Annotated in this window: 52 protein-coding genes (2 of these 52 running past the window's edge); 15 read left to right on the top strand and 37 right to left on the bottom strand. The window is 62.8% G+C overall.

Annotation, left to right across the window (positions count from 1 at the left end):
• From gltB to F8N82_RS23405, 4 genes are all read left to right on the top strand, one after another.
• Window positions 1-1404 carry the 3' portion of a glutamate synthase large subunit gene (gltB, locus tag F8N82_RS23420; RefSeq protein ID WP_038997635.1) on the top strand. Its footprint begins 3042 nt before the window's first position, so only the last 1404 of its 4446 coding nucleotides appear in the window; the start codon falls outside the window, past its left edge; its stop codon occupies window positions 1402-1404.
• 33 nt (window positions 1405-1437) lie between these two features.
• Window positions 1438-2856, top strand: coding sequence for an FAD-dependent oxidoreductase (locus F8N82_RS23415; protein ID WP_038997634.1), 1419 nt, complete (start codon window positions 1438-1440; stop codon window positions 2854-2856).
• Between the two features lie 179 nt (window positions 2857-3035).
• On the top strand, window positions 3036-4097 hold the full coding sequence (gene hemE, locus F8N82_RS23410; protein ID WP_038997633.1) for a uroporphyrinogen decarboxylase: 1062 nt from the start codon (window positions 3036-3038) through the stop codon (window positions 4095-4097).
• A gap of 139 nt (window positions 4098-4236) precedes the next feature.
• Window positions 4237-4584: a YgiW/YdeI family stress tolerance OB fold protein gene (locus F8N82_RS23405; protein WP_038997632.1), complete on the top strand. Its 348-nt coding sequence runs from the start codon at window positions 4237-4239 to the stop codon at window positions 4582-4584.
• 75 nt (window positions 4585-4659) lie between these two features.
• Here F8N82_RS23405 and F8N82_RS23400 read toward each other — a convergent pair whose 3' ends face one another.
• A complete protein-coding gene (locus tag F8N82_RS23400; protein ID WP_224793687.1) occupies window positions 4660-5883 on the bottom strand; it encodes an MFS transporter in 1224 nt (407 codons plus the stop codon).
• Window positions 5884-6043: 160 nt separating this feature from the next.
• Here F8N82_RS23400 and F8N82_RS23395 point away from each other — a divergent pair, with 160 nt between their 5' ends.
• Complete coding sequence (locus F8N82_RS23395) at window positions 6044-6943, top strand: LysR family transcriptional regulator (RefSeq protein ID WP_038997630.1); 900 nt, start codon at window positions 6044-6046, stop codon at window positions 6941-6943.
• 1 nt (window position 6944) lies between these two features.
• Here F8N82_RS23395 and F8N82_RS23390 read toward each other — a convergent pair whose 3' ends face one another.
• Genes F8N82_RS23390 through F8N82_RS23285 form a run of 22 tightly spaced genes read right to left on the bottom strand, consistent with a single transcriptional unit; the run spans window position 6945 to window position 25814 of the window.
• Window positions 6945-7391: a hypothetical protein gene (locus tag F8N82_RS23390; protein ID WP_038997629.1), complete on the bottom strand. Its 447-nt coding sequence runs from the start codon at window positions 7389-7391 to the stop codon at window positions 6945-6947.
• A gap of 15 nt (window positions 7392-7406) precedes the next feature.
• A complete protein-coding gene (locus F8N82_RS23385) occupies window positions 7407-7850 on the bottom strand; it encodes a hypothetical protein (protein WP_052251596.1) in 444 nt (147 codons plus the stop codon).
• 25 nt (window positions 7851-7875) lie between these two features.
• Window positions 7876-9102 carry a beta-ketoacyl-ACP synthase gene (locus tag F8N82_RS23380; protein ID WP_038997628.1) on the bottom strand — a complete coding sequence of 409 codons (1227 nt, stop codon included), beginning with the start codon at window positions 9100-9102 and terminating at the stop codon, window positions 7876-7878.
• The gene (fabG, locus tag F8N82_RS23375) at window positions 9102-9830 is read right to left on the bottom strand and encodes a 3-oxoacyl-ACP reductase FabG (protein WP_038997627.1); all 729 of its coding nucleotides are present in this window, start codon (window positions 9828-9830) and stop codon (window positions 9102-9104) included. The genes F8N82_RS23380 and fabG overlap by 1 nt, the downstream gene beginning before the upstream one ends.
• The gene (locus tag F8N82_RS23370) at window positions 9823-10293 is read right to left on the bottom strand and encodes a hotdog family protein (protein ID WP_038997626.1); all 471 of its coding nucleotides are present in this window, start codon (window positions 10291-10293) and stop codon (window positions 9823-9825) included. Before F8N82_RS23370 ends, fabG begins: the two co-directional genes overlap by 8 nt.
• Complete coding sequence (locus tag F8N82_RS23365) at window positions 10290-11477, bottom strand: beta-ketoacyl-[acyl-carrier-protein] synthase family protein (protein ID WP_038997625.1); 1188 nt, start codon at window positions 11475-11477, stop codon at window positions 10290-10292. The genes F8N82_RS23370 and F8N82_RS23365 overlap by 4 nt, the downstream gene beginning before the upstream one ends.
• Window positions 11474-11959, bottom strand: coding sequence for a hypothetical protein (locus tag F8N82_RS23360; protein ID WP_038997624.1), 486 nt, complete (start codon window positions 11957-11959; stop codon window positions 11474-11476). The genes F8N82_RS23365 and F8N82_RS23360 overlap by 4 nt, the downstream gene beginning before the upstream one ends.
• Window positions 11956-12690 carry a class I SAM-dependent methyltransferase gene (locus tag F8N82_RS23355; protein ID WP_038997623.1) on the bottom strand — a complete coding sequence of 245 codons (735 nt, stop codon included), beginning with the start codon at window positions 12688-12690 and terminating at the stop codon, window positions 11956-11958. Before F8N82_RS23355 ends, F8N82_RS23360 begins: the two co-directional genes overlap by 4 nt.
• Complete coding sequence (locus tag F8N82_RS23350) at window positions 12687-13934, bottom strand: NAD(P)/FAD-dependent oxidoreductase (protein WP_038997622.1); 1248 nt, start codon at window positions 13932-13934, stop codon at window positions 12687-12689. Before F8N82_RS23350 ends, F8N82_RS23355 begins: the two co-directional genes overlap by 4 nt.
• Entirely contained in the window at window positions 13921-15081 is a 1161-nt protein-coding gene (locus tag F8N82_RS23345; protein WP_038997621.1) for a hypothetical protein, read from the bottom strand. The genes F8N82_RS23350 and F8N82_RS23345 overlap by 14 nt, the downstream gene beginning before the upstream one ends.
• Window positions 15078-17390, bottom strand: a complete 2313-nt coding sequence (locus F8N82_RS23340) for an MMPL family transporter (protein WP_038997620.1) — start codon at window positions 17388-17390, stop codon at window positions 15078-15080. The genes F8N82_RS23345 and F8N82_RS23340 overlap by 4 nt, the downstream gene beginning before the upstream one ends.
• On the bottom strand, window positions 17380-17979 hold the full coding sequence (locus tag F8N82_RS23335) for an outer membrane lipoprotein carrier protein LolA (RefSeq protein WP_038997619.1): 600 nt from the start codon (window positions 17977-17979) through the stop codon (window positions 17380-17382). Before F8N82_RS23335 ends, F8N82_RS23340 begins: the two co-directional genes overlap by 11 nt.
• Window positions 17976-18401: an acyl-CoA thioesterase gene (locus F8N82_RS23330; RefSeq protein ID WP_038997618.1), complete on the bottom strand. Its 426-nt coding sequence runs from the start codon at window positions 18399-18401 to the stop codon at window positions 17976-17978. The genes F8N82_RS23335 and F8N82_RS23330 overlap by 4 nt, the downstream gene beginning before the upstream one ends.
• Window positions 18394-19938: an HAL/PAL/TAL family ammonia-lyase gene (locus F8N82_RS23325; RefSeq protein WP_038997617.1), complete on the bottom strand. Its 1545-nt coding sequence runs from the start codon at window positions 19936-19938 to the stop codon at window positions 18394-18396. The genes F8N82_RS23330 and F8N82_RS23325 overlap by 8 nt, the downstream gene beginning before the upstream one ends.
• On the bottom strand, window positions 19919-20857 hold the full coding sequence (locus F8N82_RS23320) for a glycosyl transferase (protein ID WP_038997616.1): 939 nt from the start codon (window positions 20855-20857) through the stop codon (window positions 19919-19921). Before F8N82_RS23320 ends, F8N82_RS23325 begins: the two co-directional genes overlap by 20 nt.
• On the bottom strand, window positions 20854-21588 hold the full coding sequence (locus F8N82_RS23315; protein WP_038997615.1) for a glycosyltransferase family 2 protein: 735 nt from the start codon (window positions 21586-21588) through the stop codon (window positions 20854-20856). The genes F8N82_RS23320 and F8N82_RS23315 overlap by 4 nt, the downstream gene beginning before the upstream one ends.
• Complete coding sequence (locus F8N82_RS23310) at window positions 21581-23260, bottom strand: acyl-CoA synthetase family protein (protein WP_038997614.1); 1680 nt, start codon at window positions 23258-23260, stop codon at window positions 21581-21583. Before F8N82_RS23310 ends, F8N82_RS23315 begins: the two co-directional genes overlap by 8 nt.
• Window positions 23257-23802, bottom strand: coding sequence for a membrane protein (locus tag F8N82_RS23305; protein ID WP_038997613.1), 546 nt, complete (start codon window positions 23800-23802; stop codon window positions 23257-23259). Before F8N82_RS23305 ends, F8N82_RS23310 begins: the two co-directional genes overlap by 4 nt.
• Entirely contained in the window at window positions 23799-24053 is a 255-nt protein-coding gene (locus F8N82_RS23300) for an acyl carrier protein (protein ID WP_038997612.1), read from the bottom strand. Before F8N82_RS23300 ends, F8N82_RS23305 begins: the two co-directional genes overlap by 4 nt.
• Window positions 24054-24062: 9 nt before the next feature.
• Window positions 24063-24335: a phosphopantetheine-binding protein gene (locus tag F8N82_RS23295; protein ID WP_010222262.1), complete on the bottom strand. Its 273-nt coding sequence runs from the start codon at window positions 24333-24335 to the stop codon at window positions 24063-24065.
• Window positions 24310-25122: a lysophospholipid acyltransferase family protein gene (locus F8N82_RS23290; RefSeq protein ID WP_038997611.1), complete on the bottom strand. Its 813-nt coding sequence runs from the start codon at window positions 25120-25122 to the stop codon at window positions 24310-24312. The genes F8N82_RS23295 and F8N82_RS23290 overlap by 26 nt, the downstream gene beginning before the upstream one ends.
• Window positions 25098-25814 (bottom strand): beta-ketoacyl synthase chain length factor, encoded by a 717-nt coding sequence (locus F8N82_RS23285; protein ID WP_038997610.1) that lies wholly within the window; start codon window positions 25812-25814, stop codon window positions 25098-25100. The genes F8N82_RS23290 and F8N82_RS23285 overlap by 25 nt, the downstream gene beginning before the upstream one ends.
• 317 nt (window positions 25815-26131) lie before the next feature.
• Between F8N82_RS23285 and F8N82_RS23280 the strand changes: the two genes are divergently transcribed.
• Entirely contained in the window at window positions 26132-26905 is a 774-nt protein-coding gene (locus tag F8N82_RS23280; protein WP_038997609.1) for a ParA family protein, read from the top strand.
• On the opposite strand, the gene trxC is transcribed toward F8N82_RS23280, so the two are convergent.
• A complete protein-coding gene (trxC, locus tag F8N82_RS23275) occupies window positions 26902-27336 on the bottom strand; it encodes a thioredoxin TrxC (RefSeq protein ID WP_038997608.1) in 435 nt (144 codons plus the stop codon). The genes F8N82_RS23280 and trxC overlap by 4 nt on opposite strands.
• A gap of 178 nt (window positions 27337-27514) precedes the next feature.
• On the opposite strand from trxC, the gene F8N82_RS23270 reads away from it, so the two are divergent.
• Together F8N82_RS23270 and F8N82_RS23265 are read left to right on the top strand one after the other, a co-directional pair.
• On the top strand, window positions 27515-27802 hold the full coding sequence (locus F8N82_RS23270) for a type II toxin-antitoxin system HigB family toxin (RefSeq protein ID WP_038997607.1): 288 nt from the start codon (window positions 27515-27517) through the stop codon (window positions 27800-27802).
• A 5-nt stretch (window positions 27803-27807) separates the two neighbouring features.
• Window positions 27808-28209, top strand: a complete 402-nt coding sequence (locus F8N82_RS23265) for a helix-turn-helix domain-containing protein (RefSeq protein ID WP_038997606.1) — start codon at window positions 27808-27810, stop codon at window positions 28207-28209.
• Window positions 28210-28229: 20 nt separating this feature from the next.
• Here the strand turns inward: F8N82_RS23265 and selO are convergent, their stop codons facing one another.
• The 6 genes from selO to betI form a co-directional block, all read right to left on the bottom strand.
• Complete coding sequence (selO, locus tag F8N82_RS23260; RefSeq protein WP_038997605.1) at window positions 28230-29690, bottom strand: protein adenylyltransferase SelO; 1461 nt, start codon at window positions 29688-29690, stop codon at window positions 28230-28232.
• Between the two features lie 58 nt (window positions 29691-29748).
• On the bottom strand, window positions 29749-33099 hold the full coding sequence (gene mscK, locus F8N82_RS23255; RefSeq protein WP_038997604.1) for a mechanosensitive channel MscK: 3351 nt from the start codon (window positions 33097-33099) through the stop codon (window positions 29749-29751).
• Between the two features lie 39 nt (window positions 33100-33138).
• Window positions 33139-34881 (bottom strand): potassium/proton antiporter, encoded by a 1743-nt coding sequence (locus F8N82_RS23250; protein WP_038997603.1) that lies wholly within the window; start codon window positions 34879-34881, stop codon window positions 33139-33141.
• A gap of 226 nt (window positions 34882-35107) precedes the next feature.
• Window positions 35108-36805, bottom strand: coding sequence for a choline dehydrogenase (betA, locus tag F8N82_RS23245; protein ID WP_038997602.1), 1698 nt, complete (start codon window positions 36803-36805; stop codon window positions 35108-35110).
• Window positions 36806-36886: 81 nt separating this feature from the next.
• A complete protein-coding gene (gene betB / locus F8N82_RS23240; RefSeq protein WP_038997601.1) occupies window positions 36887-38359 on the bottom strand; it encodes a betaine-aldehyde dehydrogenase in 1473 nt (490 codons plus the stop codon).
• Window positions 38360-38390: 31 nt separating this feature from the next.
• Entirely contained in the window at window positions 38391-39056 is a 666-nt protein-coding gene (gene betI, locus F8N82_RS23235) for a transcriptional regulator BetI (protein ID WP_038997600.1), read from the bottom strand.
• A 422-nt stretch (window positions 39057-39478) separates the two neighbouring features.
• Between betI and betT the strand changes: the two genes are divergently transcribed.
• Window positions 39479-41482, top strand: coding sequence for a choline BCCT transporter BetT (betT, locus tag F8N82_RS23230; protein ID WP_038997599.1), 2004 nt, complete (start codon window positions 39479-39481; stop codon window positions 41480-41482).
• A gap of 63 nt (window positions 41483-41545) precedes the next feature.
• Here the strand turns inward: betT and F8N82_RS23225 are convergent, their stop codons facing one another.
• Entirely contained in the window at window positions 41546-42949 is a 1404-nt protein-coding gene (locus F8N82_RS23225; RefSeq protein WP_157771876.1) for a trypsin-like serine peptidase, read from the bottom strand.
• A 190-nt stretch (window positions 42950-43139) separates the two neighbouring features.
• Here F8N82_RS23225 and F8N82_RS23220 point away from each other — a divergent pair, with 190 nt between their 5' ends.
• Together F8N82_RS23220 and F8N82_RS23215 are read left to right on the top strand one after the other, a co-directional pair.
• Window positions 43140-43880, top strand: a complete 741-nt coding sequence (locus F8N82_RS23220; RefSeq protein WP_038997597.1) for a substrate-binding periplasmic protein — start codon at window positions 43140-43142, stop codon at window positions 43878-43880.
• 77 nt (window positions 43881-43957) lie between these two features.
• A complete protein-coding gene (locus tag F8N82_RS23215) occupies window positions 43958-48709 on the top strand; it encodes a DUF6543 domain-containing protein (protein WP_038997596.1) in 4752 nt (1583 codons plus the stop codon).
• A gap of 8 nt (window positions 48710-48717) precedes the next feature.
• On the opposite strand, the gene F8N82_RS23210 is transcribed toward F8N82_RS23215, so the two are convergent.
• The 4 genes from F8N82_RS23210 to gpmI all read right to left on the bottom strand — a co-directional run bounded on the left by F8N82_RS23210 (window position 48718) and on the right by gpmI (window position 53904).
• The gene (locus tag F8N82_RS23210; RefSeq protein ID WP_038997595.1) at window positions 48718-49503 is read right to left on the bottom strand and encodes a divergent polysaccharide deacetylase family protein; all 786 of its coding nucleotides are present in this window, start codon (window positions 49501-49503) and stop codon (window positions 48718-48720) included.
• Window positions 49504-49512: 9 nt separating this feature from the next.
• Window positions 49513-50841: a S41 family peptidase gene (locus tag F8N82_RS23205; RefSeq protein ID WP_038997594.1), complete on the bottom strand. Its 1329-nt coding sequence runs from the start codon at window positions 50839-50841 to the stop codon at window positions 49513-49515.
• An 88-nt stretch (window positions 50842-50929) separates the two neighbouring features.
• On the bottom strand, window positions 50930-52216 hold the full coding sequence (locus F8N82_RS23200) for a murein hydrolase activator EnvC family protein (RefSeq protein ID WP_038997593.1): 1287 nt from the start codon (window positions 52214-52216) through the stop codon (window positions 50930-50932).
• Window positions 52217-52368: 152 nt separating this feature from the next.
• Window positions 52369-53904, bottom strand: a complete 1536-nt coding sequence (gene gpmI, locus F8N82_RS23195) for a 2,3-bisphosphoglycerate-independent phosphoglycerate mutase (protein ID WP_038997592.1) — start codon at window positions 53902-53904, stop codon at window positions 52369-52371.
• A 217-nt stretch (window positions 53905-54121) separates the two neighbouring features.
• Between gpmI and F8N82_RS23190 the strand changes: the two genes are divergently transcribed.
• Genes F8N82_RS23190 through secB form a run of 3 tightly spaced genes read left to right on the top strand, consistent with a single transcriptional unit; the run spans window position 54122 to window position 55326 of the window.
• On the top strand, window positions 54122-54538 hold the full coding sequence (locus F8N82_RS23190) for a rhodanese-like domain-containing protein (RefSeq protein WP_038997591.1): 417 nt from the start codon (window positions 54122-54124) through the stop codon (window positions 54536-54538).
• Window position 54539: 1 nt separating this feature from the next.
• Window positions 54540-54794, top strand: coding sequence for a glutaredoxin 3 (grxC, locus tag F8N82_RS23185; RefSeq protein WP_038997590.1), 255 nt, complete (start codon window positions 54540-54542; stop codon window positions 54792-54794).
• Window positions 54795-54834: 40 nt separating this feature from the next.
• Window positions 54835-55326, top strand: coding sequence for a protein-export chaperone SecB (gene secB, locus F8N82_RS23180; protein WP_038997589.1), 492 nt, complete (start codon window positions 54835-54837; stop codon window positions 55324-55326).
• Window positions 55327-55424: 98 nt separating this feature from the next.
• Here the strand turns inward: secB and F8N82_RS23175 are convergent, their stop codons facing one another.
• Window positions 55425-55880, bottom strand: coding sequence for a tRNA (cytidine(34)-2'-O)-methyltransferase (locus F8N82_RS23175; RefSeq protein WP_010222290.1), 456 nt, complete (start codon window positions 55878-55880; stop codon window positions 55425-55427).
• Between F8N82_RS23175 and F8N82_RS23170 the strand changes: the two genes are divergently transcribed.
• Window positions 55879-56316: a hypothetical protein gene (locus F8N82_RS23170; RefSeq protein WP_038997588.1), complete on the top strand. Its 438-nt coding sequence runs from the start codon at window positions 55879-55881 to the stop codon at window positions 56314-56316. The genes F8N82_RS23175 and F8N82_RS23170 overlap by 2 nt on opposite strands.
• Before the next feature lie 234 nt (window positions 56317-56550).
• Here the strand turns inward: F8N82_RS23170 and ntrC are convergent, their stop codons facing one another.
• On the bottom strand, window positions 56551-56827 hold the 3' portion of the coding sequence (gene ntrC / locus F8N82_RS23165) for a nitrogen regulation protein NR(I) (RefSeq protein ID WP_038997587.1). 1160 nt of this gene lie beyond the right edge of the window; only the last 277 of its 1437 coding nucleotides appear in the window; its start codon lies beyond the right edge, outside the window; its stop codon occupies window positions 56551-56553.

Below are 56827 nucleotides of genomic sequence, written 5' to 3'. Positions count from 1 at the left end.
GCCTATGCCGACCTGATCACTATCTCCGGCTACGACGGTGGTACAGGTGCTTCGCCGCTGACCTCGATCAAGTACGCCGGCGCGCCGTGGGAACTGGGTCTGGCCGAAACCCACCAGACCCTGCGCGGCAACGATTTGCGCGGCAAGGTCCGGGTACAGACCGACGGCGGCCTGAAAACCGGCCTGGACGTGATCAAGGCGGCGATCCTAGGCGCCGAAAGCTTCGGCTTCGGTACCGCGCCAATGATCGCCCTGGGCTGCAAATACCTGCGTATCTGTCACCTGAACAACTGCGCCACCGGCGTTGCCACCCAGAACGACAAGCTGCGCAAGGATCACTACATCGGCACCGTCGACATGGTGGTGAACTTCTTCACCTACGTCGCCGAAGAAACCCGTGAGTGGCTGGCCAAGCTGGGCGTGCGCAGCCTCGGCGAGCTGATCGGGCGTACCGACCTGCTGGAAATGCTCCCCGGCGAAACCGAGAAGCAGAAGCACCTGGACCTCAGCCCGCTGCTGGGCAGCCCACATGTGCCGGCCGACAAGCCGCAGTTCTGCGAAGTCGACCGCAACCCGCCGTTCGACAAAGGCGTGCTGGCCGAGAAGATGGTCGACATGGCCCTGCCAGCCATTCGCGACCTGTCGGGCGCCGAGTTCGACCTGGACATCTGCAACTGCGACCGCTCCATCGGCGCGCGGATCTCCGGCGAAATCGCCCGCCTGCACGGCAACCAGGGCATGGCCAAGGCGCCGATTACCTTCCGCTTCAAAGGCACTGCCGGGCAGAGCTTCGGGGTGTGGAACGCCGGTGGCCTGAACATGTACCTCGAAGGTGATGCCAACGACTACGTCGGTAAAGGCATGACCGGTGGCAAGCTAGTGATCGTGCCGCCTGTGGGCAGCCCGTTCGCCACCCAGCACAGCGCCATTATTGGCAACACCTGCCTGTACGGCGCCACTGGCGGCAAGCTGTTCGCCGCCGGCACCGCGGGCGAGCGCTTTGCCGTGCGCAACTCCGGTGCCCACGCGATTGTCGAGGGCACAGGCGATCACTGCTGTGAGTACATGACCGGTGGCTTTGTCTGCGTTCTGGGCAAGACCGGTTACAACTTCGGCTCGGGCATGACCGGTGGTTTTGCTTACGTGCTGGACATGGACAACAGCTTCGTCGACAAGCTCAACCACGAACTGGTCGAGATCCAGCGCATCAGCGGCGAGGCCATGGAGGCTTATCGCAGCCACCTACAGCGCGTGCTGGCTGAATACGTCGAAGAAACCAACAGCGAATGGGGTCGTGAGCTCTGGGAAAACCTGGACGACTACGTGCGGCGCTTCTGGCTGGTCAAGCCGAAGGCGGCCAACCTGAAGAACTTGCTGTCCAGCACCCGTGCCAACCCGCAGTGATATGCGCCTGAAGAGTTTGATGAGGTTTTGAACATGGCTGAACGTCTGAGTAATGACTTCCAGTTCATCGAGGTCGGGCGCAAGGATCCGAAGAAGAAACTGTTGCGTCAACGCAAGAAAGAGTTCGTGGAAATCTACGAGCCCTTCAAACCCCAGCAGTCGGCCGAGCAGGCCCACCGCTGCCTGGGTTGTGGCAACCCGTACTGCGAGTGGAAGTGCCCGGTGCACAACTTCATCCCCAACTGGTTGAAGCTGGTCTCCGAAGGCAACATCCTCGCCGCCGCGGAGCTGTCGCACCAGACCAACACCCTGCCGGAAGTGTGCGGCCGGGTGTGCCCGCAAGACCGCCTGTGCGAAGGTGCCTGCACCCTCAACGACGGCTTCGGCGCGGTGACCATCGGCTCGGTGGAGAAGTACATCACCGACACCGCCTTCGCCATGGGCTGGCGCCCGGACATGTCCAAGGTCAAGCCGACCGGCAAGCGCGTCGCCATTATCGGTGCCGGCCCAGCTGGCCTGGGCTGCGCCGACGTGCTGGTGCGCGGCGGGGTGACTCCGGTGGTGTTCGACCGCAACCCGGAAATCGGCGGCTTGCTGACCTTCGGCATCCCCGAGTTCAAGCTGGAAAAGACCGTGCTGAGCAATCGCCGTGAAGTCTTCACTGGCATGGGCATCGAGTTCCGCCTCAATACCGAGGTGGGCAAGGATGTCAGCATGGAGCAACTGCTCGAGGAATACGATGCCGTGTTCATGGGCATGGGCACCTACACCTACATGAAGGGCGGCTTCCCCGGTGAAGACCTGCCGGGTGTGCATGACGCCCTGGATTTCCTGGTGGCCAACGTCAACCGCAACCTGGGCTTTGAAAAGTCGCCGGAAGATTTCGTCGACATGAAGGGCAAGAAGGTCGTGGTGCTCGGTGGCGGCGACACGGCGATGGACTGCAACCGCACCTCCATCCGCCAGGGCGCCAAGGCTGTGACCTGTGCCTATCGTCGTGACGAGGCGAACATGCCTGGCTCTCGCAAAGAGGTGAAGAACGCCAAGGAAGAGGGGGTGAAGTTCCTCTACAACCGCCAGCCGATTGCGATTGTCGGTGAAGACAAGGTCGAAGGCGTGAAGGTGGTCGAGACCCGTCTCGGCGAGCCGGACGCCCGTGGCCGCCGCAGCCCTGAGCCGATCCCGGGCTCCGAAGAGATCATCCCGGCTGATGCCGTGGTCATCGCCTTCGGTTTTCGCCCGAGCCCGGCGCTGTGGTTCGAGCAGTTCAGCATCCATACCGACAGCCAGGGCCGCGTCGTGGCCCCGGAACAGGCCCAGTACAAGCACCAGACCAGCAACCCGAAGATCTTCGCCGGTGGCGACATGGTCCGTGGTTCTGACCTGGTGGTGACGGCGATCTTCGAGGGGCGCAATGCTGCCGAGGGGATTCTGGATTACCTGGGCGTCTGAAAAAGCTTCGCGGGACAAGCCCGCCCCTACAGAACCTGTGTAGGAGCGGGCTTGACCCGCGATGAATTCAACAAAATCTATTGACCTGTCACAAGTCGATAGACAAAAGGCACGGTTGATACCGTGCCTTTTACGTTGGGCTCTGAGAAAATGCCCCCACTTTTTTTCCGGATGCCGACATGACTGCCTTGAAGAACGATCGTTTTCTGCGCGCCCTGCTCAAGCAACCCGTAGACGTCACCCCGGTGTGGATGATGCGCCAGGCCGGCCGCTACCTGCCGGAATACCGCGCCAGCCGCGCCAAGGCCGGCGACTTCATGAGCCTGTGCATGAACCCGCAGTTTGCCTGCGAGGTCACCCTGCAGCCGCTGGACCGCTACCCGCTGGACGCCGCGATCCTGTTCTCGGACATCCTCACCATCCCCGACGCCATGGGCCAGGGCCTGTACTTCGAAACCGGCGAAGGCCCGCGTTTCAAAAAGGTCATCAGCACCCTGGCCGACATCGAGGCGCTGCCGATCCCTGATCCGCAAAAAGACCTGGGCTACGTCATGGACGCGGTCAGCACCATCCGCCGCGAGCTCAACGGCCGCGTGCCGCTGATCGGCTTCTCCGGCAGCCCCTGGACCCTGGCCACCTACATGGTCGAAGGCGGCTCGTCGAAAGACTTCCGCAAGACCAAGGCCATGCTCTACGACAACCCGCAGGCCATGCACCTGCTGCTCGACAAGCTGGCGCAGTCGGTCATCAGCTACCTCAACGGGCAGATCCTCGCTGGTGCACAAGCGGTGCAGATCTTCGACACCTGGGGCGGCAACCTGTCGGCGGCGGCCTATCAGGAGTTCTCCCTGGCCTACATGCGCAAGATCGTCAGCGGCCTGATCCGCGAGCACGAAGGGCGCAAGGTGCCGGTCATCCTCTTCACCAAGAACGGCGGCCTGTGGCTGGAAAGCATCGCCGATGCCGGTGCTGATGCCCTGGGCCTGGACTGGACCTGCGACATCGGCGAAGCGCGCCAGCGCGTCGGCAGCAAGGTTGCCCTGCAGGGCAACATGGACCCGACCGTGCTGTACGCCAAGCCGGAGGCCATCCGTGCCGAAGTCGGGCGCATCCTCGCCAGCTACGGCCATGGCACCGGTCATGTGTTCAACCTGGGTCACGGTATCACCCCGGAAGTTGACCCGGAGCACGCCGGCGCGTTCATCAACGCCGTGCACGAGCTGTCGGCGCAGTACCACTAGTAGGCGCGGGCTTGCCCCGCGATTGCGATCTGACTGAACCAGCGCGATCGCGGGGCAAGCCCGCTCCCACTGCTATTAAGGTTCAATTCAGCCTGCCTGGGTAATCTGGCTCCATCGAAACCCAGACAGGATCTTCACCATGAAAACTCGTTACCTCGCTCTGCTGCTTGCCCCGCTGTTCAGCACCGCTGCCCTGGCTGCCGGCTACACCGGCCCTGGCGCCCAGTCGGTAACCACGGTTGCCGCTGCCAATGACGCCGCTGACGACACCCCGGTGGTGTTGCAAGGCTACGTCATCAAGAAAGTGAACAACGATGACAAGTACGAGTTCAAGGACACCACCGGCACCATCACCGTCGAGATCGATGACGAAGACCTGCCGCCGGTGGCCTTCAACGACAAGACCAAGGTCAAGCTGACCGGCGAAGTCGAGAAGCACCTGATGAGCCGTGAAGTGGATGTTGATCTGGTTGAAGTGATCAACTAAAAAGCATCGCGGGGCAAGCCCGCTCCTACAGGGATGGTTGTCATCTGTAGGAGCGGGCTTGTCCCGCGATGGTATTCAAGCCTTGGCCGGCAACCGGCTCAAGTGCAACGCCACCAGCAACGCCACCACCAGCAAGCTGCCAATGAACAGGCCGATGCCGTTCCATCCCGCCTGGTGCCAGAACACCCCGCCCGCCGTGCCCGCCACACTCGACCCTGCGTAATAGCTGAACAGGTACAACGACGACGCCTGGCCCTTGGCCTTGGTCGCCCGGCGACCGATCCAGCTGCTGGCCACCGAATGCGCGCCGAAAAAGCCGAAGGTGAATACCAGCATGCCGACGATTATCAGCAGCAAGGGGCCAAGCAGGGTCATCAGCAAGCCGCTGAACATCAGCAAAATCGTTGCCCAGAACACCTTGCGCCGGCCCAGCTTATCGGCCAGGGCGCCGATCTGCGCCGAGCTGTAGATCCCCGACAGGTACACCACCGACAGCAGCCCGACCAGCGCCTGGCTCATGTGATAGGGCTCGGCCAGCAGGCGATAGCCGATGTAGTTGAACAGGGTGACGAACGCGCCCATCAGCAGGAAGGCTTCCAGGAACAGCCACGGCAGGCCGGCATCGCGAAAGTGTAGGGTGAAGCCATCAAGCAGGCTGCGCGGGTGCAGCGAGCGCGGGCGGAAGTTGCGCGATTCGGGGAGGATCTTCCAGAACACCGCCGCTGCAATCAGCGCCAGGCCACCGATCACCAGCATCGCCGTGTGCCAGCTGACGAAGTCGATCAGTACCCCGGTGATCAGCCGCCCGCTCATGCCGCCGATGGCGTTGCCACCGATGTACAGGCCCATGGCCAGACCGATGTGCTGGGGGTGGATTTCTTCGCTCAGATAAGTCATGGCCACCGCCGCCAGGCCGCTGAGCGACAGCCCGAGCAGCGCGCGGGTCAGCAGCACGCCATGCCAACTGGGCATCAGGGCGCTGACGATGGTGCACAGCGCTGCGCAAAACAGGGCGAAGACCATCACCGGCTTGCGCCCGATGCGGTCAGAAATCGGCCCGGTGATCAACAGCCCGAATGCCAGCATGCCGGTGGATACCGAGAGGATCAGGCTGCTCTGCGCGGCGCTGATCGAAAACTCGTGGGACAGCAGCGGCATCATCGGCTGCACGCAATACAGCAGGGCAAAGGTGGCAAAGCCGCCGCAGAACAGCGCCAGCACGGTGCGCATAAAGGCCGGGGTGCCTTTCTCGATCCAGCTTTCGTTGAGAGTAGCGACGATTTCGTCGAGGGGAGCCACGGGTAATTCGTGGGCGTGTGGCGCAACAGCAGTTTTCACGGGTGACCTCGGTGGGCGCTACGGCCTGTCAGGCAGTGAAAAAAGCATATAGCTGGCTAATGATCATTTCCAATATATTGTTCGACCTGTTTAAGAGGTTTTACGACCTATTGGAGCCACCATGGAATTGCGTCATCTGCGCTACTTCATTGCCGTCGCCGAAGAGCTGCATTTTGGCCGGGCGGCGCAGAACCTGGGGATCTCCCAACCGCCGTTGAGCCAGCAGATCCAGGCCCTGGAACAGGAGCTGGGGGCACGCTTGTTCGAGCGTACCAGTCGTCGGGTCGAGCTCAGCGAGGCCGGGCGCCTGTTCCTTGAAGAGGCGCGGCTGGTGCTGGCGCAAGTCGACAAGGCCGCCGATGTCGCCCGGCGAGCGCAACTGGGCGAACTGGGCGAGATGAAGATCGGCTTCACTTCCTCGGCGCCGTTCAATTCGAGCATCCCCAAGGCCATTCACGCCTTTCGCCAGCGCTTTGCGGCAGTGCACTTGAACCTCAAGGAAATGAGCAGCCGCGACGTGGCCGATGCCTTGCTCGACGAGTCGATCGAAGTCGGCCTGATGCGGCCGTTGGCCTTGCCCGACAGCCTAATTGCCGTCGAGCTGTTTCGCGAGCCGCTGGTGGCGGTGATCAATGCGGCCCACCCGTTAGCTCGGGGCAGCGAAGCCGGGGTGCACATGGCCGAGTTGGCCCACGAACCCTTCGTGTTCTTTGCGCGCAGTTACGGCAGTGGCTTGCATGCGCAATTGCTGAGCCTGGCGCGTCAGGCCGGGTTCAGCCCGCATTTTGCCCAGGAGGCGGGGGAGGCGATGACCATCATCGGCCTGGTGGCGGCGGGGTTGGGGGTGTCGGTACTGCCGGCGTCGTTTCAGCGCATGCGCATCGACGGCGTGGTGTACCGGACCTTGCTCGACGACGACGCGGTGACTGCTGTGTGGCTGGTGCAGCGCCGCGCTGCGCCGTCGGCGATGGCCAGGGCCTTTGCCGAGCTGTTGACCCGGCAGGCCCTGGAACGCAGCTGAGTTACTGGACCTTGGCCAAGTCGCCCTTCAGCGCCACGCCCGCCATGACTGCGCCGGCGTGGCATTCGTAGGTGGTGGCGTCCTTGCGCTCGTTGCGCTTGTAGTAGCTGCTGATGTTGGTCACGGCGTTGGCGCCGACCTTGCGAGCGGCGTCCTGCATGGTCAGCAGTGCCGATTGCAGGGCCCATTCACAGGCTGCTTCGTCAGTCTTGTTGAAGGCGTTGGTTTTCTTGTTGGTGACCGCCGCCGGGCTGACCACGGTGACCTTGCCCTTGGGCTGCACGCCGGCCAGGTAGAACTTCACCGAACCGTCGAGCTTGTTCTCGGCGGTCATCTGCGTCACGACTTTCTCGAACGGCAGGTAGTGGGTGGTATCGCGGGCCTGGCTGAGGCCGGGCAGGGCGCAGAGCAGCAAAGTGGCGGTGGCGGTCCAGGTTTTCAGACGCATTGTGTCGTTCCTTGATTATTTAACAGTGTTCGAGTGCTGTTCATTGATGGCGCGTTGCACCATGTTTTGCGCATTCTGCCTGTTCAACTCCTGCACAATGCTTTTGTCGAGGTTGTTCACCCAACGGTTGTAGTTGCGGTGAATCTTGCCGTTCTTGTAGCCCAGCTCGCGGCTGTCGCGGTAGTTGATGCGAAAGTTGCTGACGCTGTAGCGGATGTCGACGGCGGCATAGAAGGTATTGCGTACCAGGATGTCGGCCTGGATCAGGTTCGGGGTGACCTTGCGGGCGGTCCAGCCGCGCTCGGCCACGGCCTTGAGGATGGCCTGCTGCACCTGCTCGTGGCTGTAGTTGTGCCCGGCTACAAGCTGCTCTTGCGGGGTCAGTACCGGTTTCGAGGTACAGCCAGCCAGGCCCGCCAGGGCCAGGCCGAGGACAGCGGCGCGAATCAATGAAGACATTCCTTTCTCTCCAGCAGGTTTCAGATCAGGTCCAGCGACGGAAAATCAGCGAGGTGTTGACCCCGCCAAAGGCGAAGTTGTTGTTCATCACGTAGTCGTGACTCATGCTGCGAAACTCGCCGCACAGGTAGTCCAGCTCGCCGCAGCGCGGGTCGATGTGCTCAAGGTTGAGGGTGTGCACATAGCGGTCGCTGTTCATCATCTCGATGCTGAACCAGGACTCCAACGCGCCGCAAGCACCCAGGGTGTGGCCGAGGAAGCTTTTTTGCGAGCTGATCGGCATGCGCGGGCCGAACAGGCTGCTGGTGGCCAGGGTTTCGGCGATATCGCCCTGCTCGGTGGCGGTGCCATGACCGTTGACGTAGCCAATGGCCTCGGGCGCCAGGCTTGCATCTTCTAGCGCCAGCTCCATGGCCCGGCGCATGGTTGCCTGCTCCGGGCGGGTGGTGTGCTGGCCGTCGGCATTGCTGCCAAAGCCGACGATTTCGGCATAGATGTGCGCGCCACGGGCCAGTGCGTGCTCAAGTTCTTCAAGCACCAGCATGCCGCCGCCTTCACCGATCACCAGGCCATCGCGGCCACTGTCGTAGGGGCTCGGGCTCTTGTGCGGGGTGTCGTTCTTGAGGCTGGTGGCGTACAGCGCATCGAACACCATGGCTTCGGTCGGGCACAGCTCTTCGGCGCCGCCGGCGAGCATCAGCGGCAGGCGGCCGAACTTGATCGCCTCATAGGCGTAGCCGACGCCCTGGCTGCCGCTGGTACAAGCGCTGGAGGTGGGGATCAGGCGCCCGGTGAGGCCGAAGAAGATGCTGATATTGGCCGCGGTGGTGTGCGGCATCATCCGCACATAGGAATTGGCGTTGAGGCCTTCGGCCACCGAGTTGAGCAGCATGTTGCCAAACGCCTTGATCTCGTCGGTGCTACCGGTGGACGAGCCGCAGGCCACGCCCATGCGCCCGTCGCGGATCGACGGGTCATCGAGCAGGCCGGCGTCGCGCAGGGCGTTCTGTGCTGCCGCCACGGCCAGGCGCGAGACCCGGCCCATGCTGCGCAGTTGCTTGCGGGTCCAGCCAGCGGGCACCTTGAAGTCATCGATGGGGCCGGCCAGGCGCGTGTTGAGCTCCTCGAAGCGGTCCCATTCGTCCATGCGGCGGATGCCGCTGCGGTTGTTGGCGAAGTTGCCGGCAATGGTCTGCCAGTCGCTGCCCAGCGAAGTGATACCGGCCATGCCGGTGACGACCACACGTTTCATCAGCACAGGCCTCCGTTGACTGCCAGCACCTGGCGGGTGATGTAGGCGGCTTCGGCCGACATGAGGAAATTCACCGCGCCGGCGACTTCTTCCGGGGTGCCCATGCGCTGCGCCGGGATCATCTTCAGCAGCTCTTCGACCGGCACGTGCTCGTCGAGCATGGCGGTATCGATCAATCCCGGGGCAACGCAGTTGACGGTGATCTTGCGCTTGCCCAGCTCGATCGCCAGGGCTTTGGCGGCGCCGATCACACCGGCCTTGGAGGCGCTGTAGTTGACCTGGCCGCGGTTGCCGATCATGCCCGATACCGAGGTGATGCAGACGATACGCCCGGCTTTGCGCCGGCGGATCATCGGCATCATCAACGGGTGCAGGACGTTGTAGAAACCGTCCAGGTTGGTGCGCAGCACCTGGTCCCAGTCTTCTTCGGTCAGTGCCGGGAAGGCGCCGTCGCGGGTCAGGCCGGCGTTACAGACCACGCCGTAGTAGGCGCCATGGGTTTCCACGTCATCGCTGAGAATGGCGGCGCAGGCGGCGCGGTCGGCGACGTCGAACTGCAGCACGCGGGCTTGCTGGCCCAGGCCCCGGACTTCTTCTGCAACGGCGTCGGCTTCACTGCGCCCGCTTCGGCAATGCAGGACCAGGTCGAAACCGGCGCGCGCCAGGCGCAGGGCGATGGCCCGGCCAATGCCACGGCTGGAACCGGTGACCAGGATGGTGTCAGTCATGGGGGGACTCCTCTGGGCCCGCTTCGGCCAGGTAGCTGGTCACTTGCGGCGGGCGAAAAACGTTCAAACGGGCCATGGCATGGATGCCCTGGCCGCGCAGGTGACACTCGAACACGCCCATGCCGTTGTCGTCTTCGAGCGAGCGTAGGGCATGGATACGCAAGTGGGCACCGGCAGGGAAATGTTCGACATTGCATTCGAATTTACGCGTGCCAAGCAAAAAGCCCAGCTCCACCGGCTGGCCTTTCTGGCGTGCGCGGCAACCGGCGTAGGCGGCCACGCTCTGGGCCATCAGTTCGATGCCGACCCAGGCCGGCAGGCTGCCGTCGGCGCGGTTGAACAGGCCGCCGGGGCGCACGGTCAGGTGGGTATGAATCTGCTCTTCATCGAACGACTCGACCTGATCGATGAGGATCATATCGCCGGCATGAGGCAGCAGTTCGGCCAGTGGCCAGGTGATCATTGCGTGTCTCCGAGAATCAGGCTGACATTGTTGCCGCCGAAGGCGAACGAGTTGCTCATCAGGCGCCGCGGGCCCTGGGCCGGTAGGCGCTGGCTGGCATCGACCAGGTTCAGGGCCGGCAGCTGCGGGTCAGCCGCGCCATCCCAGACATGCGGTGGCAGGCGCCCTTGGGCATTGTCGGCGCAAAGGCTCAGCCAGCAGAACGCCGCTTCCAGGGCGCCAGCGGCACCCAGGGTATGGCCGGTCATCGGCTTGCTCGACGAGCAGGCCAACTGGCTGCCGAACAGTTCATGCACGGCCAGGCTTTCCATGGCGTCGTTGTGCCGGGTGGCGGTGCCGTGCAAGTTCAGGTAGTCGATCTGTGCAGGTTGCAGGCGAGCATTGTCCAGCGCCTTGCGCATGGCCTGCAAGGCGCCTTTGCCGCTGGGCTCTGGCGCCGAGATATGGTGCGCATCGGAGCTGGCGCCAGCGCCGAGCAAGGCGATGCTTGAACCTTCGTGGTTGGCTTCACGGGTCATCAGGAACAGCGCTGCAGCTTCGCCGATGTTGATGCCGTTACGGTTGACCGAGAACGGATTGCAGCGCTCGGCGCTGACGGCTTCCAGGGCGCTGAAGCCGTTGAGGGTCAGCTTGCACAGGCTGTCGACCCCGCCGCAAATCACTGCATCGCAAACACCGAGATCGAGCAGGCGCCGGGCACTCATCAAGGCCCGGGCGCTGGAGGTGCAGGCAGTGGAAATCACATAGGCCGGGCCGCTCAGTTGCAACCGGTCGGCGAGGAAATTGGCCGGAGCACTGAGCTCCTGCTGGGCATAGTCGTAGCTGGCCGGAAACGCTTGTTCACGCAGGTAGTGGGCGATGCCGTCGCTGGCTTCCTTGATGCCCGAGGTGCTGGTACCCAGGACGATACCGATGCGCTGGCGGCCAAAGCGGGCGATGGCCGCTTCAATCGCTGCGCTGATCTGCAGGCAAGCCTCAAGTAGCAGCTGGTTGTTGCGACTGTGATGGGCCTGCGGCTCGGGCAGCTCACCGTGCACGCCTGCCACCGGCAGGCTGCGTTGCGGCACCCAACCGTCTTCGATGCGCATGCCTGAGCAGTCGCCGGCAAACAGCTTGCGGGCGACGTCGGCCTGGCCGCGACCGAGGGCACAGACCAGGCCCAGGGCATTGAGATAAGCGGTCATGGCGTGTTCTCGCTGGGCAGTGGGCTGACTAGATAACGCAGGCCCTGGCCTAGGTTCAAGGTGAAGTCGTCGGCTTGTCGGTAGTCGACGCGCCAGCGTTCACCCAGCCAGCGCTGTTGGCCTTGCTGACGGGCGCCGGGGTAGAGCGCTTGCAGCTGCTCGGCCGGGGTCAGGGCGAACAGCAGGGCGGCGAACAATTCACGTGCAGCCGGGTTGGGCGGCAGCAGGCCGTCGGCGTGCCACTGCCCCTGGTTGAGCAACTGCCGGGCTTGCGGAATGCCCAGCAAGTCCAACAGCGACCAGCGCAGGCTGGCGTCCTCGCGCTGGATCACCAGCAGCCAGTCCTGACGTTCTCCTGCCTGTTCGCGCTGGATATGCAACTGCATCGGCAGCGTCAGCGCCGGTACTTGTGCGGGCAGCGGCGCACGGCTGGCGCAGGCGCTCAACAGGGCGAAGGCGAGGATCAGCAACAGGCGTTTCATGCACTCGGCTCGGTTGGCTTCAAGGGTTTGCGGGCAACTACGTTGACCAGGGTTTCTTCGCGCTGGCCGACCGCTGGCGGCTTGCGCAGGCCAAAGCGTTCGAGCAGGCCGAAGTCGCTGGAACGGCTCCACCACAGATAGGGGTAGGAGACATTCTGCGCGCCGAACTCGAAGCCTTGGTCGCGGAGCATCTGCAGGTACTGCCCGGCACTTTTCTGCACGTGCATGGGGTGACGGAACAGCCAGCGGATAACCCAGGTGTCGATATAGGCTTCGGTGGACTCGGCGAACAGCAGGTAGCCACCGGGTTTGAGCACCCGGTAGAACTCGGCCAGGGCCTTTTCCTGCTCGACCAGGTGGTGAAAGGTCTGGTGGCAAAACAGGATATCGACGCTGCTGTCGGCAAACTGCAAGGCCGCGCAGTCACTGCCGCGCAGCTCGACATTCAGGCCCAGGCGCCCGGCCTCGGCCTGGCTCAGTTCGAGGCTGTGCGGGTCGGCGTCGGTGCCCAGCAACTGGCCGGGGGCGAACACCTGCTGCAGGTACTGGAACGACTTGCCCTGGCCGCAGCCGGCATCGAGCAGCACCGGCGCGTGCGGCAGCGGCGCGTCGAACAGCCGGCGCAGGTCGTTGATCGCCACCCGCAGCACATGGTGCTGCCAGGTGTGGCTGCGCAGGAACCAGAAGCCGAAGCGGGTTTCCTCGACGTAGCTGTCGCTGAGGAATTTCATGCCGCCGTCCTTGCACAGACTTCAGCGAGCATGCGCAGGCGCCGCTTGGGTTCGCTGACGAACGGGTTGCGCAGGTCCCAGGCGTAGCCGGCTAGGATCGAGCTGATCATCGCGCGGATTTCCGGCGAGCTCGCCGGGTGGTAGATGACGTCCTGGAAGCTGCCGTTGTACCAGCCCTCGACGTAGGCGCGGAAGGTATCGACGCCGCGCTTGAGCGGCTCGGCGAACTCGTGCTGCCAGTCGACGCTTTCACCCTGCAACTGACGGTGCAGCACGCCGGCGGCCATGCTCGCCGAGCGCATGGCGATGGTCACCCCGGAGGAGAACACCGGGTCGAGGAACTCGGCGGCGTTGCCGAGCAGGGCAAAGCCCGGGCCGTGCAGGGTCTTGACGTTGGCCGAGTAGCCGCCGATGGTCCGCGCCGGGGTGTCCCACACGGCGTTGGCCAGCACCTTGGCCAGGCTTGGCGTCTGGGCGACGAAGTCCTTCAGGCAGGCATCCAGGTCAGCCGGCGCGGCGGCAAAGTGCTCGGCGGCGGCGACCACGCCCAGGGAGCAGCGGCCGTTGCTGAACGGGATGGTCCAGAACCAGATATCGCGGTGCTGCGGGTGGGTGGTGATGAGGATCTTTTCCCGGTCGAAAGCCGGGTGGTCGATGCGGTCTTCGATGTGGGTGAACACGGCCTGGCGCACCGGGAAGTTCGACGGCGCTTCGAGGTCCAGCAGGCGCGGCAGCACGCGGCCATAACCACTGGCATCAAGGACGAATTCGGCCTCGACGCAGTACTCGCTGCCATCCAGGCGACGAACGCGGACCTGCGGGCGCGGGCGCTCGAGGTCGGCGGCGATGATCTCTTCTTCGTAGCGGATTTCCACGCCCTGGGCTGCGGCCTGGTCGGCCAGCAACTGGTCGAACTGGGCACGCTGGACCTGGAAGGTACTCGGCTTGCCATTGCTGAAGGTGTCGCCGAAATCAAAGGCGCTGTATTCGTCGCCCCAGGCGAAGGCCGCGCCGTTCTTGCACTGGAAGCCCGCCGCTTCGAGGGCCGGAAGCATCCCGGCTTCTTCGACGAAGTCGATGCAGTGCGACAACAGGCTCTCGCCGATGGAAAAACGCGGGAAGCGCTGGCGCTCGATGATCAGCACATCGTGGCCATTGCGCTTGAGCAGGGCCCCGGCGATGGCGCCGGACGGGCCGGCGCCGATGATCAGTACCTGCCGCTGTTGCAGTTCAGTGTTTGGCATAAGGCCTCCTTGCCGGTTGGGCAGACTTCAATGGAATCCGGTGCAGGCCGGCCAGCGCGGGCATCAGCGTGGCGACCAGGCTCATCAGCATCAGCGCGAAGTACAGCGCCGGGCTGATCAGCTGTTGTTGCAGCAGCAGGTTGAGAAAGACGATCTCGCTCAAGCCGCGAATATTGAGCAGCAGGCTCTCCCGCCATTTGCTCGCGCCGGCGAACGACGGCGTCGCCCAGCACAGGCCTAGCCAGTTGCCGAGCAGCTTGCTGACGATCGGCAACAGCAGCAAGGCACTCAACTGGATGGCTTCAAAGCCCTGAAGCACGTTGTGGATATCGATCTGGATGATGCCGAAGGTCAGGATCAACGGGATGGCGATGCCGTTCTGCAGGCGTTTTATCCACAGCGTCGACAGCGGCATGTGCAGCGCCAGCTTGAGCCAGGCCAGGCAGCACAGGTAGCCGATTCCGAAGATCAATGCATTGAGCCGGTAGTGTTCGGCGACGAACAGCAGGGCGAAAAAGCCCAGGCTGTAGACCCAGGGTCGGCGCACGCCGAGGGCGTACAGCGGCATGGGCAGGCAGGCCCCGAGCAGTGGCAGCAGCAAGCTCGCGGGGTCGAGGCTGCCTTTGCCCAGGCCGAACAGCAGCCAGCAGGTCAGGTCGATGAGGATCGCCGATTGCATCAGGCGGCGGGTTGCCGCGGGCGGATAGTCGATGTTGCGCAGGTACAGGTAGAGCACCGGGATGGCGGTGATGGCGAACACCAGGCCGAGGGCCAGGGTGGCCAGCCAGGGCTGCTGCGCCAGCAACAACGCGCCGCAGGCCAGGCCACAGGCAAAGGGGACGAAGAAGCTGGGCAGGGCGATCTTCAGGCTCTGGCGGTCGAATTTCAGCTCCACCACGTCCGCCAGAATATGCCCCAGCAGCAGGGCGAAACTCAGGCCGTACAAGGTTTTCAACCAGGACGGCGCCACCAGCGCGGCGCCGCTGAGTTGCCAATGTGGCTCGACCCAGAACAGCATCAGCAGCGGCAGGCCCAGGGTCGCCAGCAGCAACTGGCTGACAATCGGGATCAGTCCCAGGCGCCGCCCCAACTCGCTGGCGATCCAGAACAGGGCCAGGGCCAGGGTCCAGAACAACACAATACTCATGCCGACACTTCCTTGTGGCCGCTGGCCGCCCAGGGCGCCAGGACGAAGCTGAAAGCCAGGCCGAGGCTGACCGCCAGGCCAAAGTTGCTCACCGCCGGGGTGCTCGACACCGCCAGCAGGCCGAACGACAGCCAGGTGGTGGTCGCCGCGAGCAGGGTACCGAGCAGGCTGACGGCGGCGCCGCCGATCTGCTCGTGCATGAGGATCGCGTAGTCGACGCTGATGGCGGTCACCAGCAGCAGGCCGAACAGGCTGAACAGGGTCAGCGGCTGGCCCAGCCAGCCGAGGCAAGCCAGGCTGCACAGCGCGGCAAGCAGCGGCAGGGCGACGATGCGCAGGGCACCGCCGAGGCCGAATGGCAGGATCAGCAGCACCACGATCAACGCGCACGACAACAGCTTGAGCTCGGCGGCGCTGACCTGGGTCGCGGCGAACACTCGGTTGAGGTCGCCGAGGCGGTCGACCAGTTGCACGCCGTCGAGGTCGTCGGCTTGCAGGCGCAGCAATGCCGGATCGTTCAAGCCCTGCAGGCTGACGATGGCGGCCACGCCCTGACCGTCGGCACCCAGCCACAAGGTGCGCCAGGGTTCGCCCAGCGGGCCACTGAGGGCGTGATCGATGTCGAGGGTAGGCAATGCCTGGATTTGCGCCAGTTCCGCCTGTAACGCGCTTTGCGGGACGCCCAGGGCCAGCAGCGGTTGCAGCGGCAGCGTGCTCAGCGCATCGCGAACCTGTTGCTGCTCGGCGGGGCTGGCAACCAGTTGGCTGAGGGCCATGTAGCCCTTGAGCTTGTCGGTTGCAATCAGTTCGTCCAGGCGTGCGCCGAGGCTTTGCAGGCGCGCCAGCAATTGGCTCTGGTCGGCGCCGCGCACCAGGTAGAACTGGCTGGTGGGCTGGTAGCCGGTAATGCGCGCCACGGCCTGGGCTTCTTCGAGCAGTTGCGGCGGACTGCCGACCCACTGGCGAATGTCGTTGCGGCTGTCCAACTGCCACAGGCCGGCTGCGCAGAACAGGATCAGCAGGCCGAGCAGGACCGGGCTGGGGACCTTGCCCAGTAGCTTGAGGCGCAGGTCCACCAACCATTGGGCAATGCGCAGCGGCCATTGTGCGGGCTGCAGGTCGATACCCTTGAGCAATGCCGGCAGCAGGCACACGGCGCTGAGATAGGCGCCGATCAGGCCGGCAGCGGAAAACACGGCAATCTGGGTCAGGGCCGGGAACGGCGTGAAGGCCAGGGCCAGGTAGCCGATGCAACTGGTGGCCAGGCTCAGGCTCAGGCCCGGCAAGGTCAGGCGCAGCGCCGGCCAGGCCTGCCAGGGGCGCAGGCTCCAGCTCTTGGACAGATAGTGCAGCGGGTAGTCGACGGCGACGCCGATCAGGCTTGAGCCGAGCACCAGGGTCATCACATGCATCTGGCCGAACAGCGCCACGCAAGCCACCGCACCGAACAGCATGCCGACCAGCACCGGCACGAACGCCAGCAACACCCGCAGGCGCCGGAACGCCAGCAGCAACAGCAACAGGATGCCCACGGTGGCGCCGCCGCCGACCCAGGTGATTTCCTGGCTGGCCTGGCGCTGGCCGTTGGCTGCATACAGCAAGCCACTGGCAGCCAGCAGGCGCGCGCCGCTCTGGTCGGCTGCAACCCGGCTGCTGGCGAGCAGGTCGGCGACCTGCAGGGGCAGTTGCATGTCGAACGCGTTGCCCAGGGTGCGGGCACGCAGCAGCACCCAATGCTGGCCGTCGGCTTCGGCTAGCAGCGCGCCGCTGGCGGTGTCCAGTTGCACCGCAGCAGGGCGTGGCTGGCTGTTCTGGATGCGCCCGGTCAGGCCCAGCCAGTCGTCCTGGCTCGGCACCAGGCTAAAACCTGCAAAGGGATCGTAGAGGCTCTGCACGCGCTGCTCGATAAAGCCTTGCGGGTTGTCGACCAGGCTGCTGCGGTCGGCACGCGCGAGCATCGCCAGGCGCCCTTGCAGCAACTGTTCGCGCAGTGCCTGCAGGTCGGTCTGCAGGCTCCACTGGACCTTCTCGAACAAGCCGCTGGCCTGCCATTGCTCGCCCAGGCGCTGGGCCAGGGCGATGGCCTGGTCACGCTGGGGATGGCCGACCAGCACCAGCATCTCGCGGTTCAGCGGCTCCTGCATGCGCTGCTCGGCGCGCTGTACCAGCGGGTCCTGGGTGGCACCGGGGACCAGCGCCATCAGGTCGGCAGACAAGGGTGCAGCGCGGTGCCACTGCCAACCGGCCAGGGCCAGCACAGCGATCAGCAGCAGCAAAAACAGCCGTGGTAACAGGCGCTCACTCGGCAAAATCGCGGCGCTCCGTGTCGGTCAGGCTGGCGCTGCTGCTCGATGGCATGCGCAATACGGTGCTGTCGCCCTGGGTTTCCAGCAGTTGGATGCGTTCGACGTAGCGCCCGCCATCGATATCGATCTGGCTGAACACCTGCTTGAGCAGCAGCGAACGCGGCGTCAGGCGCAGTTGCCAGTGCGCGGCGTCGCCTTGCAGGCTCAGCTCGAAGTCACGCTGCAGGCCACTGCTGTCGCCTTGCAGCACGGCGAAGAACAGGCGGTTCTGCTCGGCGCCGGCGCTCTTGCCCGGCAGCATCTGCCAGCCGGACGGATCGCGGCGGGCGATGCCCTGGGCATTGAGGCGGTAGTCCTGCCTGAGCGGCGTTTGTAGCAGCCAGAGCAAGCCATGGTCACGGGCTAGCACGAACTGGCCTTTGCTCACCAGCGGCTGCGGGAGGGCGCGCAGGTGTTTTTCCTGGATGAACGGGCCCTTGATGACCGCAGGTTCGCCCAGTTGCTTGCTCAGATCATCGAGGCCAAAGGCCTGGGCCAGGGGGCAACTGGCCAGCAGGCCGAGGCACAGCAGGCCACGCAGCAGCGTCTTCATGGCAGCACCTTGTTCACGGCGTCGAGCATCACCTGCGGCGAAGCCAGTTGCATCTCGCCGCTGGCGATTTCGACCGCGACCTGCACGGAGCTGGCGCGGGTCATGCGCTCGCCGGTGGCGGCATCGCTGATCAGGTAGTTGATCTTCAGACGGTTCTCCCACTCCACCAGGCTGGCGCGCACGCTCAGGCGCTGGCCGAAAGTGGCGCCACGCATGTAGCGCAGTTGCAGGTCGATCACCGGCCAGGCGAAGCCCGAGGCCTGCATCTGCAGGTAGTTGTGATCGAGGTGGTCGAGCAGCGCGCAGCGCGCTACCTCGAGGTATTTGACGTAGTGCCCGTGCCAGACCACCAGCATGCTGTCGACATCGAAGAACGGCACCAGCACTTCGGTATCGACGTGCAGTACTCCCTGACTACGCATGCAGCCTCCAGTGTTGTTCGGCAATTCGGCTCAGGCACAGGCGCAGGTCGCTTTCCAGGGCGCGGTCTTCGATCACCGGGGCGAACTCTTCAAGCAGCGCCGCGTGCATTTCGGCCAAGGCTGGCGGCAGGTCGCGGGCATCGGCTTCGCGGCTGCGCAGCCAGACGCCCTGGTTGGCGGCCAGCAAGGCGGCGGCGGCGACCTGTTCGGTCAGCTCCAGCACCCGCAGGGCATCGCGGGCGGCGATGGTGCCCATGCTCACCTTGTCCTGGTTGTGGCACTCGGTGGAGCGTGAGAACACGCTGGCCGGCATGGTGTTTTTCAGGGCTTCGGCGGTCCAGGCGCTGGCGCCGATCTGCACGGCCTTGAAGCCATGGTTGAGCATCGCCCGCTCGGCGCTGGCGCCCGACAGGTTGCTCGGCAGGCCGTGGTTGTAGCGCACGTCGACCAGCAAGGCGAGCTGGCGGTCGAGCAGGTCGGCGACGTTGGCCACCAGGTTCTTCAGGCTGTCCATGGCAAATGCGATATGGCCGCCGTAGAAGTGCCCGCCGTGCAGTACGCGTTCGGCTTCGGCGTCGATGATCGGGTTGTCGTTGGCGCTGTTCAGTTCGGTTTCGATAAAGCCGCGCAGCCAGCCCAGGCTGTCGGCCAGCACACCCAGCACATGCGGCGCACAGCGTAGCGAGTAACGGTCCTGCAGGCGGTGCAGCGGCGCGGTCGGTGCGTCGATAGCGAGGTCTTGGCGCAACCAGGCAGCCACCTGCATTTGCCCCGGGTGCGGCTTGGCGGCGAACAGGCGCTCGTCGAAGTGCTCCGGGTTACCTTGCAGGGCGACCACGTTCAGCGCGGTGATCCGTGTAGCGAGCTTGAGCAGGTAATCGGCGCGGGCGAATGCCAGGCAGGCCAGGCCGGTCATCACCGCGGTGCCGTTCATCAACGCCAGGGCTTCCTTGGGCCGCAGTACCAGCGGCTGCCAGCCCAGCTCGCGGTGTACATCGGCGGCGCTGCGGCGTTCGCCGTGGTACATGACCCCGCGCTCGCCCGACAGGGTCGCGGCCACGTAGGACAGCGGCGTCAGGTCGCCGCTGGCACCCACCGAGCCTTCCTGGGGAATCAGCGGCAGGATGTCGTGGGCAAGAAACGCCTGCAGGCGCTCCAGCAACTCGACGCGCACACCAGAGACGCCATGGCACAGCGACTGCAAGCGGGCGGCCAGCACCGCACGGGTGGCCGGCGCATCGAGCAACTGGCCGAGGCCACAGCCATGGAAGGTGTACAGGTGCTTGGGCAGCGCTTCGACATGCTCCAGCGGCACCGCCACCACGCACGAGTCGCCGTAGCCGGTGGTCACGCCGTAGATCACCCCTTCCTTGTCCAGCAGCGAGTCGAGGAACTGCGCGCCACGGGCAATCCGCGCGCGGTATTCGGCGTCGTCCTGCAGGCGGGTTTCGGCCTGGCGGTTGGCCAGGGCGAGGACGTCTTCGATTGCCAGCGGCAGCGCGCCGAAGGTCACGGGCTTATGCGGATGCATCGTCATCGGTCTTCCAGAAAGGGTAGAAATTGAACCATTGCTGCGGCGCTTGCAGGCAATAGTGGCCCAGGCGTTCGGCATAGCGCCCGGCCCAGTCGGCGATCACCTGATCGCGCTGGCCGCGGCGCCATTCGATGGCCTCGGCGAAGGGTTCGAGGATCACCTGGTAGCGGCCTTGCTGCTTGAGGCAGAAGAACAGGTTGAGCCGGCACTTGAGCAGCCCGGCCAGTAGCCACGGGCCTTGCGGGAAGGCGGCGCGCTGGCCGAGAAAATCCGCCTCGACCGTGCGCGCACCGTGCAGCGGCACGCGGTCGCCAGCAATCGCCAGCCACTCGCCGCGATCCAGGCGCTGGCTCAGTTGCAGCATGATTGCCGGGTCCAGCTCGCTGACCTGGATCAGCCGCAAGTTGTTCGCCCCGGATTCACCGAGCAGGCGATTGAACTGTTCGGCGTGCTTGGTGTGCACCAGCACGTTCATGGTCACCTGCTCGCCAAGCTCGGCCAGGGCGCGGCAGACTTCAAGATTGCCCAGGTGCGCGCCCACCAGCATCTGCCCGCGTTCGGCGCGCAACTGGGTGTGCAGCTTGCCGGGGTCGACGATCTCGATCTGTTCCAGGCGCAACTTGCCGTTCCACACATCAAGCTTGTCCAGCAGGGCATCGGCGAAGGCCATGAACTGGCCGAACACCCGTCGCTGACTGGGGCGTAGGCTGGCTTGGCCGCTCCAGTCGGCCAGGTGCTGCTGGTATTGCCAGATGCTCTGCCGGGCTCGGCGGCCAAACACAAAGAAGTACAGGACGATGCCATACAGCACCGGGCTGAGCAGGCGCCGGCCGAGCAGCTTGATGCCCACGGCAGTCAGCTTCATCAGCCAGAAACTGCCACGCTCCTGGTGTTGGGCCCAGTGTTGTTCGCCGTTGCTCATGCCTGCCACCGCCGCCAGAGAATGGCCGGGGCGCGCAGCAACATGCCGAAGAACAACTTGGTGTGCATCTTCGAGATCAGCGCGTTGTCGTGGAACAGGCGAAAGTGCGAGAGGCCATCGGCAGGGTAATGCACCTTGGTCGGCAGCCAACGCATCGGCTGGTTGCGCCAGGCCAGGCGCACGAGGATCTCCGGGTCGAAGTCCATGCGCTTGCCGAGGCTCACCGCGTCGATCAGTGCCAGGGTCGGCGGCAGCGGGTACACGCGAAAGCCGCACATGGAGTCGGGAATCTGCAGCGACAGGCTGTTGATCCACACCCACACGTGGGTCAGGTAACGCGCATACAGACGGCCCTTGGGCACGCTGGCGTCGTATTGTGGATAACCGCAAATCAGCGCCTGTGGATAAGCCTGCGACTGTTCGAGAAAGCGGCTGACATCGGCCAGGTCATGCTGGCCGTCGGCATCCACCTGCAAGGCATGGCTGAAACCCAGGCGCGCGGCTGCGCGCAGGCCGGTCATGACCGCGCCGCCCTTGCCCTGGTTGACCTGCAACGTCACCAGAAACACCTGCTGCTGTTCGGCCAGCTGGCCCAGCACGGTGGCGCAGGCCGGGCTGCTGGCGTCATCGACCAGCACGCAGGGCAGACCGGCTGCGAGCAGGTCGGCAACCACCGCCGGCACCGCCCGTTCGTGGTTGTACACCGGGATCACCGCACAGGGCTTATTCACCGACGGCCTCCAGCACGATACGGCCGCTGGAGCAGGGCACCCCGGCGTTGCTGTAGGCAAAGTACAATTTGCCGCGCTCGGCATCGAAACGCAGGGTCAGTTGCAGCGGGTCGCCGGGGCGTACCAGTTGCTGGAATTTCAGCACTTCCATGCCGGCGAACCGGCGCGGCCGGTCGAGCAGCGGTTGCCCCAGGGCCAGTGCCCAGTCGACCTGGACCACGCCCGGCAGTACCGGAGTTTGTGGGAAGTGGCCGTTGAAGTAGGCGAGATCCGCCGATACCGCCAGTTGCAGCTGCAACTCGCCGTCGACCTTGGCCTGGCTCAGCACTTCCGGGTCTTTGGGCCGTGGTGCCAGCAGCAGGGCTTCGAGTTCGGCCTGGGGCAGTTTGCCTTGGGCGTTGAATGGCAATTGCCGCAGCAGGCGCCAGCGCCGTGGCAGAGCCAGGGCTTCGCAGTGCTGGCTGAGGTGTTGGCGCAGGCCCTCGGTGAGCGCGCGCCGGCCCTGGTTGCGCAAGGCGTACAGGCCCGCGGCGCTGAGCACCAGCAGGGCGCCGAGGCTGGCGCGGTTTTCCTGGATCACCGCCAGGCGCGCTTCCTCGACCCAGCCATGGGCGACCAGGGCCTGTTCGAGCATCGGCAGGGAGATGCGTTTTTCTTCCAGTTTGACGATTCGGTCCAGGCGCCCAAGCAGGCGGAAGCGACCGTCAGCGGCGAACTCGACGGCATCGGCGCTCTGCTCGATATGACCGGGCGGCAGGTAAGCCGACTCGATGCACAGTGCGCCTTGTTGGTTCTGGCTCAGGCGCACGTCGGCAAAGGGTTGCCACAGGCTATCGCCCTGGCGCCAGGCGATACCGCCGGTTTCCGAGCTGCCGAGAATTTCTGTCGGCCATTGCTGCAGGCGCTGGTGCAAGGCCTGGGCGGCGCTGGCCGGCAGTTCGCCGCCGGAGGAAAATACCCGGCGTACCGTGCTCAACGCTGGCCAATCGAGGTTGTCGCCCATGCGCTTGAGCAGCGCCGGGCTGGCCACCCAGGCAAAGGCCGGGTGCTCGCGGCTGGCGCGCTGCAGGTCTTCGGGGAAGGGCAGTTGGCGACGCACGAACGAGCGCCCGGCGCACAGCGGCCAGAGCACACGAAACAGCAGGCCGTAGATGTGCTGGGTGGCGACGCTGCCGATGATGCAGGCAGCGCCCAGGTCCTTGCCCCACAGCTGCTCCAGGGCTTGCACTTCGTTGGCCAGCTGGCGCAGGCTCTTGTCGATGCGCTTGGGTTCGCCGCTGGAGCCGGAGGTGCACAGGCTCAGTTGGCAGGTGTCCAGGTCCAGGTCTGCGGCGGCCAGGGGTGCTTCGAACAGGGCGTCCAGCGCCGTGTCTTGGGCCTGGTCGCTCAGCCACAGCTCGACCTCGCCGAGCCAGCGCTGGCGGGTCTGGGCTTGCAGGTCGGCCGGCAGCAGTACCTGCACGCCGGCCCGCCAGGCGCCAAGCAGGGCCACGGCCAGTTGCGCGGCGTCTTCCAGGTGTACGGCCATGCGTTTAACACCCCGCCGCTGCAGGCCTGCGGCCAGTTGCAGGGCTTGCTGGCACAAGGTAGCGTGATCCAGTTCCGGGGCGATGCTCACCGGCCGTGGCGTATCGCTTGGGTGCAGCAGTTGCTCAAGGGCAATCCATTTCATGAGCGTCCTCGCACGCGTTGTCTTATCAGCCATTCAATGGCAAACAGCAGGCCTATCAGCCCGTAGGCGATCAGGCCGTTGTACAGGGTCCACCAGCTCAGCGGCGCCCACAGGGTCAGGGCCGCGGCGACCAGGCCGTTGGCCAGGAAGAACAGGCTCCAGACCTTGGTCACCTGGCGCGTGTAGTGGATCGCCACGGCAGGTAGCTCCGGCTCACGCAGCCGCGCCAGACGCTCGGCCACCGGTGGACCGAACTTGAGGCTCAGGCCGAACAGGCCAAGCATGAAAGTACTGATCAGCACCGGGTACCAACGCAACAGCTGCGGGCTGTTGAATAGCGCCAGCAATGCGCAGAAGGCGATCGCCGCTACGGCCATCCAGTGCCCGCCGGGTCGCCTCGGTTCGCTCAAGGCACGCGCCAGCCACAGGCCGCCGAGCAGCAGGCCGAATTGCCAGGGGGCAAAGTGAGCCATGCCAAAATACACCGCAAAGGGGTACAGCAGACCGGCCAGCAGCAGGCCGAGGCCGATCAGGCGTTTCATGCCGCGGTGTTGACCAGGCGGTATACCGCCTCGACCACGTCATTGACCGTACGCACGGCCTTGAACTCGTCGGCGGCGATTTTCTTGCCGGTCTGGCGTTTGATGTGATCGATCAGGTCGACGGCGTCGATGCTGTCGATTTCCAGGTCCTGATACAGGTTCGAGTCCAGGCTGATGCTGGCCGGGTCGAGTTCGAACAGTTCGACCAGGGCGTCGCGCAGGGTGTTGAAGATGTCTTCGCGGGTTTGCATGGTGCTGTCTCAGGCTGCCTGTTTGGCGGTGACGAAAGCCGCAAGGCTGGCCACGCTGGTGAAATGATTACGGGTGTCCTTGGCGTCGGCGTCGATCTTGATGCCGTACTTCTTCTGGATCGCCAGGCCGAGTTCGAGGGCGTCCACCGAATCCAGGCCCAGGCCTTCGCCGAACAGGGTCTGCTCGTCGCCGATGTCCTGGGCGCTGATGTCTTCCAGGCCCAGGGCGTCGATGATCAACAGCTTGATGTCGTGGTTAAGGGTGTTCTGTGGATCGCTCATCTTCGGCGAGCTCCTTGGTGAAGTGCTGATGCAGGTGATCATTGAGTTTGCGCGAGGCCTGTGGGGCGGGGCCTTGGGCGGCGAAGGTCTGCGGGTCGATGTCGGCACCGACCTGCAAGCTGAAATGCACCCGGCGCTGGGGAATGCGGTACCAGGGTTCGGCCTTGGTCAGGGTGCTGGGGGCGACCTTGATGGTGACCGGGGTGATGATCTTCGCACCGCGCAGGGCAATGGCTGCCGCGCCGCGATGAAAGGTCGGCGGCTGGCCTGGCTGGGTGCGGGTGCCTTCGGGGAAGATGATCAGGGTCTGGCCGCCTTGCAGCGCCGCCACGGCGCTGTCGAGCATGTCCATGCTGCCGTCGTTGCTGATGTATTCGGCCGAACGCACCGGGCCACGGGTGCAGGGGTTGTGCCAGAGGCTCTGCTTGACCACGCAGTTGGCCTGGCGCACCAGCCCGATGAGGAACACCACGTCGATCAGCGACGGGTGGTTGGCGATGATCATCTGCCCTGGGCGGCCGAGCTTTTCGGCACCCTTGACCTCATAAGTGAGCACGCCGCTGGCGACCATGAAACGGATGAAGCGCCAGAACAGCCAGCTGATGGTGTGCCGGGCGCGTTGGCGCTGGCGGGCGGCATCGCCGGGCAGGCAGGCCAGCAACGGGAAGACCAGCAGGCGCAGGCACAGGCCGCCGACGCCGAACAGCAGGAAGCTGACGGCGGTGGCGAGCAGGCGCCAGTAATAGGCGTCGCGCGGTCTGCTTATAGCTTGCGTTGCCAGTTCCATGTGCGGCTCTTCCAGGTGTGGGTACAGGTGCTGTCGCTCTTGAGCAGGCAACGCAACCAGCTCAAGGCATGAGGTTCGCTCGCAGGTGCGCCAGCGCTGTTCTCGCCAAGGGTCAACTGCCAGTCATCGCCAGGAGTCAACAGCAGGCCCAGGGCATAGGCGAAGGGCACGTCAGCAATCCATGGGCCGTAGGCCGCAGGCGGTTGTTCTTCAGTCACAATCAGCAGCACCGCCGGCGCGCCTTCGCGCAGCAGGCAGGCGGCTTCCATCACGCCTTGTTCAAAACCGTCACCGGCAGCAGCCAGGGCGGTCATTTCACTGGTTTCGCCACGCATGATCGACCATAGGCCGATGACCGCGTTGTGTACCGACAGGCTGAACTGGGTTGGCGACAGCGGCTGCTCGTTGGCCAGGTCGCTGAGGATCTCGAAGGTGCGTGGGGTTTCGCCATGCCGGGAAACGAACACCAGCGGCAAATCCTTACAACTTTCGGCCAGTGGCCAGCCCACGGCGAAGGCCATGCGCGCCAGGTGGCTCAGGCGCCGGCGCTGCATGGCCGGCAAAAACGACACATCCGGTGCCTGTTCAGCCACTGCCGGCACGTGCTTTGCCTGGCTCCAGGCCTGCCAATCGGCAGCCGTCTGCAGGCCTGGTGCCCACGCGCGCCACTGGCTGATATTGAATGTGATCACTTTGCTGTACTTCCCGCCCTGAGGGACTTCCTTGCCGAGGGAGTAACTCGGAACAACGACCTGACAGGGGTGTGGCGCAATCGCCGAGTGGCGCGCATTATCCCGGTGGAGTTGGTGTGTAGCAAATAATGGTTGTACGGATTGTCGTGTGCAACAGACAGCGGTCCTGAAGATTCGTCGGACCGATCCGAGGTTTCCCGACCAATGGCGGTCATGTTTATTCGGTCGGATCGCCGAAAACTTGAGCCATTGGCGGCTGGTCAAGCCGGCATTGGCCGCACATACTCGCTCATCCCCAGACACACGGAGGTCATTCCATGCGGCGCGTGGTGTTCAATCAGAAAGGTGGCGTTGGCAAGTCGAGCATTGCCTGCAACCTGGCGGCGGTGAGTGCCAATGAAGGCTATCGGACCCTGCTGATCGACCTGGATGCCCAGGCCAACTCGACCCAGTACCTCACCGGGTTGACTGGCGAGGACATTCCCATGGGCATTGCCGACTTCTTCAAGCAGACCCTGTCGTCGGGGCCGTTTGCCAAGAAGAACAAGGTCGATATCTACGAAACGCCCTTCGACAACCTGCATGTGGTGACTGCCACCGCCGAGCTTGCTGACCTACAGCCCAAGCTTGAGGCCAAGCACAAGATCAACAAGCTGCGCAAACTGCTGGATGAGCTGGACGAAGACTACGACCGGATCTACCTGGATACGCCGCCAGCGCTTAACTTTTATGCGGTTTCGGCGTTGATCGCCGCTGATCGTGTGCTGATACCCTTTGATTGCGACAGTTTTTCCCGCCAGGCTCTGTATGGCCTGCTGGCCGAAATCGAAGAGCTCAAGGACGATCACAACGAAGAGCTGCAGGTCGAAGGCATCGTCGTCAACCAGTTCCAGGCCCGTGCCAGCCTGCCCCAGCAGATGCTCGACGAGTTGATCGCCGAGGGCCTGCCGGTACTGCCGGTGTACCTCAACAGCTCGGTGAAAATGCGTGAATCACACCAGGCCAGCCTGCCGCTGATTCACCTGGAGCCGCGGCACAAGCTGACCCAGCAGTTTGTCGAACTGCACGCCCTGCTCGAAGAAAACGCTTAAATCCCCTGGCTGCGCAGCCACTCCAGCAATTGCTGGAGTGGGAATGCACCGCTCTGGCGCGCCACTTCCCGGCCGTTTTTGAACAGGATCAGGCTGGGAATCGAACGAATCGCCAATTGCCCGGCCAGTTGCTGGTTGGCCTCGCTGTCCAGCTTGGCCAGGCGGCAGCGCCCGCTCAGTTGGCTGGCCGCCTGGGCGAAGATCGGCGCAAACGACTTGCACGGCCCGCACCAGTCGGCCCAGACATCGATCAGCAGCGGCAGATCGCCCTTGATCTGGCTGGCGTAATCCCCCTGTTTCAATTCGAACGGCGTGCTCAGCAGGACCGGGCTCTTGCAGCGGCCGCATTTCGGGCTGTCGCCAAGGCGCTCGCCGGGGATGCGGTTGAGGCCGTTGCAGTGGGGGCAGGGGATGAGTAGTGGGTCGCTCATTTGAGTTCCTGAGAAGGGTGATATTGTTGAAACACTAAGAACATTATCGGGCAAACACAAATACCGCCGCTGCTTGCTTGCCGATCATCCGGAATGTTTTGATAAATATCGCAGATTGCGATATTTGTGCGGTACTCCCAAGCTCATCCCTGGAAGCACTTTGCGATTCGGGTGTGGCATGCATGTGATAACGGAAAAACGCATCTGGGAGGCAAAGGCGAAATGGCCGCGAACGGCCTCGGCGCTGGACGCTTGGTATCGACTGGTAAAGGCCTGCCATCCGACAGACTTTGCGGCGATGAAAGCGACATTTCCTGCCACTGACAAGGTAGGGGCGTTGCATGTATTCGATATCGGCGGCAACAAATTGCGGCTGATCGCGATTGTGCACTACAAGACGCAGCGCCTGTATATCAAGCATGTGCTCGATCATGGCGAGTACGACAAAGGCAAGTGGAAGGAGTGAAGGCGATGAGCCCACTGATCAAGCAGGCAGCAGCGCATTGGCAGTTCGTTTCGCCGCTGCTGCGCAAGCCGGCCAGCGAAGCAGACTACGATGCACTGGTCGAGTCGCTGGATGAACTGCTGGGTTTGGTCGGCGAGGATGAAAGCCATCCGCTGGCAAGCCTCGCCGTACATCTGGGGGATATGTTGCAGGCCTATGACCATGCTCATCGCCCTTTATCCCGGGCCAGTGGCGTCGATACGTTGCGTTACCTGATGCGGGAACATGGCCTCAAACAAAGCGATCTGCCGGAGGTAGGTTCGCAGTCGGTAGTGTCGGAGGTACTGGCGGGCAAGCGTCAACTCAATCTGCGTCAGGTGCGTGAACTGGCTAGACGCTTTTCGGTGCCCGCGGACGTGTTCTTCTAAAGATCAGGGACGCTGAGGCCTCACGACGAGCAACTGATCTCCAGGTGCTTACCCCACTCTGGTGGCCGCTGGGCGTAGGCCTCCATGCCCGGCTGCTCATCGAACGGTGTGCTCAGCACCTGGTGCAGGCGGCGAACTTCCTCGTAGTCGCCACCCTCGGCCGCCTCGATGGCGCGCTGGGCCAGGTAGTTGCGCAGGATGTACAGCGGGTTGACCGCATGCATGCGCTCGCGCCGGCCCTCGGCGTTGTCGGGCTCGCGCTGCAGGCGCGCCAGGTAATCGGCGGACCATAGGTCAAAACCGGCCAGGTCGATGAAGTCGTCGCGCACCACTTGCAGCGCCTGCTCGACAGGCTGGTCGCCGAGATGGCGCAAGAACAGGGTGTAGTCCACCGCGCCCGGTTGCATCAACTGCAACAGGCGTTCGATCAGCGGCTTGTCGTCGTCTTCTGCCTGGGTCAGGCCCAGGCGCCGGCGCATCAGGTCCAGGTAATGGGCCTCGTACAGCGGCAGGAACAGCCCGAGGGTTTCCTTCAGCGCTTCGACACTGATGAACGGCGTCAGGGCCTGGGCCAGGGCGCTGAGGTTCCAGTGGGCGATGGGCACCTGGTTGCTGTAGCTGTAGCGGCCCTGGTCATCGGAGTGGTTGCAGATGAAATTGGCGTCGAAGTCGTCGAGGAAGGCGTAGGGGCCGAAGTCGAAGGTGATGCCCAGGATCGACATGTTGTCGGTGTTCATCACCCCGTGGCAGAAGCCATAGGCCTGCCAGCGGGCAATCAGCTCGGCGTTGCGCTCGACGATGGTGCGGAACATAGCCAGGTACGGCTCCGGCGCGTCGCGGCATTCGGCAAAGTGCGTGTTGAGCACGTGCTCGGCGAGGGTGCGCTGCTGCTCGGGCTGGCGGGTGTAATAGAAATACTCGAAATGACCGAAGCGGATATGGCTCGGCGCCAGGCGCAGAAGCATGGCCGCACGCTCCTGGGTTTCGCGCCACACCGGCGTGCTTGAGCCGATCACGCACAGCGCTCGGCTGCTGGGGATGCCCAGGGCCGGCAGGGCTTCGGAGGCAAGGAACTCGCGGATCGACGAACGCAGCACGGCGCGGCCATCACCCATGCGCGAGTAAGGCGTCTGCCCGGCGCCCTTGAGGTGCAGGTCCCAGTACTCACCGGCATCGTTGCGCACCTCGCCCAGCAACAGGCCACGGCCATCGCCCAGGCGCGGGTTATAGGAGCCGAATTGATGCCCGGAATAGACCATCGCCCGCGGTTCGGCCTCGGCCCACAGCTTGTGGCCGCTGAACAGTTCGGCAAATACCGGCGAATGGGCTTCGGTAGGCTCCAGGTCGAGCAGCGCCATGGCCGCTGCGCTGGCGACCACCAGGCGCGGTTCGGCAATCGGCTCGGGCAGCACCGAAGTAGAGAAGGCATCGCCCAGTTGGGCGAAACGGTTATCGAAAGTCAGTTCGTCGAGGGCTTTCAACGGCCATCTCCTGGAGAAAACCTGAGTATTCTGCAAGGGTATGGCCGTTGGCGTCCAGTCAGGCCGGTTTGCCCGTGGCCTCGTCGCCGGGCTTCTCGCCATTGCTGGCGGTTGGCAGCACGGTCTTGTCCAGGTTTTCCACCGGGACCATCTTGTACTCCTGGCCCTGCATGTTCTTCAGGTAGATCTCCATCTGCCGGAAGGAGATGTTGATGTGCTGCTTCTTGAACTCTTTGTTGATGTAGCGGTTGATCTCGTCGAGCACCGGGTTGCGGTCGCCCAGGTCCCGCACGTGCATACGCAGCTCGTGGTCCAGGGTGCTTTCGCCGAAGTTCAGGAAGTAGACGATTGGCGCCGGCTCCTTGAGCACCCGCGGGTTGTCGTTGGCCGCCTTGAGCAGCAGGGTGCGCACCAGGTCCAGGTCCGAGCCGTAGTCGACGCCGAGCTTGAGGGTGACCCGGGTGATGGTGTCGGTCAGCGACCAGTTGATCAGTTGCCCGGTGATGAAGGTCTTGTTCGGGACAATGATGTCCTTGCGGTCGAAGTCGGTGATGGTGGTGGCGCGGATACGGATCTTGCTCACCGTGCCCGAGAGGTTGCCGATAGTGATAGTGTCGCCGATGCGCACCGGGCGCTCGAACAGGATCATGATCCCGGAGATGAAGTTGGCGAAGATCTCCTGCATGCCGAAGCCCAGGCCCACCGACAGCGCCGCGACCAGCCATTGCAGTTTGTCCCAGCTGACGCCCAGGGCCGACAGGGTAGAGACGAAGCCGACCCCGGCAATCACGTAGGACAGCAACGTGGTGGTGGCGTAGGCACTGCCCTGGGCCAGGTTCAGGCGTGACAGCACCAGCACTTCGAGCAGGCCGGGCAAGTTGCCGGCCAGGGCAATGGTGATGCCGATGATCACCAGTGCGCCGAGCAGGTCGCGCAGGCTGATCGGCACCATGCTCATGGCCGCGCCGGTGCCGCTGGTGTACTCGTACAGGGTGATGTTGTCGAGGTAGGCGAACACGCTGATCAGGTCCGACCAGACCCAGTACAGGGCGGCAATGAAACCACCGAGCAGGGCCAGGCGAATCAGGCGCAGGGACTGCTGGTTGACCTGTTCGATGTCCAGGGTTGGCTCTTCAACCAGCACTTCGCCATCCAGGCCTTCCTTGGCCGCCTGGCGCTTGCTCAGCGCCCGCTGGTAGGCCAGGCGCCGGGCGGCCACGGCCAGGCCGCGGACGAAGGCGGCTTCGATCACCAGCCAGAACATCAGCAGGTACAGAGTATCGATCAGGCGGTCGGTGAGTTTGAGCGCGGTGTAGTAGTAGCCAAAGCACACGGCGATGAACAATGCCACCGGCAGCGCGGTGAAGGCCACGCCCACGGCCTTGCGGAACAGCGAGGTGTTGCGGTGGGTGGGGCTGCTCAGCAATAGGCGGCTGAGCAGCCAGGCCATCAGCGCGTAGCAGGTCAGCACCACGCCGATGCCGAGCACGTCTTCAGCCAGTGCCGAGGGCTGATGCTCGGCCACTGCCACCACGCCGACCAGGGCCAGGACCACGGTACCGAGGCGGCGGATCCAGCCGCGGAGGAATTCGACCTGGGGCTTTTCCCAGCGAAAGTGCAGTTCGGCCACCCCGCCGGGGGCGAGTATCCGGTAGGCGGTGTAGAACACCAGCCAGGCCTGGGCTATCTGGAACAGGGCCGAGGCGAGGTTGGCGTTCTGCCCGCGGGCGTCGATCTGCAGGGCGTAGCCGCACAGGGCCAGGCCCAGGCTCAGGGGCATGGCCAGGAGGATATTGACCAGGATTGCCTGGGGCGTGTGCCACTGGCTGTCACGCTTGAAGTGGCCGACATCCTGGTGAACCTTGGTCAGGCGTGCATACAGGTACTTGCGTCGCCACAGCAGGGCGCCGATCAGCAGCAGCAGGGGCAGGAACAGCAGCGGGCGCTGGGCCAGGCCGTCGGTCAGCTCCCTCAGGCCCGATCCCCAGGGCAGGCTGACCACCTGTTTCTGCAGGCGTTCGGGCACGGTGCGCAGCCATTCCAGGTCCAGCGGCTTGTTGCTGGGAATCCAGAACATCTGCTCATCAAGGGTTGCACGCAGGTTTTGTGCCGTGCTGAACAGTTGCTTCTGGTTCAGTTGCAGGGTGATCGATTCGTTGAGCAGTGCGCTCAGTTCACGGTTCAGGCGTTCGAGCAGGTCGCTGCGAGTGATCGCCACTTCCAGCAGGGCCTTGCGCAGTTGCGGGGTGACGGTCTCGGGCGGTTGTGCGGTGAGCAGTTTGTCGACATAGCTGCTTGGGCTGCTGATCTGCTCGCGCTGCTGGTTGATCTCGAACTGGTACAGGCGGATGTCGGCGATCTGGTCGGCCAGGTCGCGGTCGAGCTTCAGGTGCGGTAGCGCCTGCTTCTGCTTGTAGAGGATCTTCGACAGCAGCAAGCTGCCCTTGAGCACGCTGATCTGCTCGTCCAGGGCCTGGTCGCTCTGGGTCAGGGTGTCCAGTTGCTGCTTGGTCTTGAGGTTCTGCTGGGTCAGGTCGTTGAGGCTGTCGGTGCTGCGCAGCAGGTAGTCGGAGAGCTTGAGGTTGGCGGCGCTTTCGGTGGCCAGCAGGGTGCTGCCGCCGGCCTTCTGCGCTTCGATCGACTGCTCGGTGACGGTTTGCTGGGACTGGGCCAGGCGCTTCTGGTTGATCAGCGTCTGCAGGTCCTGGATTTCTTGCTCCAGGCGCGTGGCGCGCTCGATCAGCAGGTCATGCTGGCTGTTGCCCAGGTCTTGCAGCAGGCTGTTGCCGGCCAGTTCCTGGCGGCGCAGCAGGGTCAGGGCGTTGAGGGCGGCCAGTTCGGCGTTGAGCTGGTTGCGTTGGTCAGCGTTGAGCGGCTTGCCGCCGTCCTTGCCGATCTTCAAGCTGGTGTTGATCTGCTGGGTGCGGGTCTGGTTGGCGCTGATTTCTGCCTGGGCCCGTTCGGGCCGGGTCTGCGCGGTAATGGTCAGGCTGTTGGCTTCAGACAGCGCTTTTTGCAGTTCGCCCTGCTCGGTCGTGCGCTCGGCCAGCAATTGCTCCAGCTGCGGCACGCTGGAGGTAGCGTAGCGCTGGGCGACCGCGATCACTTTGCTGTCCTTCAGCTTGGCCAGCTCGCGCTGGTTTTCGCTGATCTGGCGCGGCGCGTCATTGAGTTGGTGCTTGAGCGCAGTGAGCTTTTTCTCGCTGTCCTCTTTGTTGCCGAGCAAGGTCAGCGTCTGTTCGAGCACCTGCTGCAGGGCTTTCTGTTCAGCCTCAGGCAGCTTGCGTTCGGCGATCTTGTCCAGGCTTTTCTGGATCGCCGCCGTGGTAGGTGGTTCCGCAGCCCAGGCCGGGGAGAAGGACAGGCACAGCCCGATCAGGGCTGCGCTTAAAAACGTGCGCAGAGACATAGGCAGAAAATTCGTACAGGCAGAGGCGAAGAACGGAGTTTAAAGGAACAACCCAGGGCCGGGTCGAGTACCTTCGGGGAATTTGACGCCCACTTTGAGGATCTTGTTCCCTTCCATCACTGCAACCGTCCACAAGGTGCTGTTCCATTCGATCTGGTCGCCGACCACTGGCGCGCCGCCAACCTTCTGTGCGATGAAGCGGCTGAGCGGCATATGCGGGTCCTGGCCGTCGAGCTTCAAACCGTACAACGCCGCCACAGCCCCCAGTTCTGCGTCACCTTCGAGTACGAAGTCACCAAAGAAACGCAGGTCCAGGCCACGCTGCGGCGCCTGGCTGAACAGCTTGCCGAGGGCCGGCAGGTTGTGTTCGTGGCCGATCACGCAGAGCAGGTCGCCGACTTCCAGGGTGGTACTTCCCGACGGATGGAGCAGTTGCTGGCCGCGAAACAGCGCCGCGATACGGGTGCCTTCGGGCATTTTCAGTTCCCGCAGGGCGGCGCCGATGCACCATTTTTCTGCGCCCAGGCGGTAGACGAACAGCTCCCACTCGCTGGTGATGTGCACTTCCAGGGCTGAACGGGAGATGGGGGCAGGGTCTGGCGGTACCGTCACTTTCAGCAGCTTGGCCACCCACGGCAGGCTGGTGCCTTGCACCAACAGTGAGACCAGGACGATGAAGAACGCCAGGTTGAAGAACAACTGGGCATCGGGAAGGCCAGCCATCAACGGGAACACGGCGAGAATGATCGGTACCGCGCCGCGCAGGCCGACCCAGGAAATAAAGGCTTTTTCGCGGCCATGGAAGGCCTTGAACGGCAGCAGGGCGGCGATCACCGACAGCGGTCGGGCGAAGACGATCATCCACAGCGCCAGGCCCAGCGCCGGCAGGGCGATGGGTAGCAGGTCGTGCGGCGTGACCAGCAGGCCGAGAACCAGGAACATGCCGATCTGTGCCAGCCAGGCCATGCCATCGAGCATGTGCAGGATACCGTGGCGGCTGCGGATCGGCCGGTTGCCCAGCACCAGGCCGCACAGGTACACGGCGAGAAAGCCGCTGCCGTGCAGGGCGTTGGTCAGCGAGAACACCACCAGGCCGCCAGCCACCACCAGGATCGGGTACAGGCCGCCGGCCAGGTTGATGCGATTGACCAGTTGCAGCAGCAACCAACCGCCACCCAGGCCCAGCAGGCCGCCGATGCCGAATTCGCGCAGCAGGTGCGTGAGCAGGCTCCAGTGCAGGCCGGTCTGGCCGCTGGCGATCATGTCGATCAGGGTCACGGTGAGGAACACCGCCATTGGGTCGTTGCTGCCCGATTCGATCTCCAGGGTTGCCGTCACCCGCTCGTTCAGGCCCTTGCCGCCGAGCAGCGAGAACACCGCCGCAGCATCGGTGGAGCCAACGATGGCGCCGATCAGCAGGCCCTGGATCAGGCTCAGGTCGAACAGCCAGGCGGCGACCATGCCGGTCAGGCCGGTGGTGATCAGCACCCCGACCGTGGCCAGCGACAGCGCCGGCCACAGGGCCACGCGGAAACTCGCCACCCGCGTGCGCAGGCCGCCGTCGAGGAGGATCACCGCCAGTGCCAGGTTGCCCACCAGGTAGGCGGTCGGGTAGTTGTTGAAGATGATGCCGCCACCGTCGACCCCGGCGATCATGCCGACCGCGAGGATGATGACCAGGATCGGGATGCCCAGGCGTGATGACAGTGAGCTGACCAGAATACTTGCACCCACCAGCAATGCGCCGATCAAGAACAGGCTATTGATGGTGGACGCATCCAAAGGCAGTACTCCGGGGAAAAGCAGGAAGGAGGGGCAGTTTGCTTTGAATTTCAAGCAGGTCGCGTGCCAAGGATTCTAACCTGAGGGGTTGGCGGGCTGTAAAGGGTTAATCGCGGGTACAAAAAAGACACTCCCTGGAGTGCCTTATTGTGTTGCCTTTTGCGGGCCTCATCGCGGGGCAAGCCCGCTCCCACAGGTAGGAGCGGGCTTGCCCCGCGAAAAAAGCTTAGGCCTGCTTGACCTCACGCATCGCCTTGCCTTTGACCGGCGTGCCATTGGCGACGTAGTACTTGGCGGTGCTGCGCGGCAGCGACTGGCGGTTGCGGATCTTGTCGGCGATTTTCTCGGCGATCATGATCGTGGTGGCATTGAGGTTGCCGGTGATGATGATCGGCATGATCGAGGCATCAACTACACGCAGACCTTGCATGCCATGCACGCGGCCCTGGCCGTCGACCACGGCCATGTCGTCGTCGCCCATCTTGCACGAGCAGGATGGGTGGAAGGCGGTTTCGGCGTGTTCGCGGATGAACTTGTCCAGTTCCTCGTCAGTCTGCACGTCGGCGCCCGGGCTGATTTCGCGGCCACGGTAGGCGTCCAGCGCAGGCTGGGCCATGATTTCGCGGGTCAGGCGGATGCCGTCACGGAACTCCTGCCAGTCCTGCTCGGTAGCCATGTAGTTGAACAGGATGCTTGGGTGCTGGCGCGGGTCTTTGGACTTGAGCTGGATACGGCCGCGGCTAGGCGAGCGCATCGAACCCATGTGGGCCTGGAAGCCGTGTTCCTGTACGCCGTTGCTGCCGTTGTAGTTGATCGCCACCGGCAGGAAGTGGTACTGGATGTTCGGCCATTCGAACTCTTCGCGAGTACGGATGAAGCCACCGGCTTCGAACTGGTTGCTGGCGCCGATACCGGTACCCTTGAACAGCCATTCGGCACCGATGGCCGGCTGGTTGTACCAGAGCAGCGACGGGTACAGCGACACTGGCTGGGTGCACGCGTACTGCAGGTACAGCTCAAGGTGGTCCTGCAGGTTCTCGCCAACGCCCGGCAGGTCGTGAACCACCGGCACGTTGAGGCTTTCCAGCAGGGCGCGTGGGCCAACGCCGGAGCGTTGCAGCAGTTGCGGCGAAGCGATGGCGCCGGAGCAGACGATCACTTCCTTGCGCGCGCGGGCTTCGACGCGCTCTTCGCTGGCGCCGACCAGGTAGCTCACGCCAACAGCGCGCTTGCCGTCGAACAGCACGCGATCGCTCAGGGCGTGGGTGACGATGGTCAGGGTCGAACGCTTCTTGGCGATGTCCAGGTAGCCGCGGGCGGTACTGGAGCGACGGCCTTTAGGCGTTACGGTACGGTCCATCGGACCGAAACCTTCCTGCTGGTAGCCGTTCAGGTCTTCGGTACGCGGGTAACCGGCTTGCACGCCGGCTTCGACCATGGCGTGGAACAGCGGGTTGTTGCCGGCTTTGGGCGTGGTCACGCTGACCGGGCCTTCACCGCCGTGGTAATCGTTGGCGCCGATGTCGCGGGTTTCCGCCTTGCGGAAATACGGCAGGCAGTCCAGGTAGCTCCAGTCTTCCAGGCCTGGCAGTTTGGCCCAGCCGTCGAAGTCCATGGCGTTGCCACGGATATAGCACATACCGTTGATCAGCGACGAGCCACCCAGGCCCTTGCCGCGACCGCATTCCATCCGGCGGCCGTCCATGTGCGGCTCCGGGTCGGTCTCGTAGGCCCAGTTGTAGCGACGGCCTTGCAGCGGGAAGGCCAGCGCGGCTGGCATCTGGGTGCGGAAGTCCATGCGGTAGTCAGGACCACCGGCTTCCAGCAGCAGGACAGTAACGCCTTCGTCTTCGGTCAGGCGGGTCGCCAGGGTGTTACCGGCAGAGCCGGCACCGACGATGATGTAATCGAATTCATGGGACATGTTCTGTTCCCTCATTGGCAGTAGGCAGGAAAAGCGGGGAGCGCCCGGGCCTTGCGGTCCGGGCGCGGCTACAAGGGGGGCTTAGAACACCGAGTTGTAGTTGCCCAGCTCGACCTGTACCGACTTGATGCGAGTGTACTGAGCCAGCGAGCTCACGCCGTTTTCACGGCCGACACCGGATTGCTTGTAACCGCCGACCGGCATTTCGGCTGGCGACTCGCCCCAGGCGTTGATCCAGCAGATACCGGCTTCCAGCTGGTGGATGATGCGGTGGGCGCGGCTGATGTCGTTGGTGCACACGCCAGCGGCCAGGCCGTACTCGGTGTCGTTGGCACGGCGGATGACTTCTTCCTCGGTCTCGTAGGAGAGGATGCTCATCACTGGGCCGAAGATTTCTTCCTTGACGATGGTCATGTCGTCACGGCAGTCGGTGAACACAGTCGGAGCCACGAACGCGCCCTTGGCGAATTCGCCTTCGGTCAGACGCTCGCCGCCGCACAGAACGCGTGCGCCTTCTTCCTTGCCCTTGGCGATGTAGCCCAGCACGCTTTCCAGGTGAGCGAAGCTGACCAGCGGGCCGAAGTTGGTGTTTTCGTCTTCAGGGTTGCCAACGCGGATGCGGGCAACGCGCTCGGCGATCTTGGCTTCGAAAGCCGCTTTCATCGAGGCAGGGACAAATACGCGGGTACCGTTGGTGCAGACCTGACCCGAGCTGTAGAAGTTGGCCATCATGGCGATGTCGGCGGCGCGATCGAGGTCGGCGTCTTCGCAGATGATCAGCGGCGACTTGCCGCCCAGTTCCATGGTGACTTCCTTGAGCGTCGAGCTCGAGGCGCTGGCCATGACCTTCTTGCCGGTGGTGGTGCCGCCGGTGAAGGAGATTTTCTCGATGCGCGGATGCTCGGTCAGCCAGGTGCCGACTTCGCGGCCGCTGCCGGTCAGGACGTTGAACACGCCGTCCGGCAGGCCGGCTTCGGTGTAGATCTCGGCCAGTTTCAGGGTGGTCAGCGAGGTGACTTCGCTCGGCTTGAAGATCATCGCGTTACCGGCCGCCAGGGCAGGTGCGGATTTCCACAGGGCGATCTGGATCGGGTAGTTCCAGGCGCCGATACCGACGGTCACGCCCAGCGGCTCGCGGCGGGTGTAGACGAACGAGCTGTCGCGCAGCGGGATCTGCTCGCCTTCGATGGCCGGTACCAGGCCTGCGTAGTATTCCAGCACGTCGGCGCCGGTGACGATATCGACGTAGCGGGTTTCGGAGTAGGACTTGCCGGTATCCAGGGTTTCCAGGGCAGCCAGCTCATCGTTGCGTTCGCGCAGGATATCGACAGCGCGGCGCAGGATGCGCGAACGCTGCATGGCGGTCATCGCAGCCCAGACTTTCTGGCCACGTTCGGCGCTTTCTACAGCGCGCTCGACGTCGGCTTCGGTAGCGCGTTGCACCTGGGCGAGGACTTCGCCGTTGGCCGGGTTGATGGCGTCGAAGGTAGCGTCGCTGGAAGCGTCGACATAACCACCATCAATGTAGAGTTTTTGCAGTTCGAAACGGGCCATAGTGTCCTCGCAAGTGCATATGTGTGTTTGGCTATCCGTGCAGCGCTCCTGCTTGTTTGGCAATCGCGGCGCGCGGTGGTTCAGAGGCCTGGTTTTGCATGTCCGGGCTCGTCTGTTTCGCCAGTTGTAGATCCATGTATTCGTAAGCGATTTGTTTCGCCTGGTCGGTGTCGAAAGCGTCTCCGGACAGCGCTCCGCGCAGCCACAGACCGTCGATCAACGCTGCCAGTCCCCGGGCCGCGGTGCGTGCCTCAGGCAACGGCAGGACGCGGCGGAACTGGCAGCACAGGTTGGAATACAAGCGGTGATCGTTGATCCGCTGCAACCTGTGCAAAGACGGCTGGTGCATGCTGGAGGCCCAGAAGGCCAACCAGGTTTTCATTGCCGGGCCGTTGACCTGGCTGGCGTCGAAGTTGCCTTCGATGATCACCTGCAGGTGGGCACGCGGGCTGTTGTCCTTGAGCGCCTGCCGGTTGGCGACGACGTTCTCGCTCAGCACGCTCATCAAGTACCGCATGGTCGCTGCGATCAGGCCGTTCTTGTCCTGAAAGTAGTGACTGATGATGCCATTCGACACACCGGCCAAACGGGCGATCAGCGCAATGCTGGCGTCACCCATGCCGACCTGGTCGATGGCCAGCAATGTGGCTTCGATCAACTGCTGACGGCGGATGGGTTGCATACCGACCTTGGGCATCTTGCAAATCTCCTCAGGCCTGCGAGCAGTCGACGAGCGGCTGCCTCGGCGAAGGCCAGTCTATTTTGTTTTGATTGAACGTTCAATCAACAAAGAATAAGCTCTGCGACAATCTGTGCAATTGACAGGTTTTTCCTACCTGCTATTTGCCCAAATTGGCACCCCAAAAAGACGTGTAACCCCCGGAATACAAGGTGTTGACGGGTGTAAACGGCGCGTTGAACAGATCTGCCGAGCGGTCTAGCACCGCGCGGCCAACCCTCGGGACGGGGTTTTCGGCCTGTTTTTTTCAACGCAATCGATTCGGGATCACGGTTTTTTCAAGGTGCTTTTATAACACCTGGAGCAGTGGGGCTATTGCACCATTTGCTCGGGTAACGGTTGTTTCGTGTTTCTCTCGCACTGCCCGGAGCATATGTGCAATGAGTTCTGCCTCCCTAATCAAGACCCCTGCCGAGAGGGTCCGGGTCAATAGCGTGGTGTTCTTCACCTCGACGTTGCTGATCCTGTTGTTGACTGCCTTGCTGATCGCAGTTCCCGAAACCGCCGGCCGCGTGCTGAACGAGGCCCAGGCCTGGTTGTCGCGCAGCTTCGGCTGGTACTACATGCTGGTGATCGGCGGCTACCTGCTGTTCGTCATCGTTTTGGCCTTCTCCAATTTCGGCAAGCTCAAGCTTGGCGGCAAGGATGACAAGCCGGACTTCAGCTACGGTGCCTGGGCCGGGATGCTGTTCTCCTCCGGTATCGGTATCTCGCTGCTGTACTTTGGCGCGTCCGAGCCGCTGGATCACTACTTCAATCCGCCTGAAGGCGCACCGGCCAGCCTGCAATCGGCCCGTGAAGGCCTGCAACTGACCTTCTTGCACTGGGGCCTGCATGGCTGGGCGATCTATGCCCTGGTCGGCCTGGCCGTGGCCTACTTCGCCTACCGCCATAACCAGCCGCTGGCCCTGCGCTCGGCGCTGTACCCGCTGGTCGGTGAGCGTTGGGTCAAGGGGGCCGCGGGGCACACTGTCGACATCTTCGGCATGTTCGTGACCCTGCTGGGCCTGGTGACCAACCTGGGTATCGGTTCGATGCAGGTGTCTTCGGGCCTGGAGTACCTGTTCGGCATGGAGCACAGCAATACCAACCTGCTGATCGTGATCCTGGTGATGAGCACTGTGGCGACCATCGCCGCTGTCTCGGGTGTGGAGAACGGCATCCGTCGCCTGTCCAACCTGAACATCATCCTGTTCAGCGGCCTGCTGCTGTTCGTCCTGCTCAATGGCCCGACCCTGCACCTGCTCAACAGCTTCGTGCAGAACATCGGCGACTACCTCAACGGTATGGTGCTGAAGACGTTCGACCTGTACGTCTATGAAGGCGACAACGCCAAGTCCGAGCGCTGGTTGGGCCTGTGGACCGTGTTCTACTGGGCCTGGTGGATTTCCTGGGGCCCGTTCGTCGGCATGTTCATTGCCCGCATCTCCCGCGGTCGTACCGTGCGCGAGCTGGTCGCCGGCGTACTGCTGATCCCGCTGGGCTTCACCCTGGCCTGGCTGTCGATCTTCGGCAACTCGGCACTGGATCTGGTGATGAACCAGGGCGCGGTGGAGCTGGGACGAACGGCGGTGGAGCAGCCGGCAATGTCGATCTACCAGCTGCTTGAGCACTATCCGTTCGCCAAGATCGTTGTCGGTGTCGCGATCTTCGTTGGCTTCGTGCTGTTCCTGACCCCGGCCGACTCCGGTGCGGTGATGATGGCCAACCTGTCGTGCAAAGGCGGTCATGTCGACGAAGATGCGCCAAACTGGTTGCGTATCCTCTGGTCGGCAATTATCACGGTAGTCACTATCGGCTTGCTATTGGCCGGTAACTTCCAAGCCATGCAAACCATGGTGGTGCTGGCGGGGCTGCCGTTCTCGGTGGTGCTGGTGCTGTTCATGTTCGGCCTGTACAAGGCCATGAAACAGGACAGCCAGGTCGAGCAGGAGCAGGCTGAACTGGCTGCCCGTGGCCGTCGCGGTTTCAGCGAGCGCCTGAGCCAGCTGGACCTGCAGCCGACCCAGGCGATCGTTCAGCGCTTCATGGATAAACGCGTCAGCCCGGCGCTCAAGGAAGCAGCCGAACAGCTGCAGACCCTGGGCTTCCAGGTGCAGACCCGGGTCGGCCAGTCGCGTTCGGCCATGGGCCTGCGCATCGACATGGAAGAAGGCAATCCGTTCGTCTATGAAGTGAGCCTGGACGGCTACCTGGCCGCGCCGAGCGAGGCACCGGTGGAAGGTGAGTCGGAAGTGCGCCAGCGCTTCTACCGCGCCGAGGTGTACCTGCACAACGGCAGCCAGGAGTACGACCTGATGGGCTTTACGCCGGAGCAAATCACCCGTGATGTGCTCGATCAGTTCGAAAGTCACCGCCAGTTGCTGGGGCGTGTCTATAGCTGATAACGGCTGATGGACCCGAAGGGCTCTGTTCGCAAGGACAGGGCCCTTTTTTGTGGGCGCCGCTCAGCCGGCTGCGCGGGATGTCAGCAGGTCGGTGCGCACCGGCGAGCGCTGCTTGATGACGTCTTGCGAATAGGTACAGAGCTTCAGCGGTAGTTTGTCTACCTTGAACACGATACTGCGGTCCGCGCGGAAGGTTGTATAGCCACGTTCATCGGTGCAATCGGTGCTGGCAAGCGGGCCGCGTTTTGTCCGGTAGCTGTGCAGGTGGGGCGGGGCCAGGGTCCAGGTGACTTTGATATCACCGGAGTTGCGGGATTCGATCAGAACGTCAGGATCTGGTACGGGAGCTTGCTCGAACAACTCTACGGCGACGCTCAGGCTGTTACCCATCAACGCGTGAGAGGGTCGTTGCTCCGCTGACTGAACGCCGACAATACATAAGAAATGTCGTCCGGGCTCCGGACCAAGAACATCATCGATCTTGGCGCCAGGCCCTGGTAGGGCTTCGCTGTAGCTAACCGGGTTTTCGCACTGCAGTGCATCCCGGGTGGTCTTGTAACGGTACATCGGTTTGTCGATCACGAACTCATAATTCCAGGTGGGCAATTGCGGGCTGCCGTCTGCGGTTGTCGCAGTCTTGTTTACCGTCAGGAACGTGTGGGCCTGTTGCTGTTCAAGGGCGAAACCGGGGAGCAGGTTGCAGCCATCCAGAGTCAGGTCCGCTCGTCCGCCCCGGCCGCAGCGGAACAGGCGGTCAATTGCCAGGCCATAGTTTTGCATTTCAGATGCGGGTGCAGCGGCTGATCCGAAGGACGTGCTGTTTATCAAGCCGACGATATTGTTGTTGGTCCGGTTGATGATAGGGCTGCCAGAGGCACCTTCAGCTATCCCGGCGCACTGGTTGCTCAGGGCATTGCGCCACACCCAGGCCTGCTCTACAACAACGTCAGCCCTGTGCAAGGTGCAAGTGCTCAAACGCAGGCCAAGGCCGGGGGTGCTGGGATCGCCAACCACCAGGACCGGGCTGCCAATGGGCGGCGGGCTGTTTATTCTCAGCGGCACGATGCCCGTGTCCATGACTGCCTTGAGCGTTGAGTCGAGTTCCAGCAGGGCAAGGTCAATACCCTGGATGCTGCTCCAGATCAGGCGCTTGAGTGCAAAGGTCTGGCGCTGCCCGGCGGTATCGGTGAAATAGTTGAAGGCAATGTTGCCGGTCAGTGGCAGGTCATGAGCAATCACGCCATTTTTCGCACCGATGCAATGCCCGTTGGTGATGACGTATGCCGGCCCGCTGTTGTCCAGCCATGGGTCACGGGTATCGATCAGTGTGGCGATGCACTGCTTGCTCGCCTCGAGCCTGCCGATACCGCTCCAGTGGGCGTTTTCCTTGTTGGCGTTGTTCAGGGGGGTGGGGCCTGCCTGGGTTGCCAGGCCCTGGCCATAATCTGCAGCGGTTGCCTGCAAGGCTAAACAGGCCAGTGCGGTAGCCAGGTAGTGACGGGGAAACGTGCGCATGGTGAACCTCCTTGTGTATGCCTGCGCAAGTGTTCACAAGGCGCGGCATCGCCGCGTGGTACATAGATAGTGAGTACCGTGCTGGACAGTCACTGCTGGCCCCGGCACTCTTGGCGTTGCCAAGGAGCCCGGTGCCATCATGTTCAAGCGTCTTGTCCTGTTGCTGTGCAGCTGCCTTTCGTTCAGCCATCTGGCCCGTGCGAGCGAGCCTGTGGTGCTGCTCACCGAAAACTTCCCACCCTACAACATGGCCATCAGCGGCAAGAGCTTTGCCCGCGACGATGGCATCAATGGCATTGCCGCCGACCTGGTACGCGAGATGTTCAAGCGTGCGGGGGTGCCTTACAGCATGACCCTGCGTTTCCCCTGGCAGCGGATCTACGAGCAGGCTCTGCAAACCCCCGGCTACGGCGTTTTTGTCATGGCGCGCCAGCCCGAGCGGGAAAAACTGTTCAAGTGGGTCGGGCCGCTGGGGCCGGATGACTGGATTTTACTGGCTCCGCAGGGTAGCCCGATTGCCGTGGCCAGCCTGCAGGACGCCAAGCGTTATCGTATCGGGGCTTATAAAGGTGATGCGATTGCCGAATACCTGGCCAGGCAAGGTTTGAACCCGGTGCTGGTACTGCGCGACCGCGACAACGCGAAAAAGCTGATAAACGGTGAAATCGACCTGTGGGCCAGCGGCGACCCGGCCGGGCGCTACCTGGCGCGCCAGGTGGGGGTGAGCAACCTCAGGACGGTGTTGCGCTTCCATGGCGCCGAGCTGTACCTGGCGCTCAACCGTGCAGTGCCGGACGAGGTGGTTAACAAGCTGCAACAAGCGCTGGAGCAGATGCGCAGCGACGGCTTTGTCGAGGCGACTTTCGCCCGTTACTTGTAAAAGGCCTTAATTAAGTACCGCAGGCCGGTACATGCACATGGTTATCGTCAGGGGCCAACAATCCTGAGATAACGGCAATGAACACTTCCCTGGGCTCTTATCAGCACGCTGTCAGCCTGGCCTTTGCATCGCGGCCTACCTTGCGCGAAACGATACACAAAGCGCTAGCGCAAATTGTCGCGGACCAGTATCCACAAGTTGATGCAAGTTACCCTGAGCTGCGCACGGCACCGGAGCTGTATCTCTGGCTTCGAGAGGCGCAGGCGCCGAACAACTGGACAGCTCAGCCATTGGCTGAAGTGTTCCTCGAGAAACTTGTTTCGCACACCAGTTTCGATTTCACCGGGCTGCCGATGAGCGACTGCTTTCTAAGCTTGAGCTCAATTCCCCGGCGAATTTACGACCGTGACCCGGTCAGCGGCTTGAGCCAGCTGATGGACCTGACGTTGGTTACCGACGCGTTCAACCAGTTGTTGTCGAATTTCCATCCTTACCTGCAACAGGCTCAACTCGACTACTGGAACCAAGCTGCAAATCAAGGTGCCACACGTCTGCAGGGTTTTTGCCAGATACTCAAGGCAGCCTTGGCCAGCGACGTTGAAGTTCAAGGGTTGGACGAGGATCAGCGAGACTGCCTCTACGCCATGTTGTCCGCTACCACTGGTGTGGCCCGAGGGGATGCGACCCGTGTGCCGCGGGTATTCATTGTGGACGTCACGGTGGCTTCTTCGGGGCAAACCTACCAGCAGTTGCTCCCGTATCTGTTGGTGACGCGGACCTTGCTGGGTAAAACGGTGGTACTGCTGTGCAATCCATCGGGACACATCGATGCCTTTGACTCGCTAGAGAGCATGGCGAAGGGGGTGCGGGATAGCCTGGCGCGTAGGTTCAGGTTTGATTCATTTTCCTGGGATCGCTACCAGATCACCGATGATGTGTTTGCCGTGCAAGGGGCGGTGGTGCTCAACGGTATGCTTGAATCCCTGGTGCCAGTGAGTGAGCGTCGATTTGCCACGGTGCCGGACCTGGAGCTGGGGTATGCAGCACTCACTGATCCTTCAAACGCACTGAGTAGCCAACCTGTCTGGCGCTCCGCACCAAGGCCGGTTGACGTGACATTGCCGCAGTGGCTTGCGGATGCATCGTTAGCGGACCGTCTGGAATACCGGGCCCGCTTGCTTGATTTGCAGATTGCGCAGGCGCGATCCAAGGGTAAATCTTCAATGGATGACCTGCTCGACCTGCGGGCCTACACGCGCAAGGCCCTGCTTGACTTGATGCGTCTCGATCACCTGGCAGACGCCAACTATGACGCTGACGATCTGATCCTTGAGTTCTGGGTTGCACGTGGCGTTCCGGGAACTTCGTCAGGGGCGGTGGAAATCCAGCGGATCTCCTTGACCGAATTTGCAATCGGCAATCTGAGTTCAGTGCACCAGGGGGAGCTCAAGTACATCACGCACAAGACTGACCAGCAGATCTGGTCTTGGTTGACCGAGGCTTATCTCAAGGCCCTGGTGCAGCGTGCGGATATCGGCCGTACCTATCCCGACTATGTGAGCAAAAAGCTCCTGGACCCAGGCAGCAAGGCCGAGCGGGTGGAACGGTTTGGTGCAGAGTTCGCCAGTCAGCTGCCATTGATCGCGCTTAAAGCCAAGATCGACGGTGACCTCACGCAAGCGGGCTATCAGCGCGTTCTAGGGTTCTTTCAAGGCAGTGCAAATACTGAGCAAGCGCAAAGCCTGCTGGCGCCTTTGGCATTCAAGCGCGAGGCTGATGCCAGCGAGGTAGACCTGGTGACCAACATGTTTGTCTTTCTACCGGGCCAGGCGTCAGGGGTAGTGGTGTTGTTTCGGCCGTTTGAGGCGAGTAAACCCTTGCAGGAGTTTGCCAGCCAGACGGCGTTGCACAGCGCAGTGGTCAACGATGACAGCCTCAATGCCAGCATCCTGTCGTGGATGAGCTCAGAGGCGCAAACTGTATATGGCAATGGGGGGTTCAAAGAGCCCCATCTGCCTCGACCCATCCTCGACACGCAAACCTGGCCTACGCCGGTCAGCCCCGTGCATCTTGACCTGCAGAGCTGGCGATCGGGTATTGATGCCCACCTGTACATGACCCATACGCAGATGCTGGTGGATCTGGCAAAGCGCGACACAGTGTCCAACGCGCAAAGTCGTTGGGCCATTTTGGTTGAAGGCGGGAGCCTGATGGTCAATCTGTTGTTCGGGCTGGCTGCGCCGTTTCTGCGCGGGCCGGCAGCGGTACTGGCCTGGCTGCTCCAGGGCGCACAGACGCTGAACAGCGATTTGCGCGCGCTCGCCAACGGCAATCAGTTTGAAAAATCGCAAGCGGTGGTGGACCTTCTGCTCAACCTTGCGATGGTGTTGTTGCATGGCAGCCTGCAGAACGCTCAAGTCCCGGCTAAAACACAGGGGCAGCTTCCCGTGTATGGCCCGCCCCGTCGAATGCTGCCTGTCTCTGCCAACGTGGCTGTCAAGGAAGGCAAGGTATACCTGCCCAATGAACTGAGTCAGAAGTCCGAGTTCACACTGGACTTTGCCTGGTACGGCGCACAGGGGCTGAACAGGCTTGGTGCCTCGCAGCGTCAAGCCTTGGCGGCCATGCGCTCTAACGTCTCGCTGGCCGGCATTGTTCCACTAAGGCAGGGGGCATTTCGCGGTCTTTACCAGGTCGCAGAGGAGTATTACACGTTACTCGACAACCATGCGTTCAAGGTCCGGGCAGACGCAGAGGGAATCAGAGTAGTCGATCCATCCGGTGGTCAGGGCCCTCGGCTGCAGGCTGTGAATGGCCAGTGGCACTTGGCGGGCCTGCAGCTCGCGGGGGGAGCGCCCAAATCGCAGGTGGAGCTACTGAAAAAAGCCAATAAAAAAAAGTTGGTAGCCATGCAACATGAAATAGACGGCATTAACGCGCAATACAACGATTTTGCCCTGCAGATGAGAAGCCGTTGGGGTGACCTCGAAACGCAGAACAAGGCGCTGGAAAGATTGACTCAATTGCGTGACGGTTTTGTCGAAAGGCAAGAGATCAGTGCGGATCCAGAGCCGCTAACAGCACTGATCCTGCAGACCAGTGAGAAGATTGCGACGCAGACCACCGCGACGGATGCCGCCAGGCAAGCGGTGATCGCAGGCTTGGAGGAAAGTATTGCTCGGGATGAGGCGGTGGAGAAGCTGTACATGAGGATGTCCGCTCCGGAATTTTTCCGAATCCGGGCTGAAAGCTCCCAGATTGAAAGCACCTTCAAAACGCAGCGAGGTATAGTCCGTAGAAACCTGATTTTTAATCTTTCCAAGTTGAATGAGCAGTTGTTCGACTCGGTCGATTTCAACGAGTTGGCTGAGCGGGCAAAACACATCAAGAAATTGCCCATCACAAATGATGAAGTCGTCCAGTATCAGCGCTACCGGACAGCACTGGCTAGATCCGTAGATGTGCAGGAACAGATGGTGCGCCGGCGGGAACAGCTGGATACACTGTTGATCGATACGTGGGGAAACAACAATATCGCTTTCGAGTTAAGGGACAATACAGTCCAGTACATTTTCGAGATACGCACCACTTCCACGTTGAAAATGCGGATTGGATATATCGAGGATCTGGCCGAACTTGCCCTTGAGCGCACGGGGGGCGCTGATGAAGAAACCTTGGAGTCATTCAAGGGTTACTTGAGCAACAAGGACATTAGCAGTGCGAGTAGTACCCATAATGAATTGACGATCGGTACGTTCACCTTGACGGAAACCATCGACGGTTTTCAGACCGCGCAGGCAGAGTACGCCAATGCCTTGACCATGGTTGACTATCTTGAGCGCTTTGGCGGTGTTGCGGTAAACCAGGCCACACTGAGTCGCTACAAGGTGGAGCTGGGTCTGGTTAAAACTCAGGCCGAACACAAACTGGCCGCGGCGATCAAGGAAAGTGAATGGGCGTCGGCGCCGTTGTTCAAGCCCCTGCCCTACAAAGCGCGGCCAGGTACGCGGCGGGTAGTGCGCACTGGTGACGGCAAGACTCTGATTGGCGAGCAATCGGAGCTTGATGGTGAGGAGGTGGTTCGCCAGCATGATCCAGTCTCCAATGCAGTGTTGAGTACCTATCACCAGCATGGCGATAGGTGGGTAGAGGTGGTCGAAGCCAAACCTGAGGCCCGTCCGCTTTCCGTCACATCGAGTCAATTGATCGCGGCGCGACAAAGCGCTCGACAGTTAACGACTGAAATCGAACCCGTGCTGACATTGGCCAGGCGTTACATTGCCTCGAATGAACCGCGTAATCTGGCTTTCGTCATTGAGCGTCATATTGAGAAGCTGCAATCGGCTAGCAGCACCCTGGAGCGTTCCGCAGCGACATTACCCCTTGCCGACAGTCAGTTGATCGAGACCATCGAGGAAGGCATCCTACGCTTGACCAATGTCAAGCGTGACTTGCTGGTGAACCTGCATCTGACGACGAGTCGCCCAACGGCAGAAAGCCTTGCCTACCTGTACCAGGAACGGAAGATCACCATCAACAGAAGCCTGGAGCGAAGAAAGTTGGGGGACAACGATTACCTGGATATTTACCAGGTCAGGGGCGTACAAGGCACAGGCAAGGAAGATGGCTTGTGGGAGGTGCACCTGCACTATCGCGCGGCAAACGATGACCGTCGGCAATTCCAGAAAGGGCATATAAAAATCTGGTCAGAGCGCAAGCTGGGCAGGGAGGCCCAACTGCACGCCGCTTTGACCGAGCAACGATTCCTGGAAATCTACCGGGGTGACGTTCAATTGGCACAAGTCGCAAGGGTGCTGCCCTTCGATTAATGGCAGCTTTATGGGTGTGTGCGAGCAGGGGTGTAGAGGCCCTGCTTGCCATGCGCTGGCATGGCGCGGTTGCTGCGCTCGGCGATCATCTGGTGAATCTCTATCCATTCGATACCTTGGGCCTTGAGCCTGGGCAGTTCGCGCTCAAGCACTTCCAGGGTCTGTGGATACGGATGGCCGATCAGTACCGCCGTGCCCTGCTTGCGCGCCAGGGCGATGCCCTGTTGCAGTTGGCCGGCGATGGCTTCGGTGGTGCGCACGTCATCGAGAAAAACATCCCGCGACACGCTGGCCAGGCTGATGTTCTGCGCGGATTTGGCGGCTACCGTGGCGGCGCTGGTGCGGCTGTCGACGAAGAACAGGCCGCGGCGCTGCAGTTCGCCCATCAACCAGGCCATGGCCGCGGGCTCGGCGGTCATGCGGCTGCCCATGTGGTTGTTGATGCCGGCGGCGTAGGGGACTTTGTCGAGCGCCGCGTTGAGCCGGCGCTCCAGCTCCGGCAGTGGCGTGCCGGGATGCCAGGCGTAAGGGCCGGTGGCCGGGTCCATGGGCATGTGCAGGATCACCGTCTTGCCGGCGCGATGGGCTTGGCGGGCGAAGTCGGTGGCATGGGGTGTGTCGGGCATGATCGCCAGGGTCACCGGGCCGGGCAGGGCCAGGGTGCGTGAGTCACGCGCAGGGTTCTGTCCCAAGTCGTCGATGATCAGTGTCAGGTACGCCTTGCCCGTTTGAGCCGGCGCCGCCAGGGCGACGCCGCTCATCAGGTACAACAGGGCCAACAGCAGGTAACGCATCAACTGGCCTTATTTACCCTGGGTGATGCTCAGGCCCTTGAGCAGGCTCAGAGCCTGGCTGAGCTGGTAATCATCATCCTGTGGGCGTGGCTTGGCACTGGCGCCTTTGCCCGATGGCCGGTCGGCGCCGCCGTTGCCGTTGCCCAGGTGGCCTTGCAGGTCGGCTTCCTTGAAGTTTTCGCCGTCCTGCTCGGCGGTGATCTTGGCGCGGCGCACCTCGATGTCCGGGACGATGCCCTGGGCCTGGATCGAGCGGCCGTTGGGGGTGAAGTACAGCGCGGTGGTGATCTTCAGCGCGCGGTCGTTGTTCAGCGGCAATACGGTTTGCACCGAGCCTTTGCCGAAGCTGTCGGTGCCCATCAACACGCCGCGTTTCTGGTCTTGCAAGGCGCCGGCGACAATTTCTGAAGCCGAGGCGCTGCCGCCGTTGATCAGCACTACCAATGGCACGCCTTCGCTGGCGTCGGCCGGGTCGGCAGAGAAGCGCAGCTCGGAGTTGGCGATACGGCCCTTGGTATAGACAATCAGGCCTTTGGTCAGGAAGTGGTCGGCCACTTCCACGGCCGATTGCAGCACGCCGCCCGGGTTGTTGCGCAGGTCCAGGACCAGGCCGCGCATTTTCTTGCCGTTGTCCTTGCGCAGCTTGGCCAGGGCCTTGCCGACTTCTTCGCCGGTCTTGACCTGGAACTGGGTGATGCGGATGTAGCCGTAGCCGTCTTCGAGCATCTGGCTCTTGACGCTCTTGACCTGGATGACCGCGCGCGCAAGGGTGACATCGAACGGGTTGCCGCCGTCGCGCACCAGGGTCAGGGTGATTTTCTCGCCGACTTTGCCGCGCATCTTGTCGACCGCTTCGGTCATGGTCTGGCCGCGGGTCGGCTGGCCGTTGATCTTGACGATCAGGTCGCCAGCTTCGATGCCAGCGCGCGAGGCCGGGGTCTCGTCGATCGGTGAGACCACCTTGATGAAGCCGTCTTCCATGCCCACTTCGATGCCCAGGCCGCCGAACTCGCCGCTGGTGCTCTCTTGCAGCTCGAGGAAATCTTCCGGGCCGAGGTAGGCGGAGTGCGGATCAAGGTTGCTGAGCATGCCCTTGATGGCGTTTTCCAGCAGGGTCTTGTCGTCTACCGGTTCGACATAGGCGGCCTTGATGCGGTCCATGACCTCGGCGAAGGTGCGCAGCTCTTCCAGCGGCAACGGTGCCTTGGCCGAGGGTGCCGAGACCGTCGTCGCTGGAATCGCGGCGGGCTTGGCCGGCTCGGCCGCGCGGGCCAGGGACGCGCCGAGGACCATGGCGATGGTCAGGGCCAGCGAGGTGAGGCGAGGCGATTGCAGCATGTCGAACGAACTCCTGATCCTGGTAGCGCTCCGTAGAGCATCGGCGCAGCCCGAAGTTGCGCTACGCCGTCAAATAGGGGGTGTTGCCTTATCCCTGGGCACGGCACCATTGTGTGGGGTCGCTGGGGCGGCCCTGCTGGCGGATGGCGAAATACAGCCCCGAGCTGTCCTGGCCGCCGCTGTCGCCGACGGTGGAGATGGCCTCACCGGCCTTGACCACATCGCCGGCGCTCTTGAGCAGGCTCTGGTTATGGCCGTACAGGCTCAGGTAACCATTACCATGGTCGAGAATGACCAGAAGTCCAGCGCCGCGCAACCAGTCGGCAAACACTACCCGGCCGCCATGCACGGCGCGCACCTGGCTGCCCGGTGAGGCACTGATCATCACCCCGTCCCACTTGGCCCGCGAGTCATCGCCACGGGTTTCGCCAAAGCGTGCCAGCAATCGACCATTGACGGGCCATGGAAGTTTTCCCCGGGCGGCAGAAAAAGCCCCGCCGAAGGTTTCGCCATTGTTGGAAACCAGCGGGCCGGGAAGGCTCTTGGGCTTCTTCGGCGCGTCGCTGTTGTTGGCGGCCAGGGCTTCACGCTGGCGTTGCTTTTCCGCTTCCTGGGCAGCGAGCAGGGCCTTTTGCCGCGCTTCTTCGGCTTCACGGGCCTGGCGGGCGAGGGTTTCCTCGATGGTCTTGAGCACCTTGCTCAGGTCAGCCTGGTCCTGCTCACGGGCTTGCAGCTTCTGGTCGCGGGCCTTGACGTCCTTGTTGAGCTTGGCCAGTACTTCTTTACGCTCGGTGCGGACTTTTTCCAGCTCCTGGCGCTGCGAGTCGAGGGTGCCTTGCTGGGTCAGCAACTGGGCTTGCTGCAGGCTGATGTCCTTCTCGACATTGGCCAATTGGCGCAAGGTCTCGTTGAAATTGCGCAACTGGGTCAGGCGGGCCTGGCTCAGGTAATCGTAATAGGTCAGGGTGCGGGCGAATTTTTCCGGATTCTGCTGGTTGAGCAGCAGTTTCAGGTATTCCTCGCGGCCATTCTGATAGGCCGATCGGGCCTGGATGGCGATCAGTCGTTGCTGCTCAATGCGGGCGCTCTGGAGTTTTTTTTTCTCGGTATCAAGGCGCTCCAGTTCGCCTTCCGTCTTTTTTAGTTCGTGTTGCAGGGCCTCCACCTGCTTCTCCAGCTTGCCGATGTCGGTTTCGGTTGAGCGCAGGTCTTTCTGCACGCCGGATTTTTCTTCCTGCAACTTGCCAAGCATCTTTTTCAGCTCGGCAATGTCCTGGCGCGTGGCGTCCAGTTGTTGCTGGGTTTGCGCGCGCTCATCGGCAAAAGCCGGGCTGAGCAGGCAAGACAGGGCGAGTACGATCAGGGCGCGAAACATGGGGTGGGCGGCACCAGGCATAGAGACTGGCCTAGTATGCCCGCCATGGCCTGCAAAAAAAACGGCTTTAGCGGCAAGCGGCAAGCTACAAGCGGCAAGAAAAGTGGGCGAATGGGCTCTTTCTTGCGGCTTGCAGCTTGTCGCTAGCGGCTTTAGCCGTCGATCAGAATCGACGAGCCGGTCATTTCTGCCGGTTTTTCCAGGCCCAGCAGCTGGAGCATGGTTGGCGCCACGTCGGCCAGTACGCCGCCTTGGCGCACCTTCACGTTACGCTTGCCGACATAGATGAACGGTACCGGCTCGGTGGTATGCGCGGTATGCGCCTGGCCGGTGCATTCGTCTTCCATTTGCTCGACGTTGCCGTGGTCGGCAGTGATCAGCGCTTCGCCGCCGACCTTGTCCAGCGCCTCGACAATGCGCCCGACACACAGGTCCAGCGCCTCGACGGCCTTGACTGCGGCCTCGAACACGCCGCTGTGGCCGACCATGTCGCCGTTGGCGTAGTTGACCACGATCACGTCGTAGCGCTGCTGCTCGATGGCTTCGACGATGCGGTCGGTGACTTCCGGCGCGCTCATTTCCGGCTGCAGGTCATAGGTGGCGACCTTCGGCGACGGGATGAGGATGCGCTCTTCGCCTTCGAACGGCTCTTCGCGGCCGCCAGAGAAGAAGAACGTGACGTGGGCGTATTTCTCGGTTTCGGCGATGCGCAACTGGGTCTTGCCGTTTTTCGCCAGGTACTCGCCGAGCACGTTGTTCAGGCTGCCCGGGGCAAAGGCGGCCGGGGCCGGGATTTTTGCCGAGTACTGGGTCAGGCCGATGTAAGCGGCCAGTTTTGGCAGGCGTGCACGGGCGAACTCGTTGAACTGCGGCTCGACGAACACCCGCGACAGCTCGCGGGCGCGGTCGGCGCGGAAGTTCATGAAGATCACCGCGTCGCCGTCTTCGACCTTGACCGCCTCGCCAATGCGCGTGGCTTTGACGAATTCGTCGCTCTCGTCACGGGCGTAGGCCGCTTCCAGGCCGGCCTGGGCGGTGTCGGCGCTGAATTCGGCGCTGCTGTCGACGATCAGGTTGTAGGCAGCCGATACGCGGTCCCAGCGGTTGTCGCGGTCCATGGCGTAGTAACGGCCGATCAGGCTGGCGATACGGCCCTTGCCGAGCCTGGCGAAGGTGGCGTCGAGCAGCTCGATCGATGACTGCGCGCTTTTTGGCGGGGTATCGCGGCCGTCGAGGAAGGCGTGCAGGTAGATTTTCTCGGCACCGCGCTTGGCGGCAAGCTCGGCCATGGCCACCAGATGGTCCTGGTGGCTGTGTACGCCACCATCGGAGAGCAGGCCAAGGATGTGCACGGCCTTGCCGGCACCGACGGCCTTGTCGACCGCGTCACACAGCACCGGGTTGTCGAAGAACTCGCCGTCCTTGATCGCCTTGGTCACCCGGGTGAAGTCCTGGTACACCACGCGGCCAGCGCCGAGGTTCATGTGACCGACCTCGGAGTTGCCCATTTGCCCGTCCGGCAGGCCGACATCCATGCCGGAGCCGGAGATCAAGCCGTGCGGCTGGGTGGCGCGCAGTCGATCGTAGACCGGCGTGTTGGCCGAATAGATGGCGTTGTATTCGTGGCTTTCGCTGTGACCGAAACCATCCAGGATGATCAGGACCAAGGGTTTTGGCGTGCTCGTCATCAATCCCACACTCACGGTTGTTCAGATGATAAAGACACGCATTTTAGGGCAAATTGGCCACGAATGACGAATTAACCTTGCAGACCCGGCGGCGCGGGCCGACGGGCTGTAGCCCGGCAATGAGAATTACTGTCGATAACCCTGCCCTGCGGGCTTTGGCCGACCTTGGGGGCTGTGTATACTGGCCAACATTTTTAATGGCCTGGAACACCCTCCGATGGTTGCTCACCTGATTGAATTCGCAACAAATCACTATCTGCTGGTCGGTATCTTCGTCGTTCTGCTGATTCTGCTGATCGTTACCGAGGCACGTAAAGGCGGCCGCAGCCTGAGCACTGGCGAACTGACCGCGCTGGTCAATGCCGACAAAGGCCTGGTGATCGACATTCGTTCGAGCAAGGACTACGCCGCCGGCCATATCGTTGGCGCCGTGAACATTCCCCAGGACAAGGTCGCCGCGCGCATCGGCGAGCTGGAAAAGCACAAGGCCAACAAGACCCTGATCATCGTCGACGCCATGGGCCAGCACGCTGGCACCACCGCTCGCGAACTGCTCAAGGCCGGCTTCACCGCTGCCAAACTGTCGGGCGGCGTGTCGAGCTGGAAGGCTGATAACCTGCCGCTGGTGAAGTGATATGAGCAACGTCATCGTCTACTCCAGCGATTACTGCCCTTACTGTTCGCGGGCCAAGCACCTGCTGGCCAGCAAAGGCGTGGCCTTCGAAGAGATCAAGGTCGATGGCAAGCCTCAGGTGCGCGCCGAAATGAGCCACAAGGCCGGGCGTACCTCGGTGCCGCAGATCTGGATCGGCTCCACCCACGTCGGCGGTTGCGACGACCTGTATGCCCTGGAGCGCGCCGGCAAGCTCGACGCGCTGCTCAAGGCCTGAATCAGAAACCCATTAAAGACTCTGGAAAGAAGGATCTGTCATGACTGATCAACAGAACAACGACGCCGCAGCCGCAGCCGACGACAACACTCCGCAATTCTCCCTGCAGCGCATCTATGTGCGCGACCTGTCGTTCGAAGCGCCAAAAAGCCCGGCGATCTTCCGTCAGCAGTGGGAACCAAGCGTTGCCCTGGACCTGAACACCAAGCAGAAAGGCCTGGAAGGCGACTTCCACGAAGTCGTGCTGACCCTGTCGGTGACCGTGAAGAACGGCGACGAAGTGGCCTTCATCGCTGAAGTGCAGCAAGCCGGTATCTTCCTGATCAAGAACCTCGACCCAGCGTCGATGAGCCACACCCTGGGCGCGTTCTGCCCGAACATCCTGTTCCCGTACGCCCGTGAAGCGCTGGACAGCTTGGTGACCCGTGGTTCGTTCCCGGCACTGATGCTCTCGCCGGTCAACTTCGACGCCCTGTACGCTCAGGAAATGCAACGCATGCAGGAAGCTGGCGAAGCCCCTTCGCTGCAATAAGCCTGTTGCGATGTAGCAAAAAGCGCCCTGAGGGGCGCTTTTTTCTTGGGGTTTATCGCGAACACTGTGGGAGCGGGCTTGCCCCGCGAAAGGATCTCTCAGGCAAAACCTTGCTGGCGCCAGGCTTCGTACACCGTCACCGCTACCGTGTTGGACAGGTTCAGGCTGCGGCATCCCGGACGCATCGGCAGACGCAGGCGTTGCTCGGCGGGCAGGCTGTCCAGTACCTCGGCCGGCAGGCCACGGCTTTCCGGGCCGAACAGGAAGGCGTCACCCGGCTGGAACGCGGTTTCGTGGTACGGGTGCGAGGCTTTCGTGGTGAATGCGAACAGTCGCGGCTGGCCAAGGCTTTCCAGGCAGCTGGGCAGGTCTGCGTGGCGCTTGAGCGTGGCATACTCGTGGTAGTCCAGACCGGCCCGGCGCAAGCGCTTGTCGTCCAGTTCGAAGCCGATCGGCTCGATCAGGTGCAGGTGGCAGCCGCTGTTGGCGCACAGTCTGATGATATTGCCGGTATTCGGCGGAATCTCTGGTTGAAAGAGGATGACGTGAAACATGCACGGCTCCGAACATAAAGATGGCGAGCATTCTACTCCTGAACCGGACCCGCGTTCGCAGCTATGGCCGCGTGTGCTGTTTTCCCTGGCACTGTTCGGCATGCTGGTGGGGCTGATGATCGGTCGCCTGACCGCGCCCGAGCCACGGGTACTGGAGCAGGTCGAGGTCGTCGAGGCGGGCTTGAACCTGTGGTTCAACGAAGAACCCAAGCTGCACGGCGAAGAGGTCGAAGGCACCCTGGCCCTGCTGTTCGAGGCCGAGGGCAAGGCTGTGCGCGGTCAGTTGCAGTTGCAGGGTAAGCCGGTGAGCTGGCGGGTGCAGCACAGTGATGGTGGCTTGCTCGTGACCCTGGTCGCGGCCCGCCCCCTGCACGGCGAATGGGCCGGTACAGAGGAGGGCGGACGCTGGCGGGTGCAGGTGAAGCTGCGCGAATAAAAGAGGGGATTCCCCGGCCTGCCTGTACCAAGGCCCCCAAAACTGGAAGTACTGATACTAATGCAGAGTGTGTGCCAGTTTTGTTTCAGGGCGGAAAATGGCGGGTTTTGAGGGGTTAGGCAGGGGTTTGCGGGGGATTTGTGCTTTGCTGCGGTGCACAGGGCACAGGTTCGGTGCAAAAAGCATCGTGGGGCAAGCCCGCTCCTACATCGATCTGTAGGGGCGGGCCAATGCTCAGGCCTCGTCGTCGCCGTCCTCATCACCGCCATCGACCTTCATCCCCAGCTCCTTGATCTTGCGCGTCAGGGTGTTGCGGCCCCAGCCCAGTAGCACAGCGGCATCGCGGCGGCGGCCAGCGGTGTGCTTGAGGGCGGTCTCGATCATGATCCGCTCGAAGCTCGGTACGGCGCTGTCGAGCAGGTTCGACTGGCCACGAGCCAGGGCCTGGTCGGCCCATTGGCGCAGGGCCTGTTCCCAGTTGGTCACTGGCGCTGCGTCTTGCGGCAGGTTG

This window comes from Pseudomonas fluorescens (assembly GCF_902497775.2).
Taxonomy (GTDB): domain Bacteria; phylum Pseudomonadota; class Gammaproteobacteria; order Pseudomonadales; family Pseudomonadaceae; genus Aquipseudomonas; species Aquipseudomonas putida_F.
Note: the sequence above shows the minus strand (reverse complement) of the source record. Positions and strands in the feature narration are given on the sequence as shown.

Excerpts from the sequence above, each read along its gene's own strand:
- F8N82_RS23305 (WP_038997613.1), bottom strand. The coding sequence starts at position 23,802 with ATGAAACGCCTGATCGGCCTCGGCCTGCTGCTGGCCGGTCTGCTGTAC.
- F8N82_RS23300 (WP_038997612.1), bottom strand. The coding sequence starts at position 24,053 with ATGCAAACCCGCGAAGACATCTTCAACACCCTGCGCGACGCCCTGGTC.
- F8N82_RS23385 (WP_052251596.1), bottom strand. The coding sequence starts at position 7,850 with ATGTCTTCATTGATTCGCGCCGCTGTCCTCGGCCTGGCCCTGGCGGGC.
- F8N82_RS23295 (WP_010222262.1), bottom strand. The coding sequence starts at position 24,335 with ATGAGCGATCCACAGAACACCCTTAACCACGACATCAAGCTGTTGATC.
- grxC (WP_038997590.1), top strand. The coding sequence starts at position 54,540 with ATGAGCAACGTCATCGTCTACTCCAGCGATTACTGCCCTTACTGTTCG.
- F8N82_RS23335 (WP_038997619.1), bottom strand. The coding sequence starts at position 17,979 with ATGAAGACGCTGCTGCGTGGCCTGCTGTGCCTCGGCCTGCTGGCCAGT.
- F8N82_RS23270 (WP_038997607.1), top strand. The coding sequence starts at position 27,515 with ATGCATGTGATAACGGAAAAACGCATCTGGGAGGCAAAGGCGAAATGG.
- F8N82_RS23330 (WP_038997618.1), bottom strand. The coding sequence starts at position 18,401 with ATGCGTAGTCAGGGAGTACTGCACGTCGATACCGAAGTGCTGGTGCCG.
- F8N82_RS23390 (WP_038997629.1), bottom strand. The coding sequence starts at position 7,391 with ATGCGTCTGAAAACCTGGACCGCCACCGCCACTTTGCTGCTCTGCGCC.
- hemE (WP_038997633.1), top strand. The coding sequence starts at position 3,036 with ATGACTGCCTTGAAGAACGATCGTTTTCTGCGCGCCCTGCTCAAGCAA.
- F8N82_RS23320 (WP_038997616.1), bottom strand. The coding sequence starts at position 20,857 with ATGAGCAACGGCGAACAACACTGGGCCCAACACCAGGAGCGTGGCAGT.
- betT (WP_038997599.1), top strand. The coding sequence starts at position 39,479 with ATGAGTTCTGCCTCCCTAATCAAGACCCCTGCCGAGAGGGTCCGGGTC.
- F8N82_RS23350 (WP_038997622.1), bottom strand. The coding sequence starts at position 13,934 with ATGCCAAACACTGAACTGCAACAGCGGCAGGTACTGATCATCGGCGCC.
- F8N82_RS23405 (WP_038997632.1), top strand. The coding sequence starts at position 4,237 with ATGAAAACTCGTTACCTCGCTCTGCTGCTTGCCCCGCTGTTCAGCACC.
- F8N82_RS23210 (WP_038997595.1), bottom strand. The coding sequence starts at position 49,503 with ATGCGTTACCTGCTGTTGGCCCTGTTGTACCTGATGAGCGGCGTCGCC.
- betI (WP_038997600.1), bottom strand. The coding sequence starts at position 39,056 with ATGCCCAAGGTCGGTATGCAACCCATCCGCCGTCAGCAGTTGATCGAA.
- F8N82_RS23170 (WP_038997588.1), top strand. The coding sequence starts at position 55,879 with ATGCACGGCTCCGAACATAAAGATGGCGAGCATTCTACTCCTGAACCG.
- F8N82_RS23310 (WP_038997614.1), bottom strand. The coding sequence starts at position 23,260 with ATGAAATGGATTGCCCTTGAGCAACTGCTGCACCCAAGCGATACGCCA.
- F8N82_RS23215 (WP_038997596.1), top strand. The coding sequence starts at position 43,958 with ATGAACACTTCCCTGGGCTCTTATCAGCACGCTGTCAGCCTGGCCTTT.
- F8N82_RS23345 (WP_038997621.1), bottom strand. The coding sequence starts at position 15,081 with ATGAGTATTGTGTTGTTCTGGACCCTGGCCCTGGCCCTGTTCTGGATC.
- F8N82_RS23265 (WP_038997606.1), top strand. The coding sequence starts at position 27,808 with ATGAGCCCACTGATCAAGCAGGCAGCAGCGCATTGGCAGTTCGTTTCG.
- F8N82_RS23290 (WP_038997611.1), bottom strand. The coding sequence starts at position 25,122 with ATGGAACTGGCAACGCAAGCTATAAGCAGACCGCGCGACGCCTATTAC.
- trxC (WP_038997608.1), bottom strand. The coding sequence starts at position 27,336 with ATGAGCGACCCACTACTCATCCCCTGCCCCCACTGCAACGGCCTCAAC.
- F8N82_RS23325 (WP_038997617.1), bottom strand. The coding sequence starts at position 19,938 with ATGACGATGCATCCGCATAAGCCCGTGACCTTCGGCGCGCTGCCGCTG.
- F8N82_RS23200 (WP_038997593.1), bottom strand. The coding sequence starts at position 52,216 with ATGTTTCGCGCCCTGATCGTACTCGCCCTGTCTTGCCTGCTCAGCCCG.
- F8N82_RS23355 (WP_038997623.1), bottom strand. The coding sequence starts at position 12,690 with ATGAAATTCCTCAGCGACAGCTACGTCGAGGAAACCCGCTTCGGCTTC.
- betB (WP_038997601.1), bottom strand. The coding sequence starts at position 38,359 with ATGGCCCGTTTCGAACTGCAAAAACTCTACATTGATGGTGGTTATGTC.
- F8N82_RS23360 (WP_038997624.1), bottom strand. The coding sequence starts at position 11,959 with ATGAAACGCCTGTTGCTGATCCTCGCCTTCGCCCTGTTGAGCGCCTGC.
- fabG (WP_038997627.1), bottom strand. The coding sequence starts at position 9,830 with ATGACTGACACCATCCTGGTCACCGGTTCCAGCCGTGGCATTGGCCGG.
- secB (WP_038997589.1), top strand. The coding sequence starts at position 54,835 with ATGACTGATCAACAGAACAACGACGCCGCAGCCGCAGCCGACGACAAC.
- F8N82_RS23415 (WP_038997634.1), top strand. The coding sequence starts at position 1,438 with ATGGCTGAACGTCTGAGTAATGACTTCCAGTTCATCGAGGTCGGGCGC.
- F8N82_RS23380 (WP_038997628.1), bottom strand. The coding sequence starts at position 9,102 with ATGAAACGTGTGGTCGTCACCGGCATGGCCGGTATCACTTCGCTGGGC.
- F8N82_RS23190 (WP_038997591.1), top strand. The coding sequence starts at position 54,122 with ATGGTTGCTCACCTGATTGAATTCGCAACAAATCACTATCTGCTGGTC.
- F8N82_RS23365 (WP_038997625.1), bottom strand. The coding sequence starts at position 11,477 with ATGACCGCTTATCTCAATGCCCTGGGCCTGGTCTGTGCCCTCGGTCGC.
- F8N82_RS23205 (WP_038997594.1), bottom strand. The coding sequence starts at position 50,841 with ATGCTGCAATCGCCTCGCCTCACCTCGCTGGCCCTGACCATCGCCATG.
- mscK (WP_038997604.1), bottom strand. The coding sequence starts at position 33,099 with ATGTCTCTGCGCACGTTTTTAAGCGCAGCCCTGATCGGGCTGTGCCTG.
- F8N82_RS23395 (WP_038997630.1), top strand. The coding sequence starts at position 6,044 with ATGGAATTGCGTCATCTGCGCTACTTCATTGCCGTCGCCGAAGAGCTG.
- F8N82_RS23175 (WP_010222290.1), bottom strand. The coding sequence starts at position 55,880 with ATGTTTCACGTCATCCTCTTTCAACCAGAGATTCCGCCGAATACCGGC.
- F8N82_RS23220 (WP_038997597.1), top strand. The coding sequence starts at position 43,140 with ATGTTCAAGCGTCTTGTCCTGTTGCTGTGCAGCTGCCTTTCGTTCAGC.
- gpmI (WP_038997592.1), bottom strand. The coding sequence starts at position 53,904 with ATGACGAGCACGCCAAAACCCTTGGTCCTGATCATCCTGGATGGTTTC.
- F8N82_RS23370 (WP_038997626.1), bottom strand. The coding sequence starts at position 10,293 with ATGATCACCTGGCCACTGGCCGAACTGCTGCCTCATGCCGGCGATATG.
- betA (WP_038997602.1), bottom strand. The coding sequence starts at position 36,805 with ATGTCCCATGAATTCGATTACATCATCGTCGGTGCCGGCTCTGCCGGT.
- F8N82_RS23280 (WP_038997609.1), top strand. The coding sequence starts at position 26,132 with ATGCGGCGCGTGGTGTTCAATCAGAAAGGTGGCGTTGGCAAGTCGAGC.